General features: G+C 73.4%; 57 protein-coding genes (2 of these 57 running past the window's edge). 38 read left to right on the top strand and 19 right to left on the bottom strand.

Annotated elements, in window-relative coordinates; all coding sequences use genetic code 11:
- On the top strand, nt 1-435 hold the final stretch of the coding sequence (locus tag BIU97_RS09650; protein ID WP_071297520.1) for a glycine betaine ABC transporter substrate-binding protein. Its footprint begins 567 nt before the window's first position; only the last 435 of its 1,002 coding nucleotides appear in the window; its start codon lies beyond the left edge, outside the window; the stop codon is at nt 433-435.
- A gap of 90 nt (nt 436-525) precedes the next feature.
- Here BIU97_RS09650 and BIU97_RS18070 read toward each other — a convergent pair whose 3' ends face one another.
- Nucleotides 526-1,155 carry a TetR/AcrR family transcriptional regulator gene (locus BIU97_RS18070; protein WP_071259168.1) on the bottom strand — a complete coding sequence of 210 codons (630 nt, stop codon included), beginning with the start codon at nt 1,153-1,155 and terminating at the stop codon, nt 526-528.
- Nucleotides 1,156-1,216: 61 nt separating this feature from the next.
- Between BIU97_RS18070 and BIU97_RS09640 the strand changes: the two genes are divergently transcribed.
- On the top strand, nt 1,217-1,744 hold the full coding sequence (locus BIU97_RS09640) for a GNAT family N-acetyltransferase (RefSeq protein ID WP_071297519.1): 528 nt from the start codon (nt 1,217-1,219) through the stop codon (nt 1,742-1,744).
- Nucleotides 1,745-1,775: 31 nt separating this feature from the next.
- On the opposite strand, the gene BIU97_RS09635 is transcribed toward BIU97_RS09640, so the two are convergent.
- Complete coding sequence (locus tag BIU97_RS09635; RefSeq protein ID WP_071297716.1) at nt 1,776-2,051, bottom strand: hypothetical protein; 276 nt, start codon at nt 2,049-2,051, stop codon at nt 1,776-1,778.
- A gap of 104 nt (nt 2,052-2,155) precedes the next feature.
- Here BIU97_RS09635 and BIU97_RS09630 point away from each other — a divergent pair, with 104 nt between their 5' ends.
- From BIU97_RS09630 to BIU97_RS09620, 3 genes are read left to right on the top strand one after another with little or no spacing between them, the layout of a single operon-like run.
- The gene (locus BIU97_RS09630; RefSeq protein WP_071297518.1) at nt 2,156-2,827 is read left to right on the top strand and encodes a hypothetical protein; all 672 of its coding nucleotides are present in this window, start codon (nt 2,156-2,158) and stop codon (nt 2,825-2,827) included.
- Nucleotides 2,828-2,865: 38 nt separating this feature from the next.
- A complete protein-coding gene (locus tag BIU97_RS09625; RefSeq protein WP_071297517.1) occupies nt 2,866-4,311 on the top strand; it encodes a phytoene desaturase family protein in 1,446 nt (481 codons plus the stop codon).
- A 5-nt stretch (nt 4,312-4,316) separates the two neighbouring features.
- Nucleotides 4,317-4,760, top strand: a complete 444-nt coding sequence (locus tag BIU97_RS09620) for an SRPBCC family protein (RefSeq protein WP_071259185.1) — start codon at nt 4,317-4,319, stop codon at nt 4,758-4,760.
- A 75-nt stretch (nt 4,761-4,835) separates the two neighbouring features.
- Here BIU97_RS09620 and BIU97_RS09615 read toward each other — a convergent pair whose 3' ends face one another.
- Complete coding sequence (locus BIU97_RS09615; protein WP_071259197.1) at nt 4,836-5,651, bottom strand: shikimate 5-dehydrogenase; 816 nt, start codon at nt 5,649-5,651, stop codon at nt 4,836-4,838.
- A gap of 79 nt (nt 5,652-5,730) precedes the next feature.
- On the opposite strand from BIU97_RS09615, the gene BIU97_RS09610 reads away from it, so the two are divergent.
- From BIU97_RS09610 to BIU97_RS09600, 3 genes are read left to right on the top strand one after another with little or no spacing between them, the layout of a single operon-like run.
- Nucleotides 5,731-6,657: an NADP-dependent oxidoreductase gene (locus tag BIU97_RS09610; RefSeq protein WP_071259199.1), complete on the top strand. Its 927-nt coding sequence runs from the start codon at nt 5,731-5,733 to the stop codon at nt 6,655-6,657.
- A gap of 14 nt (nt 6,658-6,671) precedes the next feature.
- Nucleotides 6,672-6,866 (top strand): PspC domain-containing protein, encoded by a 195-nt coding sequence (locus BIU97_RS09605; protein WP_071259202.1) that lies wholly within the window; start codon nt 6,672-6,674, stop codon nt 6,864-6,866.
- A gap of 35 nt (nt 6,867-6,901) precedes the next feature.
- Nucleotides 6,902-8,299 carry an L-serine ammonia-lyase gene (locus BIU97_RS09600; protein WP_071297715.1) on the top strand — a complete coding sequence of 466 codons (1,398 nt, stop codon included), beginning with the start codon at nt 6,902-6,904 and terminating at the stop codon, nt 8,297-8,299.
- 5 nt (nt 8,300-8,304) lie between these two features.
- Here the strand turns inward: BIU97_RS09600 and BIU97_RS09595 are convergent, their stop codons facing one another.
- Genes BIU97_RS09595 through BIU97_RS09575 form a run of 5 tightly spaced genes read right to left on the bottom strand, consistent with a single transcriptional unit; the run spans nt 8,305 to nt 13,046 of the window.
- The gene (locus BIU97_RS09595; protein WP_071297516.1) at nt 8,305-9,141 is read right to left on the bottom strand and encodes a class II fructose-bisphosphate aldolase; all 837 of its coding nucleotides are present in this window, start codon (nt 9,139-9,141) and stop codon (nt 8,305-8,307) included.
- Nucleotides 9,138-10,148: a 1-phosphofructokinase family hexose kinase gene (locus BIU97_RS09590; RefSeq protein WP_071297515.1), complete on the bottom strand. Its 1,011-nt coding sequence runs from the start codon at nt 10,146-10,148 to the stop codon at nt 9,138-9,140. Before BIU97_RS09590 ends, BIU97_RS09595 begins: the two co-directional genes overlap by 4 nt.
- Nucleotides 10,145-11,266: an N-acetylglucosamine-6-phosphate deacetylase gene (gene nagA, locus BIU97_RS09585; RefSeq protein WP_071297514.1), complete on the bottom strand. Its 1,122-nt coding sequence runs from the start codon at nt 11,264-11,266 to the stop codon at nt 10,145-10,147. The genes BIU97_RS09590 and nagA overlap by 4 nt, the downstream gene beginning before the upstream one ends.
- Entirely contained in the window at nt 11,263-12,168 is a 906-nt protein-coding gene (locus BIU97_RS09580; RefSeq protein WP_071297513.1) for an ROK family protein, read from the bottom strand. Before BIU97_RS09580 ends, nagA begins: the two co-directional genes overlap by 4 nt.
- On the bottom strand, nt 12,168-13,046 hold the full coding sequence (locus BIU97_RS09575; RefSeq protein ID WP_071297512.1) for an SIS domain-containing protein: 879 nt from the start codon (nt 13,044-13,046) through the stop codon (nt 12,168-12,170). Before BIU97_RS09575 ends, BIU97_RS09580 begins: the two co-directional genes overlap by 1 nt.
- A 126-nt stretch (nt 13,047-13,172) precedes the next feature.
- Here BIU97_RS09575 and BIU97_RS09570 point away from each other — a divergent pair, with 126 nt between their 5' ends.
- The 9 genes from BIU97_RS09570 (at nt 13,173) to BIU97_RS09530 (ending at nt 23,029) form a co-directional block, all read left to right on the top strand.
- Nucleotides 13,173-13,961 (top strand): DeoR/GlpR family DNA-binding transcription regulator, encoded by a 789-nt coding sequence (locus tag BIU97_RS09570; RefSeq protein WP_071260337.1) that lies wholly within the window; start codon nt 13,173-13,175, stop codon nt 13,959-13,961.
- A 318-nt stretch (nt 13,962-14,279) separates the two neighbouring features.
- Nucleotides 14,280-15,530, top strand: coding sequence for a Gfo/Idh/MocA family protein (locus tag BIU97_RS09565; protein ID WP_441294395.1), 1,251 nt, complete (start codon nt 14,280-14,282; stop codon nt 15,528-15,530).
- 23 nt (nt 15,531-15,553) lie between these two features.
- A complete protein-coding gene (locus BIU97_RS09560; RefSeq protein WP_083404753.1) occupies nt 15,554-16,879 on the top strand; it encodes an ABC transporter substrate-binding protein in 1,326 nt (441 codons plus the stop codon).
- Nucleotides 16,876-17,865 carry a carbohydrate ABC transporter permease gene (locus tag BIU97_RS09555; RefSeq protein ID WP_254782956.1) on the top strand — a complete coding sequence of 330 codons (990 nt, stop codon included), beginning with the start codon at nt 16,876-16,878 and terminating at the stop codon, nt 17,863-17,865. Before BIU97_RS09560 ends, BIU97_RS09555 begins: the two co-directional genes overlap by 4 nt.
- A complete protein-coding gene (locus BIU97_RS09550) occupies nt 17,862-18,722 on the top strand; it encodes a carbohydrate ABC transporter permease (RefSeq protein ID WP_071259293.1) in 861 nt (286 codons plus the stop codon). The genes BIU97_RS09555 and BIU97_RS09550 overlap by 4 nt, the downstream gene beginning before the upstream one ends.
- Nucleotides 18,719-19,486 carry a hypothetical protein gene (locus tag BIU97_RS09545; RefSeq protein ID WP_071297509.1) on the top strand — a complete coding sequence of 256 codons (768 nt, stop codon included), beginning with the start codon at nt 18,719-18,721 and terminating at the stop codon, nt 19,484-19,486. The genes BIU97_RS09550 and BIU97_RS09545 overlap by 4 nt, the downstream gene beginning before the upstream one ends.
- A gap of 34 nt (nt 19,487-19,520) precedes the next feature.
- Nucleotides 19,521-19,727, top strand: a complete 207-nt coding sequence (locus BIU97_RS09540; protein WP_071259299.1) for a hypothetical protein — start codon at nt 19,521-19,523, stop codon at nt 19,725-19,727.
- 47 nt (nt 19,728-19,774) lie between these two features.
- Nucleotides 19,775-21,460, top strand: coding sequence for a bifunctional 3'-5' exonuclease/DNA polymerase (locus BIU97_RS09535; protein ID WP_071297508.1), 1,686 nt, complete (start codon nt 19,775-19,777; stop codon nt 21,458-21,460).
- A gap of 45 nt (nt 21,461-21,505) precedes the next feature.
- Complete coding sequence (locus BIU97_RS09530; RefSeq protein WP_071297507.1) at nt 21,506-23,029, top strand: glycosyltransferase family 39 protein; 1,524 nt, start codon at nt 21,506-21,508, stop codon at nt 23,027-23,029.
- Nucleotides 23,030-23,117: 88 nt separating this feature from the next.
- On the opposite strand, the gene BIU97_RS09525 is transcribed toward BIU97_RS09530, so the two are convergent.
- On the bottom strand, nt 23,118-24,101 hold the full coding sequence (locus BIU97_RS09525) for a CU044_5270 family protein (protein WP_071297506.1): 984 nt from the start codon (nt 24,099-24,101) through the stop codon (nt 23,118-23,120).
- Complete coding sequence (locus BIU97_RS09520) at nt 24,098-24,679, bottom strand: RNA polymerase sigma factor (RefSeq protein ID WP_175472430.1); 582 nt, start codon at nt 24,677-24,679, stop codon at nt 24,098-24,100. The genes BIU97_RS09525 and BIU97_RS09520 overlap by 4 nt, the downstream gene beginning before the upstream one ends.
- A gap of 185 nt (nt 24,680-24,864) precedes the next feature.
- On the opposite strand from BIU97_RS09520, the gene BIU97_RS09515 reads away from it, so the two are divergent.
- The 5 genes from BIU97_RS09515 (at nt 24,865) to BIU97_RS09495 (ending at nt 31,069) form a co-directional block, all read left to right on the top strand.
- On the top strand, nt 24,865-25,683 hold the full coding sequence (locus BIU97_RS09515; RefSeq protein WP_071297504.1) for a phosphatase PAP2 family protein: 819 nt from the start codon (nt 24,865-24,867) through the stop codon (nt 25,681-25,683).
- A 75-nt stretch (nt 25,684-25,758) separates the two neighbouring features.
- Nucleotides 25,759-27,333, top strand: coding sequence for a serine/threonine-protein kinase (locus BIU97_RS09510; protein WP_071297503.1), 1,575 nt, complete (start codon nt 25,759-25,761; stop codon nt 27,331-27,333).
- 46 nt (nt 27,334-27,379) lie between these two features.
- Complete coding sequence (locus BIU97_RS09505; protein ID WP_254782955.1) at nt 27,380-30,514, top strand: GH92 family glycosyl hydrolase; 3,135 nt, start codon at nt 27,380-27,382, stop codon at nt 30,512-30,514.
- 34 nt (nt 30,515-30,548) lie between these two features.
- Nucleotides 30,549-30,791, top strand: coding sequence for a hypothetical protein (locus tag BIU97_RS09500; RefSeq protein ID WP_071297502.1), 243 nt, complete (start codon nt 30,549-30,551; stop codon nt 30,789-30,791).
- A gap of 59 nt (nt 30,792-30,850) precedes the next feature.
- Nucleotides 30,851-31,069 carry a hypothetical protein gene (locus BIU97_RS09495; RefSeq protein ID WP_139195985.1) on the top strand — a complete coding sequence of 73 codons (219 nt, stop codon included), beginning with the start codon at nt 30,851-30,853 and terminating at the stop codon, nt 31,067-31,069.
- Nucleotides 31,070-31,148: 79 nt separating this feature from the next.
- Here BIU97_RS09495 and BIU97_RS09490 read toward each other — a convergent pair whose 3' ends face one another.
- From BIU97_RS09490 to BIU97_RS09480, 3 genes are read right to left on the bottom strand one after another with little or no spacing between them, the layout of a single operon-like run.
- On the bottom strand, nt 31,149-31,721 hold the full coding sequence (locus BIU97_RS09490; protein WP_071297713.1) for a GNAT family N-acetyltransferase: 573 nt from the start codon (nt 31,719-31,721) through the stop codon (nt 31,149-31,151).
- A gap of 51 nt (nt 31,722-31,772) precedes the next feature.
- Nucleotides 31,773-32,711, bottom strand: a complete 939-nt coding sequence (locus BIU97_RS09485; protein WP_139195984.1) for an aldo/keto reductase — start codon at nt 32,709-32,711, stop codon at nt 31,773-31,775.
- Between the two features lie 53 nt (nt 32,712-32,764).
- Nucleotides 32,765-33,394: a CG0192-related protein gene (locus BIU97_RS09480; RefSeq protein ID WP_071297500.1), complete on the bottom strand. Its 630-nt coding sequence runs from the start codon at nt 33,392-33,394 to the stop codon at nt 32,765-32,767.
- Nucleotides 33,395-33,435: 41 nt separating this feature from the next.
- On the opposite strand from BIU97_RS09480, the gene BIU97_RS09475 reads away from it, so the two are divergent.
- Nucleotides 33,436-34,320, top strand: coding sequence for a putative RNA methyltransferase (locus BIU97_RS09475; RefSeq protein ID WP_139195983.1), 885 nt, complete (start codon nt 33,436-33,438; stop codon nt 34,318-34,320).
- Nucleotides 34,321-34,330: 10 nt separating this feature from the next.
- Here the strand turns inward: BIU97_RS09475 and BIU97_RS09470 are convergent, their stop codons facing one another.
- A complete protein-coding gene (locus BIU97_RS09470; RefSeq protein WP_071297499.1) occupies nt 34,331-35,251 on the bottom strand; it encodes a hypothetical protein in 921 nt (306 codons plus the stop codon).
- A 48-nt stretch (nt 35,252-35,299) separates the two neighbouring features.
- Complete coding sequence (locus tag BIU97_RS09465; protein WP_071297498.1) at nt 35,300-35,719, bottom strand: VOC family protein; 420 nt, start codon at nt 35,717-35,719, stop codon at nt 35,300-35,302.
- A 62-nt stretch (nt 35,720-35,781) separates the two neighbouring features.
- Between BIU97_RS09465 and BIU97_RS09460 the strand changes: the two genes are divergently transcribed.
- From BIU97_RS09460 to BIU97_RS09425, 8 genes are all read left to right on the top strand, one after another.
- The gene (locus BIU97_RS09460; protein WP_071260351.1) at nt 35,782-36,726 is read left to right on the top strand and encodes a helix-turn-helix transcriptional regulator; all 945 of its coding nucleotides are present in this window, start codon (nt 35,782-35,784) and stop codon (nt 36,724-36,726) included.
- Between the two features lie 228 nt (nt 36,727-36,954).
- Nucleotides 36,955-37,044, top strand: a complete 90-nt coding sequence (locus BIU97_RS09455) for a potassium-transporting ATPase subunit F (protein WP_017887940.1) — start codon at nt 36,955-36,957, stop codon at nt 37,042-37,044.
- On the top strand, nt 37,044-38,726 hold the full coding sequence (gene kdpA / locus BIU97_RS09450) for a potassium-transporting ATPase subunit KdpA (protein WP_071297497.1): 1,683 nt from the start codon (nt 37,044-37,046) through the stop codon (nt 38,724-38,726). Before BIU97_RS09455 ends, kdpA begins: the two co-directional genes overlap by 1 nt.
- On the top strand, nt 38,723-40,819 hold the full coding sequence (gene kdpB / locus BIU97_RS09445) for a potassium-transporting ATPase subunit KdpB (protein ID WP_071259409.1): 2,097 nt from the start codon (nt 38,723-38,725) through the stop codon (nt 40,817-40,819). Before kdpA ends, kdpB begins: the two co-directional genes overlap by 4 nt.
- 2 nt (nt 40,820-40,821) lie before the next feature.
- The gene (gene kdpC, locus BIU97_RS09440; protein WP_071259413.1) at nt 40,822-41,424 is read left to right on the top strand and encodes a potassium-transporting ATPase subunit KdpC; all 603 of its coding nucleotides are present in this window, start codon (nt 40,822-40,824) and stop codon (nt 41,422-41,424) included.
- Nucleotides 41,425-41,533: 109 nt separating this feature from the next.
- Nucleotides 41,534-44,026 carry an ATP-binding protein gene (locus BIU97_RS09435; RefSeq protein WP_071259416.1) on the top strand — a complete coding sequence of 831 codons (2,493 nt, stop codon included), beginning with the start codon at nt 41,534-41,536 and terminating at the stop codon, nt 44,024-44,026.
- Nucleotides 44,023-44,706 (top strand): response regulator, encoded by a 684-nt coding sequence (locus BIU97_RS09430; RefSeq protein ID WP_071259421.1) that lies wholly within the window; start codon nt 44,023-44,025, stop codon nt 44,704-44,706. Before BIU97_RS09435 ends, BIU97_RS09430 begins: the two co-directional genes overlap by 4 nt.
- Nucleotides 44,707-44,828: 122 nt before the next feature.
- Nucleotides 44,829-45,323, top strand: coding sequence for a helix-turn-helix domain-containing protein (locus BIU97_RS09425; protein WP_071259426.1), 495 nt, complete (start codon nt 44,829-44,831; stop codon nt 45,321-45,323).
- On the opposite strand, the gene BIU97_RS09420 is transcribed toward BIU97_RS09425, so the two are convergent.
- Nucleotides 45,307-46,152, bottom strand: coding sequence for a helix-turn-helix transcriptional regulator (locus tag BIU97_RS09420; protein ID WP_071259429.1), 846 nt, complete (start codon nt 46,150-46,152; stop codon nt 45,307-45,309). The two genes, BIU97_RS09425 and BIU97_RS09420, sit on opposite strands and share 17 nt — an antisense overlap.
- Before the next feature lie 109 nt (nt 46,153-46,261).
- Between BIU97_RS09420 and hxlB the strand changes: the two genes are divergently transcribed.
- The 4 genes from hxlB (at nt 46,262) to BIU97_RS09395 (ending at nt 49,433) form a co-directional block, all read left to right on the top strand.
- On the top strand, nt 46,262-46,825 hold the full coding sequence (hxlB, locus tag BIU97_RS09415) for a 6-phospho-3-hexuloisomerase (protein ID WP_071259433.1): 564 nt from the start codon (nt 46,262-46,264) through the stop codon (nt 46,823-46,825).
- 11 nt (nt 46,826-46,836) lie between these two features.
- Nucleotides 46,837-47,463, top strand: coding sequence for a 3-hexulose-6-phosphate synthase (hxlA, locus tag BIU97_RS09410; protein ID WP_071260353.1), 627 nt, complete (start codon nt 46,837-46,839; stop codon nt 47,461-47,463).
- Nucleotides 47,464-47,610: 147 nt separating this feature from the next.
- Nucleotides 47,611-48,714 carry a bifunctional GNAT family N-acetyltransferase/class I SAM-dependent methyltransferase gene (locus tag BIU97_RS09400; protein ID WP_071259484.1) on the top strand — a complete coding sequence of 368 codons (1,104 nt, stop codon included), beginning with the start codon at nt 47,611-47,613 and terminating at the stop codon, nt 48,712-48,714.
- Complete coding sequence (locus BIU97_RS09395) at nt 48,711-49,433, top strand: alpha/beta hydrolase (RefSeq protein WP_071259487.1); 723 nt, start codon at nt 48,711-48,713, stop codon at nt 49,431-49,433. Before BIU97_RS09400 ends, BIU97_RS09395 begins: the two co-directional genes overlap by 4 nt.
- A 45-nt stretch (nt 49,434-49,478) precedes the next feature.
- On the opposite strand, the gene BIU97_RS09390 is transcribed toward BIU97_RS09395, so the two are convergent.
- Complete coding sequence (locus tag BIU97_RS09390) at nt 49,479-50,834, bottom strand: APC family permease (RefSeq protein ID WP_071259490.1); 1,356 nt, start codon at nt 50,832-50,834, stop codon at nt 49,479-49,481.
- 203 nt (nt 50,835-51,037) lie between these two features.
- Between BIU97_RS09390 and BIU97_RS09385 the strand changes: the two genes are divergently transcribed.
- From BIU97_RS09385 to BIU97_RS09375, 3 genes are all read left to right on the top strand, one after another.
- Nucleotides 51,038-51,805 carry an HAD family hydrolase gene (locus BIU97_RS09385; RefSeq protein WP_071259494.1) on the top strand — a complete coding sequence of 256 codons (768 nt, stop codon included), beginning with the start codon at nt 51,038-51,040 and terminating at the stop codon, nt 51,803-51,805.
- A gap of 76 nt (nt 51,806-51,881) precedes the next feature.
- Nucleotides 51,882-54,392, top strand: coding sequence for a glycoside hydrolase family 65 protein (locus BIU97_RS09380; protein ID WP_071259497.1), 2,511 nt, complete (start codon nt 51,882-51,884; stop codon nt 54,390-54,392).
- A gap of 215 nt (nt 54,393-54,607) precedes the next feature.
- On the top strand, nt 54,608-55,375 hold the full coding sequence (locus tag BIU97_RS09375; RefSeq protein WP_071259500.1) for an SDR family NAD(P)-dependent oxidoreductase: 768 nt from the start codon (nt 54,608-54,610) through the stop codon (nt 55,373-55,375).
- A gap of 48 nt (nt 55,376-55,423) precedes the next feature.
- On the opposite strand, the gene BIU97_RS17685 is transcribed toward BIU97_RS09375, so the two are convergent.
- Together BIU97_RS17685 and BIU97_RS17680 are read right to left on the bottom strand one after the other, a co-directional pair.
- Nucleotides 55,424-55,810, bottom strand: coding sequence for a VOC family protein (locus BIU97_RS17685; protein ID WP_071259503.1), 387 nt, complete (start codon nt 55,808-55,810; stop codon nt 55,424-55,426).
- On the bottom strand, nt 55,807-56,027 hold the end of the coding sequence (locus BIU97_RS17680) for a DUF1697 domain-containing protein (RefSeq protein WP_071259506.1). The gene runs 301 nt beyond the window's last position; 221 of the gene's 522 nt are visible here — the last part of the coding sequence; its start codon lies off the right edge, out of view; the stop codon is at nt 55,807-55,809. Before BIU97_RS17680 ends, BIU97_RS17685 begins: the two co-directional genes overlap by 4 nt.

Here is a 56,027-nt window from a genome sequence, read left to right as displayed (position 1 = left end):
GAGTTCAACTCGCGTGCCGACGGCTTCAAGCCGATGCTCGAGAAGTACGGCCTGGAGCTCGGTGGCTCGGGCGACGACGGGATCCCGAGCAGCAACGTCAGCATCCTCGACACCGGCACGGTCTACACCGCGACCGACCGCGGCAAGTGCAACTTCGGCGAGGTCTTCACCACCGACGGCCGCATCAAGTCGCTCGGCCTGACGGTGCTCGAGGACGACGAGGGGTTCTTCCCGGCGTACAACGTCGCACCCGTCATCGACTCCGAGACGCTGCAGGAGTACCCGCAGCTCGAGGGGATCTACGACCAGATCTCGCCGAAGCTCACCGACACGGTGCTCCAGGAGCTCAACCGCCAGGTCGACGTCGAGGGGCGCGAGCCGGCCGACGTCGCCTTCGACTGGATGGTCGACGAGGGCTTCATCGCGAAGCCCTGACCCTCGCAGCGCGTCGCGCGCGCGCATCGTGAGCGGACGGGAGGCACGTTGCGGCGCCGCCACGGGCCTCCCGTCCGTCCGGTGGTCGCGTCAGCCGGCCGCGATCCGGGCAGCCGTGTCGCGGATCGACGCGACCACCGCGGCCCGGACGTCGTCCGGGTCGGAACCCTCGTGCCGGGCGGAGCTCCGCAGGCCCGTCATGCACATGCCGAGGAGCATCTCCGCCGCCTGCGGGGTCGCCGCCTCGGGCCCCCAGGCCGGGTCCCGCTCGAGGACCGTGCGCACCGCACCGGTCATCGCCTCGGCGACCGTCGTCATCCGGGTGACCTGGCGGCGCATGAGCTGGGGGAAGCGCACGATGACCTCCTTGCGGGCGGTCCGCTCGTGCTCGTCGCCGAACGAGTCGCCGAAGACCAGGAACGCCAGGTCGACGACGGCCAGCGCGGCGGGCTCCCCCGCCACCGCCGTCAGGTGCGCGTCGAGCGTCTCGGGCGTCAGGTCGAGCTCGGTGTGCCCGAGGACCGCGTCCTCCTTGCTCTCGAAGTAGTTGAAGAACGTGCGCGGCGAGACGTCCGCCCGCGCGGCGATCTGCTCGATGGTGGTCCGGTCGACGTCCTGCTCGAGCGCGAGGGACCGCGCGGCCTCGGCGATGCGGCGGCGGGTCGCCCGCCGCTTGCGGTCGCGCAGGCCCGGCTCGGACGAGGACGCGGAGTCGTGCATGGCCCGACTGTAACGGGATCGCCCGCGACGGTGACCGCGGGGTGTGCATAGTGTCGGACCGGTGACGGCTTTCGGACGGGACCTGGGTGGCGGTGCCACGCTGACCCTGCGCGACCTGACGACCGTCGACCCGGTGCTGGAGCTCGTGCTGGCGAACCTGGACCGGCTCCGGGCGGCCGAACCCTGGGCGTGGGGGCCGCAGACCCGCGAGCGCTCCGCCCTGCAGACCGAACAGCTGCTCGCGCAGTTCGCGATGGACCGGGCGCTGCCGTGCGTCATCCGACAGGACGACCGCATCGTCGGTGCGGCCTCCCTGGCGTTCGACCCGTACCTCGGGCAGGCATCCCTCGGCTACTGGGTCGACGCCGCCGCCGAGGGCCGGGGACTCGTGCGCCGCGCCGCGACCGTCCTGGTCGACGTCGCGCGGGTCCGGGGGGTCGCCCGGCTCGAGATCCGCACGGCCGTCGGCAACGCGCGGAGCCGGGGGCTGGCGGTGCGGCTCGGCTTCACCCACGAGGGGACCCTGCGCGGCGCACTGCCGCTCGGCCCGGAGCGGGTCGACGTCGCCGTGCACGGCCTGCTCCTCTGAACGGGGTGCGGCGCCGTGGTGCGACCGGTCGTCAGCGGCCCTGGGTCAGGCCGTGCCAGGCGGCGACGGCCCCGCCCGCCACGAGGAACACGCCCACCAAGACCCAGACGGCCAGTGCGACGAGGTTGAGCAGGATGCCCCAACCGGCGCGACCGCGGGCGTACGGCTCGCGGCCGCGCGACGCGATGCCGAGGCAGAGCCCGACCACGGGGGCGACGAAGGTCCAGCCCGCCAGCAGCGAGCAGATCCCGAGGACGAGGCTCGCGGTGCCGAGGCCGGTGCGGAGGGACTGCGTGGAGGTGACCATGCCGTCCACGCTACGAGCGGCCGCACCCGGGCGTCGTCCGTCCACGGCGTGACCCCGGGTCCTCCCTCGGACGGACGGACGTCTTCCGCCGGTATCGTCGGAGCATGGCCTTGTTCGGACGACGCAACCACGACGTGCGCGATCGACCCGTCAGCCAGGTCGAGCTGAAGCGGGCCGTCGACGAGGGCTTCCTCATCGCGAAGGCCGCCGTCACGATCGCCGTCGGGAACCGCATCATCACCAACGCCCTGCGCGACCAGGGCTACTTCGACCACGCGCTCATCGCCGAGGCCGCGCGCGAGGAGCTCCACCGGATGGCCGAGGAACAGCGCGGCGACGCCGCCCGCATGCGCGCGATCCGACAGACGTCGAGCAAGACGAAGGGCCGGTCGCGGCACCAGCACGACTACCGCCGGGGCGACGACCTGAAGCTCCGCACGCGCGAGGCGACCTACGAACAGCTCGCGACGATGCTCGACCGGCGTCGCGACGACCAGCACTTCGTCGACGGCATCGTCCTCGCCGCGCGCGCCCGTGCCTGGGACGACATCGGCACCACGGTGGTCGGGCGGCTCGGCTGGGCCCAGCGCCCGGCGGACGACTACGAGATCGGTCGCGACGACCGGTTGCAGCAGATGCTCGACGAGGACTTCGCCGCGCTCGTCGCCGAGCACCCGATCGGCCCGGGCACGCCGGTCGACGTGGACGAGCCCGACGACGCCGACGGCGACGAGGACGGCTCGGACCCCGCCGACGCGGACGTCGCGCGACCCTGAACCGCACCACGTGCCGCGCCGGGTCCTAGGCTCGGACCATGGTTGATGCGGTGGTCGTCGGGGCAGGACCGAACGGACTCGCGGCGGCGGTGACCCTGGCGCGCGCCGGGTTGTCGGTCGAGGTCGTGGAGCGGAACGACACGATCGGCGGCGGCGCCCGCACGGCGGAGCTCACGCTGCCCGGGTTCCTGCACGACGTCTGCTCCGCCGTGCACCCGATGGCGCTGCAGTCCGAGTTCTTCCGGCTGTTCCGGATGGAGGACCGCATCGAGCTCCGCCTGCCCGAGGTGCAGTACGGCCACCCGCTCGACGGCGGCCGCGCGGGGATCGCGTACCGGGACCTCGACCGCACGGCGGACGGGCTCGGCGTCGACGGCGCAGCCTTCCGGCACCTGATGGGGCCGCTCGCCCGGAACGCCGACCAGGTCGCCGACTTCGCGACCGACGCGCTCCTGCACGTGCCCCGCCACCCGCTCACCGTCGCGCGATTCGGGCTCCGGGCGCTCGAGCAGGGCACCGCCGCCTGGAACGTGCGGTTCCGCGGGGACGCGGCGCCCGCGATGGTCTCCGGCGTCGCGGCGCACTCGATCCAGCACCTGCCGTCGCTGTCCACCGCGGCCGCGGCACTGTCGCTCGGCTCGTACGCGCACGCCCGCGGCTGGCCGGTGCCGATCGGCGGCAGCCAGGCGATCGTCGACGCGCTCGCCGCGGACCTCGTCGCGCACGGCGGCCGCATCGTCACCGGGCACGAGGTCCGGACGCTCGGCGACCTGACCCCGGCGAAGGCGGTGCTGTTCGACACGAGCGTGCCGGGCATGCTCCGGATCGCGGGCAAGCAGATCCCGACGCCGAAGCGCGGGGCGCTGCGTCGCTTCCGGTTCGGGAACGCGGCGGCGAAGGTCGACTTCGCGCTGTCCGACGCCGTGCCGTGGACGAACGAGGACCTGCGCCGTGCCGGCACCGTGCACATCGGCGGCACCCGCCAGGAGATCGCCGCCGCCGAGCACGCGGTTGCGCACGGACGGCACGCCGAGCGTCCGTACGTGCTCGGTGCGGAACCGACCGTCGTCGACCCGAGCCGCGCCCCGAGGGGGAAGCACGTCTTCTGGGCCTACGCGCACGTCCCGGCCGGGTCCGACGTCGACCCGACCGAGGTGGTCACGCGGCAGATCGAGCGCTTCGCCCCGGGGTTCCGCGACACGATCCTGTCGTCGAGCGCCCGCACCGCGGTGCAGATGGGCGAGTACAACCCGAACTACGTCGGCGGCGACATCGCCGCCGGGGCCGCGAGCTTCTGGCAGCTCGTCAAGCGGCCGGTCCTGTCCAGCGACCCGTGGCGGATGGGCGGCGGCATGTACCTGTGCTCGGAGGCCTCCGCCCCCGGCCCCGGCGTGCACGGCATGGCCGGCTGGCACGCCGCCAAGAGCGCCCTCCGGCACACCTTCGGGCTGCCGGCCGACGTCGACCTCACCCCGGAAGGCTGATCACCATGGCGAAGAACGTCCGCATCTTCCACTGCGCACCCGAGGCCGTCTTCGACGTGCTCCGCGACGGCTGGCTCTACCCGACGTGGGTGGTCGGTGCCTCGCGGATGCGCGGCGAGGACCGCGGGTGGCCGGCGGTGGGCACCCGGATCCACCACTCCTTCGGCATCTGGCCGTTCGTCATCAACGACACGACGACGGTCCTGGAGTACGACGAGCCGCGACGGCTGGTCATCCAGGCCCGCGGCTGGCCGGTCGGCGAGGCCCGCGTCGAGGTCGAGGTCGAACCGCACCCCCGTGGCTGCCGCGTCACCCTGCGGGAGAACCCCGTCGAGGGACCCGGATCGCTCGTGCCGGGGTTCATCGCGCAGCCCGGCATCTGGTTCCGCAACCGCGAGAGCATCCGCCGGCTCAGCTGGGTCGCGGCCGGGCGCGCGGCGAACGCCTGAGACGTCCCGACGAGACGGACGGGAGGCCCGTGGCGGCGCCGCCACCGGCCTCCCGTTCGTCGCCGGTCGCGTCGACTACGCCCGACTGAACGCGCTGGCGCGCGCCACCTGGTCGTCGGTCAGGGCGACGCCCGTGTAGCGCTCGAACTGGCGTGCCGCCTGCAGGGCGATGACCTCGGCACCCGTGATGACGTGCCTGCCGGCGTCGCGTCCGGCGCGCACGAGCGGGGTCTCCGACGGGAACGCGACCACGTCGAAGACGGTGTGCGCGGCCTCGATCCGCTCCCGGGCGAAGGCGAGCGCGTCCTGCTGGTCGCCGCGCATGCCGAGCGGGGTGACGTTGACGACGACGTCGGTCTCCCCCGCCTCGCGTTCCTCGGCGACCCACTCGTAGCCGTACTGCGCCGCGAGCGCCGGACCGGTCCGCTCGTTGCGCGCGACGACCGTCAGCCGGTCGAAGCCGGCACCACGGAACGCCGCCGTGACGGCCTTCGCCATGCCGCCGGAGCCGCGGAGCAGCACGCGCGACCCGGGATCGACCCCGTGGGACGCGAGCAGGGCGGCGACGGCCTCGTAGTCGGTGTTCGACGCCGTGAGCACGCCGTCGTCGTTCACGACCGTGTTGACCGACTGGATCGCCGCGGCGGAGTCCTCGACGTGGTCGACGAGCGGGATGATCGCCTCCTTGAAGGGCATCGACACCGAACAGCCGCGGATCCCGAGCGCACGGATGCCGGCGACGGCACCGGGCAGGTCGGTCGTGGTGAACGCCTTGTACAGGAAGTCGAGCCCCAGCTCGTCGTAGAGGAAGTTGTGGAACCGGGTGCCGATGTTGCTCGGCCGGGCGGCGAGCGACATGCAGACCTGCATGTCCTTGTGGAGGATGGGCATGCCGCCAGTCTCCCATGAGTACGCCGATGGAGCGGTCCACACGGACCGGGTGCGGCACTCCGGGGTAGCGTCGGAGCGGATGACCGAGATCCCGGAGACCATGCGCGCTGTCCGCTTCGACGAGTGGGGCGACCGATCGGTCCTGCACGTCGCCGAGGTACCCGTTCCCGAGGTGGCCCCCGGGAGGGTGCTCGTCCGTGTCCGTGCCGCCGGGATCAACCCCGGTGAGTCGGCGATCCGCCAGGGTGTCTTCGGCGGCGACCTGCCGTCCGGGCAGGGCACCGACTTCGCCGGCATCGTCGTCGCGGTCGGCGCCGAGGTCGACGGCGTCGACGAGGGCGAGGAGGTCCTCGGGTGGTCGTGGGACCGCGCCGGCCAGGCGGAGTACGTCGCCGTGCCCGCCGTGCAGGTGGTGCAGAAGCCGCGCCTGCTCGACTGGGCGGTCGCCGGCGGCCTCGACGTCGTCGCCACCACCGCTGCCGCGGCGGTCCGCGCCGTGGACCCGCGCCCCGGCGAGACCGTCGTCGTGTCCGGCGCGGCCGGCGGCGTCGGCGGGTTCGTCACGCAGCTGCTCACGAACGAGGGGATCGACGTCATCGCGATCGCGTCCGAGTCCAACCACGACTGGCTCCGGTCGAAGCGTGCGCGGCCCGTGGCGTACGGCGACGGGCTGCGGGAGCGGATCACCGAGCTCGCGACCAACGGGGTCGACGCCGTGATCGACACGTTCGGCCCGGAGTACGTGCACCTCGGCATCGCGTTGGGCGTCCCCGCCGAGCGCATCGAGACGGTCATCGCGTTCGAGGCGGCGGCCGAGGTGGGGGCGCGGACCGCCGGCAGCGCCGACACCGCCGACCCGGAGATCCTCGGGGCACTCGCCCTGCAGGTCGCCGACGGCTCGATCGAGGTCCCCGTCGCGGCCACCTTCCCGCTCGAGCGCGTGCAGGACGCCTACGAACAGCTCGAGCAGCGGCACACCCGCGGGAAGATCGTCCTGGTGCCCTGAGTACCGTGGGCCGCATGAGCACTCTCTCCCGCCCCCGCCGGGGCCGCGTCCTCGCCGGCGTCTGCGCCGGACTCGCCGACCGCTTCGGGCTGTCCCGCACCCTCGTCCGGATCGGCTGGGTCGTCCTCAGCCTGTTCCCCGGACCGCTCTGGATCGCCTACGTGGTCCTGTGGGCCGTGATGCCGTCCGAGGGCCGCCCCAGCCGCTGAGCACCGCCCCGTCCGGACGGGTTAGTGTGTCGGGCGTGCCGGTCTCCGTCTTCGATCTGTTCAGCGTCGGTGTCGGCCCCTCGAGCTCGCACACCGTCGGGCCGATGCGGGCCGGGGCCGAGTTCGCCGCCCTCGTCGCCGGGACGCCCGTCGCGACGATCGCCGTCGACCTGTACGGCTCGCTCGCCTCGACCGGGCAGGGCCACGGCACGCTCGGAGCCGTCGTCGCCGGCCTGATGGGCTCGCACCCCGAGACCGTCGACCCGGACGCGATGACCGCTGCGCTCGCCGCGGTCGACCGCGACGGCGAACTGCCGCTCGACGGCGGGGCTCGGGTCCCGTTCCGGCTCGCCGACATCGTGCTGCACCCGCTGACCATGCTGCCGCGGCACCCGAACGCGATGCGACTGCGCGCGCGTGACGCGGCGGGCACCGACCTGGCCGACGAGACCTACTACTCGATCGGCGGTGGGTTCATCGCGCGCGACGACGACGCCGAGCCCGCGGCCGACGCGCCGGCAGCCGTCGCCGGTGCCGCGATCCCGGTCGGCGACGCCGTACCGTTCCCGTTCTCGAGCGGCGCCGAGCTGCTCGCGGCCTGCACCGGTTCGGGGCTCCCGATCAGCGGTGTCGCGATGGCGAACGAGTCCGTCACCCGCAGCGAGGCCGACGTCCGGTCCGGGCTGCTCGGCATCCACGCCGTGATGGAGTCCTGCGTCGAGCGGTCCGTGCGCCGCACCGGACTCCTTCCCGGCGGCCTGACCGTGCGCCGTCGCGCGGCCACCTGGCACGAGCAGCTCACCCGCGAGGACCCGGACCACGACCCGCTGTTCGCCATGGAGTGGGTGAACCTCGTCGCGATGGCGGTCAACGAGGAGAACGCCACCGGCGGCCGGGTCGTCACGGCGCCGACGAACGGTGCCGCGGGCATCATCCCCGCGGTCCTGTACTACGCGTTGACCTACGTGCCCGCGGTCACGCCGGCGGACCGCGACGACGCGGTGGTCCGCTTCCTGCTCACCGCGGGGGCGATCGGGTCGATCTACAAGGAGCGCGCGTCGATCTCCGGTGCCGAGGTCGGCTGCCAGGGCGAGGTCGGGTCGGCGGCGTCGATGGCCGCCGCCGGGCTCGCCGAGGTCCTCGGCGGCACGCCCGAGCAGGTCGAGAACGCCGCCGAGATCGCCATGGAGCACAACCTCGGCCTGACCTGCGATCCGATCGGCGGCCTCGTGCAGATCCCGTGCATCGAGCGGAACGCGATCGCGGCGAACAAGGCGATCAACGCCGCCCGGATGGCGCTGCGCGGTGACGGCGTGCACCACGTCTCGCTCGACCAGGTCGTCGAGACCATGCGCCAGACCGGTGCGGACATGTCCACGAAGTACAAGGAGACCGCGATGGGCGGTCTGGCGGTGAACGTCCCGCTCTGCTGACCGGCTCAGCCGTGCAGCAGGGTGAGCAGTCGTGCCGTCTCGGTGGCGATCGCCTCGCGGCCGGCGGACACGTACCCGCGCGGGTCCACGAGGTCCGGGCGCTCGTCGAGGACGCCCCGGAGCGCACGGGTGAACAGCCCGTTGAGGTGCGTCGAGATGTTGATCTTCGTCATGCCGGCGTGCACGGCGCCGCGGAGCTCGTCGTCGGACAGGCCGGAGGAGCCGTGCAGCACGAGCGGCACCGGCACGGTCTCCCGCAGCCGCGCGACCAGGTCGCGGTCGACCGAGGCCTCGCGGGTCTGCATCGCGTGCGAGGTGCCGACGGCGACGGCGAGGGCGTCGACGTCGGTGTCGGCGACGAAGGTGGCGGCGTCGGTGGGGTCGGTGCGGACGCCCGGGGCGTGCACGCCGTCCTTGCCGCCGACCTCGCCGAGCTCGGCCTCGATCGCGACGCCCGCCGCGTGGCACCGGGCCGCGAGGTCGCGGGTGGCGGCGACGTTCGCCGCGAAGTCGAGGTGCGACCCGTCGTACATGACCGAGTCGACACCGAGGTCGATGCCGGCGGCGACGAGTTCCGGGTCCTCGATGTGGTCCAGGTGCACGAGCACGTCGACGTCGGCGGCGCGGGCGATGGCCTGCGTCGCCGCCGTGATCGGGGCGAGGCCGCCGTGGTAGCGGACGCAGTTCTCGCTGATCTGCAGCACGACGGGCAGACCGGCGCGCTCGGCCCCGGTGACGATGGCCTCGGCGTGCTCGAGCAGCACCACGTTGAAGGCACCGACGCCGCGGCGGGCGGTGCGGGCGGTGTCGAGCAGCCCGGTCAGGGCGAGGTCGGTGATCATGCGGGGGTCCTCGTTCGGTCGGTGTCGGCGTGGTCGTGGTCGGGGTGCAGGAACCGGGCGACGTCGGCGGGGTCGACCTCGCCGGCCACCGGGCGCAGGACCGCGGCGGCACCGTGCGCCGCAGCGGAGCGGAGCGCGTGGAGCAGGACGGCGTCGTCGAGCACCGCGGTGCTGCCGGGGCCGCCGTCGGTCGCACGGTCGAGGGCACGGTCGAGCGCACGGTCGAGGGCACCGACGAGCGCACCGACGAGTCCGGCGGTCGCGGCGTCGCCGGCACCCGTCGGGTTGCCGCTGACCCCGGGGACCGCCGGCACGTCGAGCACGCGGTCGGCGGTGTGGGCAGCGATGCCGTCCGAGCCGCGCGAGACGACGACGACGGTCGCGCCGCGCTCGAGCAGGAGCCGCGCACCGGAGCGTTCGTCGTCGGCGCCGGTGGCGTCGAGCAGCTCCTCGCGGTTCGGCTTGCACACGGTCGCCCCGGCCGACGCGGCGGCGAGGAGCGCGTCGCCCGAGCAGTCGACGACGCTCGGCACGCCGTGGTGCCGCGCCGCCGCCACCCACCGGGCGACGACGCCCGGGTCGGTCGCGCGCGGCAGCGAGCCGGACACGACCAGCGCGTCGGCGCCGGGCAGCAGCGCCGTGACGGCAGCGGTGACGGCGTCCCACTCTTCCGCCCCGAGTTCCGGGCCGGGTTCGCCGAGCATCGTCGGGTGGGCGAGGTCGTCGACGACGGTGACCGTCGTGCGGGTCTCGCCGCCGATCGCGACGTCGGTGTGCGCGAGGCCGAGGGCGTCGAGCGCCTCGGCGATCCACCGCCCGGCGGCCCCGCCGAGCGGCAGGACCGCGTGCGTGCCGGTGCCGGTGGTGTCGAGCACCCGACCGACGTTCAGGCCCTTGCCGCCCGGTCGCCGGGCGACGTCGAGGACGCGCTGGGTCTCGCCGATGCGCTGCTCCGCGACGCGGTAGGTGACGTCGACGGCGGGGTTCGGGGTGACGACGACGATCATGCGGCCACCGCCCTCGGCAGGGGCCGCACCGTGCCCGCGTGCGGGTCGAGCACGAGGAGCTCGGCCGGGGCCCCGACGGTCAGGGGTGCCGGGCGGCCGAGCAGCTGGGCGGCGCGGGAGGACGACGCGGCGACGACCTCGGGCAGCGGGACACCGGCGGTGAGCAGGGTCCGTGCGGCGTCGGCCACGGCGATCGTGCTGCCGGCGAGGGACGAGCCGTCGGCGGTCATCGCGATGCCGCCCCGGACCGACACGGCCGACCCGGCGACGGTGTGGTCGCCGTCGGGGCAGCCGGTCGCGGACATGGCGTCGGAGACGAGCACGGTGCGACCCGGAGCGGTGCGCTGCACGAGCGCGACCGTCAGCGGGTCGAGGTGGTGGCCGTCGACGATGCACTCGAGCAGCACGCGGTCGTCCGTGAGCGCCGCACCGACCGGCCCGGGGGCGCGGTGGTGCAGCGGCGGCATGCCGTTGAACAGGTGCGTGACGAGCGAGGCCCCGGCGTCGACCGCCCGGCGGGTCTGCTCGGCGGTCGCGTCGGTGTGGCCGATCGCCACGACGACCCCGGCGGCGACGAGCCGGGCGACGACGTCGAGTGCGCCGGGGAGCTCCGGCGCGAGGGTCACGATCCGGAGCGCGTCGCCCGCGGCGGCGAGGAGGGCGTCGACCTCGGCCGCGTCCGGTGCGTGCAGCAGGTCGGCGCGGTGCGCACCGCGCCGGGACTGCGCGAGCCACGGCCCCTCGAGGTGGATGCCGGCGAGCGTGCTGTCCGCCACGAGCGGTCGGAGCCGGGCCAGGGCGGCGACGGTGTCGTCGTGCCGGCCGGTGGCCACGGACGCGACGAGCGTCGTCGTGCCCCGGGAACGGTGGTGGTCGGCGGCGGCACGGGCCTGGTCGGCGGTGCAGGACGCGAAGTCGTGGCCGAGGGCGCCGTGGGCGTGCAGGTCGACGAGGCCGGGGACCACGGCGCCGTCGGCCACCGTGACGACGTCGTCGGTGTCGGGCGGGGTGCCGACCCCGGTGGCGCGCACGGCGCCGGAGTCGTCGACGACGAGCCAGGCGTCGCGGAGGTCGTCGGTCGCGGTCACGACACGGGGGGCGCGGATGAGCGTCGTCACACGAGGACCCGTCCGTCGAGGGCACGGCGGGCGAGCAGGCCGGCGCCGATCGCCCCGGCGGCGTCGCCGTGCCGGGCCGGCACGACGGCGGGCACCCGGACCCCGACGAGCCGTCCGGCCAGGGCCGTGCGCAGCGGGTCGAGGAGCAGCGGACCGGACTCGGCCAGTCCCCCGCCCACGACGACGGTGTGGCAGCCGGCGACCGCGGTGGTCCAGGCCAGGGCGTCGGCGAGGACGTCGACGCACTCGTGCCAGACGGTGGTCGCCACGGGGTCGCCGTCCCGCACCCGGAGCATCGCCGCGTGGGCGGACGGTGCGCCGGACCGGCGGGCGACGGCCCCGGCCGAGGCGATCTCCTCGACCCGGAGCCCGGCGTGCGGCCCGGTCGGGATCCGCACCTGCCCGATCTCCCCCGCCCAGCCGCCACCGGACACCACGGCGCCGTCGACGACGAGCGTGCTCGCGAGGCCGGTGCCGACGGGCACGAACGACACCGAACCGGTCGCCAGGGCCGGTCCGCCGGCGGCGACCTCGGCCAGGGCACCGGCACGGACGTCCTGGCCGAAGGCGACGGGCACGTCGACGCCCCGCGCGAGCAGGGCCGCGCGGACCCGCTCACGGGCGGGGACGTCGCGCCAGCCGAGGTTGACGGCGAGCACGACGGTGCCGCTCGTCTCGTCGACGACACCGGGGGTGACGAGTCCGACCGCGGCCAGCGGGCCGTGGTCGGCCGCGCGCACCGCCAGGTCGGCGACGACGGCGGCGAGTGCCGTGCCGTCCGGGTCCTCACGCGGTGTCGGGACCCGGTGGTCGTCGAGGACGCGTCCGTCGGTGTCGGTGAGCCGTGCCTTCACGCCCGTGCCGCCGACGTCGACCCCGAGCACCGCGCCTGCGGCCGCCATCAGGTGAGGATGACCGACCGCGTGAGCGACCGGGGGTTGTCGGGGTCGAGTCCGCGGCGCTCGGCCAGGGCCACGGCGAACCGGTGCACGACGACGAGCCCGGCCAACGGGTCGAGGTCGTGCTGCACCAGGCGGGCGCCGGTGGCGGCGACCTCGTCGGCCAGCCCGTCGGGGGTCGGGCCGAGCGACCAGACGAGGCGGCCGGGCTGGGCGATGGCGATGGGCCCGTGCCGGTAGTCCATCGCCGGGTACGACTCGGCCCAGAACTGTGCGGCCTCGCGCGTCTTGAGCGCTGCCTCGGCGGTCAGGCCGACCGCGGCACCGCGACCGAGGAAGGTGACCTGCTCGGCGTCGAGCAGGTCGTCGATCGGGACGGACAGGGCGGTCTCGGCCTGGGCGGCGAGGGCGTCGACGTCGTCGCCGAGCGAGGCACGGAGGAGCGCGAGCGTCGTGGTCGCGAAGCGGGTCTGCACGACGGAGCGCTCGTCGGCGAAGGGCAGCGCGACGACGTCGTCGGCCGCGGCTGCGGCGGGGCTGTCCGGCACGGCCGTGACGAGCACGGTGCGTCGGGACGGCAGGGCGTGGAGCAGGTCGACGACCTCGGTCGTCGTGCCGGAGCGGCTGATGGTGAGCACCCGGTCGTACTCGCGCGACGCCGGGTACTCGGAGCCGGCGAAGGCGTCGGTCACGCCGAGGCCGGCCTGCTCGCGGGCGACGGCGTAGGACATCGCGACGAACCAGCTCGTGCCGCAGCCCACGACGGCGACGCGTTCACCGGGCTGGGGGAGTGCGTCGGCGACCGTCGGCAGGAGTGCGGCGGCGGCACGCCAGGTCTCCGGCTGGGACGCCAGCTCGGCGCTCACGAAGGTGTCGGTCATGGGAGCCTTCCGTTCCGCTCGGGGTGATCGATCCCACGAATCGTAGCGAGCGATCGTGCGCGACGGAAGACGAACGCGTCATTTCCGATCACGAGAGCGTCGGACCGACGCCGTAGGATGACCGTCATGACCCCCCAACAGCGGCTGAACGCCCTGCTCGAACTCGTGAGCGAGCGCGGCAACGTCTCGATCGCCGAGATCGGCGAGCTGCTCGGGATCTCGCCGGCGACCGCGCGGCGCGACCTCACGACGCTGGCCGACCAGCGGCTCGTGACCCGCACCCACGGCGGGGCGGCGGCGCTCGGCGCCGGCTACGAACTGCCGCTGCAGTACAAGATCGCCCGGCAGGCCGAGGCGAAGACGGCGATCGCCCGCGCGACCGCCCGTCTCGTGCAGCCCGGCGAGACCGTGGGGCTCAACGGGGGGACGACCACGACCGAGGTCGCGCGCGAGCTCGGCAAGAGCGAACGCTTCATCCGGGCCGACGGCGAGTTCGGCATCACCATCGTGACGAACGCCCTGAACGTCGGGTACGAGCTCTCCGTCCGGGCGAACGTCAAGATCGTCGTCACGGGCGGGGTGGCGCGCCGCCAGTCCTACGAGCTCGTCGGCCCGCTCGTCCGCGACACCCTCGACGAGTTCGCGCTCGACCTCGTGGTGCTCGGGGTGGACGGCCTGACCGGGCAGTACGGTGCCACGACCATGCACGAGGGCGAGGCCGAGGTGAGTCGGCACTTCGCCGCCGTCGGGCGCCGGGTCGTCGTGGTGGCCGACTCGACGAAGATCGAGCGGTCGACGTTCGCGCGGATCTGCCCGCTCGACCGGATCGACGTGCTCGTCACCGACCAGCCCGTCCCGGCTGCCTTCGCCGCGGACCTCGCCGCCGCCGGGGTGGAGCTCATCGTCGCGGACTGAGCACCCGACCGCAGCGCCCGACCTCCGCCACGGACGGCCACCCGCACGGCCGATCCTCCCCGACAACCTCCCCCGGCCCGCGCCTGGCGCCCGACCGACGGAGCGCCCCGCGCCCGCCGTGCCGTCCCGGACGGTGACGGCCGTGACGGACGCGAGGCGTGCCTCCCGGCCGACGCGTCGGCGACGCCCGCCCGCGGACGTTACCGGCATGTAAAACCATCGCATCTCGCTACATGAGCGTTCCGTGAGCGCCTATTGTGCATCCATGATCGATTCGGCATCATGGACGTCACAATCACGCAAGGGAGCGAGATGAGCATGCGCGCTGACGACGGGACCCTCCGGGTCGCGGTGATCGGGATGGGACAGCGGTCCGCCATCGCGGGGCACGTGGCCGAGGCCAGTGCCGCGGACCCGGCGCTGCGCGCCGAGGTCGTCGCCGTGGCCGACGTGACCGAGGCAGGCCGCGAGCGCGGCCGGGCCGAGTACCCCGGGGCCACCGTGGTCGAGCACCACCGTGACCTCGCCGGGGTGGTGGACGCGGCGATCGTCACGACGCCCGACTGGACGCACGCCGAGATCGCGATCGACCTGCTGCGCGCCGGCATCGCGGTCTACCTCGAGAAGCCCCTCGCCATCACGGTCGAGGACGCCGACGCGGTCCTCAACACCGCCGCCGAGACCGGCACGCCGCTCTACGTCGGGCACAACTTCCGGCACGCGGCGGTCGTCCGGCTCATGCGCCAGGTGATCGAGCGCGGCGAGATCGGCGAGGTGAAGGCCGTCTGGGTCCGCCACTTCGTCGGCAACGGCGGCGACTACTACTTCAAGGACTGGCACGCGGACCGCACGAAGGTGAACTCGCTGCTCCTGCAGAAGGCGAGCCACGACCTCGACGTCATCCACGCCCTCGGCGGCGGCGACACCGCCCGCGTCGTCGGCATGGGGTCCCTGTCGGTCTACGGCGACGTGACCGACCGGCGCGACCGCAGCGGCGAGCTGATGGGGGACTGGTTCTCGTTCGACAACTGGCCGCCGCTCGCCCAGACCGGCCTGAACCCCGTCGTCGACGTCGAGGACGTCTCGATGGTCATGATGACGCTCGACAACGGCGTGCAGGCGAGCTACGAGCAGTGCCACTTCACCCCGGACTACTGGCGGAACTACACCGTCATCGGGACCGAGGGGCGGCTCGAGAACATCGGCGACACCGGCGGCGGCGTCGTGAAGGTGTGGACGCACCGCCGCGGGTGGGACACCGCGGGGGACCGCGAGTACCCGATCGACGGTGTCGAGGACGGCCACGCCGACGCCGACCTGCTCACCATGACCGAGTTCCTGCGGTCCGTCGCGCTCGGCGAACCCGCGCAGCTCTCGCCGATCGCGGCCCGCGCCGCGGTCGCCGCCGGCGCGCTCGCGACCCGGTCGCTGCGCAACGGCTCGGTCCCCGTCGACGTCCCGCCCCTGCCGGCCGCGACGATCGCGCACTTCGCGGCGCCCGTCCACCCCGCGCACACGCACCCCTCCGACACCGACCCCTCCCACCCCTCCCAGACCGTCACCTCCTGACGGCCGTGCGAAAGGACCTCCCGATGACCGCACACATCCCCGCCCGAGGCACCGGCGTGCGCCGCGTCCTCCTCGGCGCCGTCGCCGCGCTCGGTGCGGCCGCACTCCTCGCCGGGTGCTCCTCGTCGTCCGGGGCCTCCGGCTCCGGCGGCGACTACGCCGCCCCGGCGAAGGACACGAAGGCGAACCTGACCTACGCCGTCTGGGACGAGAACCAGGTCGACGCGATCAAGGCGAACCTCAAGGGCTTCAACGAGGAGTACCCCGACATCAAGGTCAGCGTCGACGTCACGCCGTACGCCAACTACTTCACCAAGCTGCAGACGCAGGGATCGAGCAACACGCTGCCCGACCTGTTCTGGATGAACGGCCCGAACTTCCAGCTCTACGCGGCCAACGGCAAGCTCGCCCCGATCACCGGCGAGGTCAAGGCCGGCGACATCGACCCGTCGAAGTACTCGAGCGCGCTCAACGACCTGTACACCTACGACGACACCCAGTACGGCGTCCCGAAGGACTTCGACACCATCGGTGTCTGGGTGAACAAGTCGCTGTTCGAGCAGGCCGGCATGGACCTGCCCGACAAGGACTGGACCTGGGACGACTTCCAGCAGACCGCGGCCGAGCTCCGCGAGAAGCTCGAGGGCAAGGGCGTCTACGGCGCCGCCGCCGGCATGGACGGCCAGACGACGTACTACAACACCATCTTCCAGGCCGGGGGATCGGTGCTGAACGCCGACGGCACGAAGTCCGAGTACGCGTCGAAGGCCTCCGAGGAAGGCCTGCAGTTCTGGACCGACCTGATCGACTCCGGTGCCTCGCCGTCCATCAAGCAGCTCACCGACACCACCGCCGACCAGTGGTTCACCTCGGGCAAGCTCGCGATGTACCAGGGCGGCAGCTGGTTCCGGTCCGCGCTGACCGGCACCGACCTCGAGAAGGACGTCGTCGTCTACCCGCTGCCCACGGGCAAGAAGCAGGCGACCGTCATCCACGGGGTCTCGAACGTCGTCGCCGAGGGCAGCAAGGACAAGGCCGCCGCGCAGGCGCTCCAGGTGTACCTGGCCAGCAAGGACGCCCAGCAGCAGCAGGGCGACATGGGTGCGATCATCCCCGCGTACGAGGGCACGCAGGACGCCTTCACGAAGACGATGCCCGACGCCGACCTGCAGGTCTTCCTCGACGCGGTCGACTACGCCGAGCCCCTGCCCGTCTCGAAGAACACCGCAGCGTGGAACACCCTCGAGACGAACATGCTGCCGGGCGCGTTCGACGGCTCGACACCGGTCGACGACGTCGCCGAGCAGCTGGCGCAGAAGATGGACGCCGCGCTCGCCAAGGAGCAGTGAGTCCCGAACCGATGGCGATCAACACCGAGCGGCCCCCCGCCGCCTCCGCCCCCGCCCGGACGCGTTCGTCCGGGCGGGGCGCCCCCGGTCCCGCGGCCGGTGGCACCCGCGCCCCCCGACGCACCGACGGGTGGTGGCCGTGGCTCTTCGTCCTCCCGCTGCTCCTCGGCGTGGGCACCTTCTACATCTGGCCGATCATCCAGACGTTCTGGTACTCGTTCACGAGCTGGGGCGTCTTCGGCGGTGCGACGTTCAGCGGCGTCGAGAACTACGTCCGCCTGTTCGGCGAGCCGCAGCTGTACCAGTCCCTCCTCAACACGATCGTCTACACGGTCGTCGTGCTCGCCGGCATCCCGATCGCGGTGTGGCTGGCGAGCCTGCTGAACACCCCGGGGCTGCGGTTCGCGCAGTTCTACCGGGTGCTGTTCTTCCTGCCGTACGTCGCCATGCCGGCGGCCATCGCGCTGGTCTGGCGCATCATGTTCAACGGTGACTTCGGCATCGTGAACTGGTTCCTCGGCCGGTTCGGGATCGACGGCCCCTACTGGATCTCGACGCCCGGGTTCGCACTCGTGGCGGTGAGCCTGGTCGGCCTCTGGTCGTCCCTCGGCTTCTCGATGATCATCCTCGGCGCCGGGCTCAAGGACATCCCGCCGGAGCTCTACGAGGCAGCCGAGCTCGACGGCGCGAGCCGGTGGCGGCAGTTCCGCTCGGTGACCGTGCCGCTGCTCAGCCCGAGCATCTTCTTCGTGGTCATCATCACGACGATCTCGAGCTTCCAGCTCTTCGACCTGCTCTACGCCATCCTCGGCAGCACGAACCCGGTGATCCCGAAGACGATGTCGCTCGTCTTCTACTTCTACAGCGCCGGGTTCATCGACAACGACAAGGGCTTCGCGGCCGCGATCGCCATGGTGATCTTCGTGCTCATCGGCATCATCACGCTCGTGCAGTTCCGCGTCCAACGGAAGTGGGTGCAGTCATGACCGCAACGGTCACCCCGCCCCGGGCCGCGCGCCGGCCCGGTCGCCGAGGCGGCAGCCACTGGTGGATCCACGTCGTCCTGGGCGTCGGCGGGTTCGTCATGGCCTTCCCGTTCCTGTGGCAGATCATCATGTCGCTGTCCACGAACACGCAGGTGCAGTCGGTCACCCCGGTCTTCTGGCCGGGCGAGCTGCAGTGGCAGAACTACGCGCAGGTCTTCGAGCGGCTGCCGTTCCTCAGCCAGCTCGGCACGTCCGTGTGGGTCACGGTCATCCGCACGATCGCGCAGATCGTCTTCTGCACGCTCGCCGGGTACGCGTTCGCCCGGATGCGGTTCCGTGGCCGGATGGTCCTGCTCGGGATCGTGCTGTCGATCCTGCTCGTGCCGTCGCAGGTGTACCTCATCTCGCAGTACCAGATCGTGCAGGGTCTCGGCTGGCTCGACTCCCTGATGGGCATCGTGGCGCCGGGGCTGTTCAGCGCGTTCGGCACCTTCCTGATGCGGACCGCGTTCCTCAACATGCCGCCCGAGCTCGAAGAGGCAGCGCGCATGGACGGCGCCAACCCGTTCCAGACCTTCTGGCGGATCATGCTGCCGCTCGCCCGTCCCTCGATCAGCGTGCTCGCGATCACCACGGTGCTCTGGTCGTGGAACGAGTTGCTCTGGCCGCTCGTGGTCTCCACCCGCGCCGAGGACATGCCGTTGGCCGCGGGCCTCGCCACGCTGTCGAGCGACCGCACGATCGACTACCCGGTGCTCATGGCCGCCAGCCTGATGGCGATGGCCCCGGTGCTCATCATGTTCGTCGTCCTGCAGCGGCGGGTGATGGACGGGCTCGCGTCGTCCGGTCTGAAGTGACCACCACCGGCCTGGAGGCCCGCCCCGCGTCCGTCGCGCTCCTCACCGCCGCCGTGGGGACCGACCAGGGTGCGGCGACGGTGGCGACGGCGCTCGCCGCCACCGTCGCCGACGCGGAGCCAGCGGAGCGCGACGCCCTCGTGGTCGCCGCGCTCCGCGCGGCGGTGCCCGGCAACGCCGACGCGCTCACGCGACGCGGGCTCCCGCGCGACGTGGCCGAGGCGACCGTCGCGGACGTGGGCCGCAAGCTCGACCGGTACGGCCTGCGCGGCGCCGACGTGGACTGGCTCGTCGCGGTGGTGACCGGTCGCGTGGTGGCCGTGGGGCGCCTCCAGTTCGAACTCGGCGACCACCTGGCCGACGGTTCCCCGGCGTGGGGTGTGCACGTCCCGGAGACCGGGCCCCTCGATCCCGACGACTGCGACCGGTCCTTCGCCCGCGCGCCCGGACTGCTCCGACGGCTCGCACCGGACCGCGTCGCCGAGCGGTGGCGGTGCCGCTCGTGGCTGCTCGACCCGGGGTTGGCGGACGTGCTCGGGCCGGACGCGAACACGGTGCGCTTCGCGCGGCGTTTCCGGCTCGACCCGCCCGGTCCACACGACGCGGCGGAGGGCGACGACAGCGTCGCGAAGTTCGTGTTCGGCGTGCCGCTCGCGACCGCCCGCGCCTCCGCGCCGACCGGTCGGTTGCGTGCCGCGGTCCTCGACCGCTGGGCGAGCGGTGGGCACTGGACGGAACGCACCGGCACCGCTCCCGTCGCCTGACCGTTCCGGGGCCGGGCCGCGTACCGTGCACGGCATGACGAAGCCCGACCACGACCACCTCGACGACGGCGTCGACATGACCTTCGAGGAACGTCGACAGGACACCTTCCGCCGGATGTCCGGGTCCGACGCGCACGACGCCGACCCCCGTGTCGAGGTCTCCCACGCGCCGGACGGCGACGTCCGGATCGACATCGCCGACACCGCGGCCGTCCGGCCGGGGCCGCCGCAGGAGGACTGACCCCGCCGCCGTCGGACGGTGACGGTGGGACACGGCATGATCGTTCCGTGCACCTCGTCCTGCGCCGTGTCGACGGCGGCGTCTCCGCGACGCCCCTGACCGACGCCGGGGCGCCGGACGGCGAACCGACTCGGTTCGCCGAACCGGACCTGCCGGCGTTCGTCGCCGCGCAGGACGGCCCGGCCGTGCGCTGGGTCTGGGACGACACGGCGCGGTGGTACCCGGCCGTGCTCGCGGCCGGTGGGCGGGTCGGGCGTTGCGTCGACCTGCGGCTGGGCCGCCGGGTCCTCCGTGCTGCGCTCGCCGCCCGGGGGTCCGCCCTCGCCGCGGCACCCGCCGACGCCCTCGACGCACCGCCGACCGAGCCCCGGGCGACCCGGCCGACGCAGGCCCAGCTGTTCGACGACGCCCTGTTCGCCGTGTCCGTCGCCGACGACGCCGTCGACCCGGTGGCCGAGTTCCGGGCGCAGACCGAGGCGATCGCCGGGTCGACGGCGCCGGGCGCCCTGCGGCTGCTCGTCACCGCGGAGTCCGCCGGGGCGCTCGTCGCGGCGGAGATGCTGCACGCCGGGCTGCCGTGGCGGGCGGACGTGCACGAACGCCTGCTCGAGGACGCCCTCGGCCCCCGCGTGCCCTACGGCGTGCGGCCCCGCCGGCTCGAGGAGATCGCGGCCGTGGTGCGCGAGCGGCTCGACGACCCCGCGCTCAACCCGGACTCGCCGGCCGACGTGCTCCGTGCCCTCCGCCGGGCCGGGCTCATGGTGACGAGCACCCGGAAGTGGGAGCTGCAGGAGATCGAGCACCCGGTCATCGAGCCGCTGCTCGAGTACAAGCGCCTCGCGCGGCTGCTGACCGCCAACGGCTGGACGTGGCTCGACGAGTGGGTCCGCGACGGCCGGTTCCACCCGAAGTACGTCGTCGGCGGCGTCGTCACCGGGCGGTGGGCGGCCGACGGCGGGGGAGCGATGCAGCTGCCGAAGGGCATCCGCGCCGCGGTCGTGGCGGACGACGGCTGGCAGCTCGTCGTCGCCGACGCCGCGCAGCTCGAGCCGCGGGTGCTCGCGGCGATGGCGGGGGACCGGGCGATGGCGTCCGCCGGCGACGGCCGCGACCTGTACGACGGCGTGGTCGCCTCCGGCGCGGTCGAGACCCGGCAGCAGGCCAAGGGCGCGATGCTCGGCGCGATGTACGGCGCGACCCAGGGCGAGGGCGGTCGGCTCGTGCCGCGGCTCGAACGGGCGTTCCCGGCCGCCCTCGGACTCGTGTCCCGAGCGGCCCGGGCGGGCGAGCGCGGCGAACCGGTGACGACCCTGCTCGGTCGGACCTCGCCCGTGCCGGACGACGCCTGGTTCGCGGCGCGCAACCAGGCGTACACGGTGGACGGCACGCCGGCGATGCAGCGGGCCGTGGAGTCCCGGGCGCGCAGCTGGGGCCGGTTCACCCGCAACTTCGTGGTGCAGGGGACCGCGGCCGAGTGGGCCCTCGCCTGGATGGGGTCGCTGCGGTCCCGGCTCGCCGCACGGTTCCCGGGCCCGGTGACGGACGGCCCGCACCTGGTGTTCTTCGTGCACGACGAGATCGTGGTGCACACGCCGCAGGAGCACGCCGAGTGGGTCGCGACACAGGTCCGCGCCGCCGCCGTCGACGCCGGACGGCTGCTGTTCGGCGACTTCCCGGTGACGTTCCCGCTCTCGGTGGCGGTGGTCGGCGCCTACTCGGACGCGAAGGACTGACCCGGCGGTCCGGGGCGCGGCCCCGCGGCCCCTACGCTGTTCTGCGTGCTCGGCGACCTCAGACGATCGAACCGGAGGACGGCCCGGCTCGCCGTCGCAGGCGGCGCGACCCTGTTCGGGACGCTCGTGAGCGTCATCGCGCTCACCCACCGGACGATCTGGCTGGACGAGACGGCGACGATCGCCGCGTCGACCCGGTCCTGGCACGCGTTCGGCGAGCTGGTGGGCGAGATCGACCTCGTGCACGCGGCGTACTACGTGCTGATGCACTGCTGGTTCGACCTCGTCGGGTACAGCCCGTTCGCCCTGCGGTTCCCCTCCGCGCTCGCGATCGGCGTCGCCACCGGGCTGCTCGTGCTCCTCGCCGAGCGCCTGACCTCGCTCGCCACCGCGACGGTCGCGGCGGTCGTGCTGCCGTTCGTGCCCGTCGTGGCCGCCGCCGGCACCCTCGGACGGTCACCGGCCTTCGAGCTGCTGCTCGCCGTCGCCGCGACGCTGCTGCTCGTCCGGGCGCTCGACGCCGCCGACGCCCGGCGCCACCCCGCTGTGGTCGTCGCGTGGTGGGTCGCGTACGCCCTGGTCGCGTACCTGTCCGTGCTCGTGTTCCTCTGGGCGGCCCTCGTGGTCGCCTGCCACGCCCTCAGCGTCCTGCTGCGGTTCCTGGCCGCCCCGCGGGTGCGCTGGGTCGGCCTCGTGGGCGCCGCGGCGGCCGTCGTCGCGGCGGCGCTGGCGGCGGTCCCGTTCGCGCGGGCCGCCGTGGGCCAGGCGGCGCAGGTCGACTGGCTGCGGCCGCCGTCGCTGCGCGGGGCCGTCGAGAGCGCGTGGCGGTTGCAGTTCTTCGACTTCAGCCTCGTCGAGACGAACCGGTCGTTCGTCACCGCGGTCGCGGTGGTCGCCTGGCTGCTCGTCGCCGTCGGCGTGGTCGCCGCGCTCCGCCGCCGGTCCGACGCGCTGGTCGTGCTGCTGCCCTGGCTGGTCCTGCCGACGGTCGCGCTGCTCGCGGCGTCCCGCTTCGTCACCCCGGTCTACGTCGGGCGCTACCTGACGTTCTCGGCGCCGGCCCTGGCGGTCCTCGTCGCCGCGGGCGTCGTCGCGCTGCTGCCGTTCGTGCGGGGCATCGTGAGCGGCGTCCTGCTGCTGGCCTTCCTCGTGCCGGCCGGTCAGGTCTGGTGGAGCATCCGGACCGCGCCGCCGAAGACCACCGACCTGGCGAGCGCCGCCCGGCAGCTCACCGAGGCCCGCCGTGGTGAGGCCGAGCCGGCCGGGTTGGTCCTCGGCAAGATGCGGCGGCCGGCCGACCAGCTGACGACGGCGTACCCGGCGGCCACGGACGGACTCCGCGACCTCTGGACGAAGACGAGCGCCGCCGACCAGGGCTACTTCTTCGCCCGGCTGCACGGTGCCGTGAACTCCGCGGCGGACACCGAGGGGCTGCGGACCGTCTGGTACGTCGGCGACGACCCGGGCGAGGGCGCGAAGGTCGCCGCGGTGCTCCGCGGCGAGGGGTTCACCGCCCACGAACCGCTCGGCTTCGGCGGTTCGAACGTCATCGTCGAGTACACCCGGTAGACCAGCTCCGAGCGACGACGACGACGGCGACGGTGCTCGGAGCGCCGCCGCCGTCGGGCCGGGTCGTCGTCCCGGGCAGTCGTCCCGGTCAGGGCGCGCTGTCCACGACGGTCGAGGAGACCGCGGTGGAGTCGATCACCGTGCCCGCCGGGAGCGTCTCGGTGGCGGCACCGGTCAGGGTGCGCGTGCCGATGAAGTCGCCGGTGTCCGGGTCGATGACGACCTCGCTGTGCTCGCCGTCGCGGTTCGGCTCCGCGCGGCCGATGCCGATTCCGCGGCGGCCGTCGAGGGTCACGGCGTCGTGGGTGACGGCCGTGCCGGGGATCCGGGCGAGCACGCGGTACATGGCGCTGCGCAGGTCGGCGGGCACCATCCCGGTGGACAGGTCGTCGGTGATGAGGACGGTCATCGCCTCCTCGTGGCTCGCCGACCCCGTCGCGTGCTCGGACACCCACCGGTACAGGGCGTCCGGGTCCCGCGGCATCGATGCCAGTTCCGCCGGGGTCCACGGGGTGTCGTAGAAGGCACCGTCGGCCGCTCGGATGGTCCCGGTCGGCCAGCCGGCCGGCTCGGCGTCCCACGCCGCCTCGGCCGCCGCCGCCTCGCTCGCCGGGAAGAACGCGACGGGGTCCTCCGACGTCCGCACGAGGGTCCAGTCGGCCCCCGGGTCGCCGGGGCGGTAGACCGTCAGGGAGTACGGCACGAGGGCCGAGTACCGCTGTGTGAGGAACGCCTGGCTCTGCTCGGCGATCCGGACCTCGAGGAACTGGTCGGGCCCGACGACCGGGTCGCTCGTCCGGACGGTCTCGTCGGCCGCGTGCCGCAGGACCTCGGCGGCGCTCGCGGCCTGCGGCTCGGTGCCGACGAGCGGGACGGAGTCGGTCGCGCCGGTGACGTTCCCGGCCACCAGGACGGTCGCGAGCGCGGTGACCGCGACGACCGAGCCGACGGCACCGAACGTCCAGCGGGTGCGCTTGCGGCGCCGGTCGACGGTCTCGGCGAGCACGGCTCGGCGGACGGGGGCGAACGCGGCGTCGAACTCGACGCCCTCGGGCGGGGGTGCGGTGATCACGAGGTGGACTCCATCTCCTGTGCGGCGCGGCTCACACGGAGCCGGGCGCGGGTTCGTTGGATGCGCTTCCGCGCGTTGCTGGTGCTGAGGCCGAGCACGGCTGCGGCCTCGTCGTAGGACCGGTCCTGCAGCAGGCAGAGCTCGCAGAGCTCCCGGTCGGGGGAGTCGAGCGCGGCGATCTCGTCGCGGACCCACCGCAGCTGCTGGACGGCCTCGGCGTGGGCGACCTGGCGGTACCAGGCCTCGCTCGCGCCGGTCGTCTCGTCGACCTCGTCGAACCCGACCGCGCGGCGTCGCCGGTTCGTGTTCATCGCGATGTACCGCGCGCTCGTCAGCAGCCACGGCAGGGCGGACGACCCGACGATGCGCACGTCCTTCCGCCGGCGCCAGGCGACGAGGAACGTCTCCTGCACGATGTCGTCGACGTCCGAGCGCTCGTCGGCGAGCCCCCACGCGTAGCGGAACACCGCCCGCGAATGGCGGTCGAGCAGCGTGGTGTACGCCGCCGCGTCACCGCGTGCGATCGCCGCGATGAGTTCCCCGTCCGGGATGACGCCCGGCCCCCTTGGTGTGTTCACGATTGCCTCCGATCATGGAGTGTCGGAGGCGACGCGTCTGTGACAGACCCGCAGGAACCGGACTCAGCCGAGCTGGGCGGGTCGCAGCTGGGCGCGGCCCGCGGCGGCGCGTTCCTCGACGAGTGCGGACGGGCGGACGGGACCGGGCGCTGACCCTCCCAGCCCGGCGCGAGCAGGCTGGTCCGATGCACACCGAACGGGGCGAGGCCGCCGACCGCACGCTCGGACAGGTCGACCTGACCCGCTGGCGCACCCGCGCCGGCCGTGCGGTGGCTCGCGGGTGGACGGCGCTCGGGCAGCGGTACGGCGCGATGCCGCTCCTGCTGCTGACCCTGGCCGTCGGGCTCGCCGTGGCGGTCGTCGCGACCTGGCTCGCCTCGGCGGTGTTCGACGCCGTCCGCGAGGCCGACGACGTCGCCGTGCTCGACCGCCCGGTGCTCGACTGGGCGATCTCGCTGCGATCGCCCGCTGCCGACCGTCTCGTGACGTGGTGGACCGACGTGGCCGGCACGATCGGCATGCCCGTCGTCGCGGTCGGGTTCCTGGTCGGCTTCACGATCCAGCGCCGGGCGTGGACGCCGGTGGTCCTGCTCGTCGCGGCGAGCGGCGGGTCGCTCCTCATGACGATCGCGGGCAAGGACCTCATCGGCCGGGCCCGTCCGCCGCTCAGCGACGCGGTGCCGCCCTACGAGCACTCGCCGTCGTTCCCGTCCGGGCACACGCTGAACGCCACCGTGATCGTGGGCACCATCGTCTACCTGCTGCTCCTGCGGGAGTCGCGGGCGGTCACGCGGGTGTGGACCATCGTCGCCGGCACCCTGTTCGTGCTGTCGGTCGGCGCCTCGCGGGTGTTCCTCGGGCACCACTGGCTCACCGACGTGCTCGCGGCCTGGGCGCTCGGGCTCGCCTGGTTGTCACTGGTCGTCACGGCGCACCGGTTGTACCTGACGGCGCTCCGCCACGGTGCCGAACCCGCACCGGACCCGGCCGCGCGCGCGAGGTGAGCAGGAGCACCACGCCGGGCACGCACACGCCGGCACCGGGCCACCCCGTCAGGAGTTGCCGGTAGGTTGCCGGGCATGGAAGAACGGGTCTTCGGCGGCAGGTACCGCGTCACGGGCACGCTCGGACACGGTGGCATGGCCACGGTGTACCGCGCGGTCGACGAGCAGCTCGGTCGCGAGGTCGCCGTCAAGGTGTTCCGGATCGGACCGGTCGACCACGGTGAACGCGCCCGTGCCGAGGCCGAGATCCAGACCCTCGCGACGCTCCGCAGCCCCGCCCTCGTCACCCTCTACGACGCGGCACTCGACGACGCCGACGGCGACTCGTACCTCGTCATGGAGCTCGTGCCGGGCAGCGACCTCGCCACCCGGTTGCGCGAGGGCCCGCTCGACCCGACGACCGCCGCCCGCGTCGGCGCCCAGGTGGCGGACGGGCTGAGCGCCGTGCACGCCCAGGGCATCGTGCACCGCGACGTGAAGCCCGCCAACGTGCTGCTCGAGCGCGACGGCAGCCACGTCAAGCTCGCCGACTTCGGCATCGCCCTGCTCCGCGACGCCTCGCGCGTGACCGGCACCGGCACCGTGATGGGGACCGCCGCCTACCTGGCTCCGGAGCAGGTCACGGCGCAGGAGATCACCGGCAAGGCCGACGTCTACGCGCTCGGTCTCGTGCTGCTCGAGTGCCTGACCGGGGAGCGGCCGTTCCCGGGCAGCGCGATCGAGTCCGCCACCGCGCGCCTCACCCGCAGCCCCGCCATCGACCAGCACCTGCCGACCGCCTGGCGCACGCTCCTGCACGTGATGACCGCGCAGGACCCGGCCGTCCGGCCCTCGGCAGCAGAGGCAGCCGAGCGGCTCCGGGCACTCGGCCGCGACGACCCCGGCACGGCCACCCAGCTCCTGCCCGCCGCCCCGGGTGCGCTCACCGCCGCGGGCGCCGGCGCCGCAGCCGCAGCCGCAGCCGCGACGGCGGCGTTCCCGACCGCCGACGCGGACGCCGCGACGCGCGCGATGCCGACGAGCCGCGCCGCCGCTGCGGACGACGCGACGCGGGTCCTCGACCAGCACCCGAACGCCTCGGACGACGTCGCGACCACGGTGATGGGGGCGCAGTCGGGGCGCGGTCCGTCCGGCGGTGGCGGGGCGACCGTGCCGCCGCCGACCGCTCCGGCGCCGGGCGCCACGGAGGACCCCCGCGAGCGTCGGCGCAGGGGGCCCATCATCACCGCGATCGTCGTGGTCGTCCTGGTGCTCGTCGGCATCGCGGTCGCGGTCGTCGCGCTGAACGGCGACGACGACACCGCCCCCGCACCGACCGGGTCCTCCTCGCCCTCCACGCCGACGGACGAGCAGCCGAGCGAGCAGCCGAGCGACGAGCCGAGCGAGGAGCAGCAGCCCAGCCAGCCGGTCGAGCAGCAGCCCTCCGAGCCGGCGGAGCAGCCCTCCCAGCCCCAGCAGCCGAGCGAGGAGCCGAGCGAGCCGGCGGCCCCGAGCCAGGCGCCGGTCGGACCGGAGCCGAGTGCCCCGGCCTCCAACCCGGTGCAGACGCCCCAGGACGGCACGGGCGCCGCCGACCAGGCCCCGGTGGACGCCCCGGGCGCCGCCGACGCCGCGCCGGGACAGGACGCCGCCGGTCCGGGCAGGGGCTGACACGCCGACGGTTTCCTCCACACGCTGGAGCAAATACGCTGGGTCCGTGCGAGAACTGCAACGGAGCGGTGGGCCCACGACGGCCCTCGCAGCGCGGAACGGTGTCGGCTTCGGCTCGGTCGAGGGGTGGCTGGTCGAACGGCCGTCCGGAGCGGGTGCGGTCAGCGCCGTCGTGCCCGGGTCCGCCGGGCACACCGTGGCGGCCGGTGAGGAGCTCTCGTGGGTGTGGTTCCCGGAGCGGACCCTGCCCGACGGCGCCACCGAACCCACCGAGGCGGACCTGCCGCACTTCTGGGACGCCACGGCCTTCGCCGTCGACGTCGTCTTCACCGACGGCACGCGGCTCAGCGAGCACGACGCCGGGCACGACCAGCACGGCGACGCCCTGACACCGGCGGCGCAGGACGCCGCCCGCAAGACGTGGGTCGACCAGTGGAACCGTCGCGCGGTCGACCTCACGCCGTTCGCGGGCCGGGTCGTGGACCGTCTGGAGGCCCGGCTCGGCTCCGACACGGCCGCCGCGGACGACGACGGCGTACGCCCGGCGCTGCGTGGCTGGCTCGACGAGGTCGTCGTCGGCCCGGCGCGCCCGACGCCGACCACGCCGCTCGACCACGTCCGCACGACCCGTGGCACGCAGGCGTCCTCGCGGTTCTCCCGCGGGAACAACGCGCCGCTCGTCGGGTTGCCGCACGGCGGGGTCTTCGGACTGCCGATGACCGACGCGTCGAGCAACCGGTGGCCGTACGCGTACCAGGAGCACTCGCGCACCGACGGCGCGGGCCGGGTCCGCCCGGCGATCCAGGCGTTCGCGACGAGCCACATCCCGTCGCCGTGGATGGCGGACCGCGGTGTGTTCCAGGTGATGCCCTCGCCGCTCGACACCCCGGACGTCGACCGGGCCGCCCGCGCGCTCGGCTTCGACCACGACGACGAACACGACGGCCCGCACCGGTACCGGGTCGCGCTCGACCAGGGCGTCACCGCCGAGGTGACCGCGGGGGAGTTCGCCCTCGGGTTCCGCTTCACCGGCACGCGCAGCGTCGTCCTCGACCACCATGGCCGGGTGTCCGACGTGTCCGTGACCGTCACCGACGGCACGGCCGTGGTCGAGGCGCTGCTCGACGACCGCCCGGGCACGCCGCCGCACCACGTGCACGTCCGGGTCGCCAGCGTGACCGCGGACCACACCACCGTCGGCGAGCACGAACTGCGCGGCTGGCTGTCGGTCGCCGGTGACGTCGACGTCCTGCTCGGCATCTCCACGGTCTCGATCGAGGACGCCCGCGCGAACCTCGACGCCGCCGGCACCGTCGACGCGATGTGCGCGCGTGCCGAGCAGGCGTGGACCGAGGTGCTCGGCACCATGTCCTTCGAGGGCGCGACGCCCGACCAGCTGACGTCGCTGTACTCCGGGCTGTACCGGGTGTTCCTCTACCCGAACCGCGCCGGCGAGACCGCGCTGACGGGCACGCCGCGGCACCGCTCACCGTACGGGGCGGTGCTGGCGGAACCGATCCGCGACGAACCCGGCCCCGAGGTCGTCGAGGGGCCGTTCACCACGACGCACGGCTTCTGGGACACCTACCGCACCGCGTGGCCGCTGCTGGCGCTCCTCACGCCGGAGACCGCCGGGGAACTCGCCCAGGGCTTCGTCGAGCACCACCACGACGGCGGGTGGACGCCCCGGTGGAGCGCACCGGGCGCCGAGGACTGCATGACCGGCACCACGGCCGACACCGTCTTCGCCGACCTGGCCGTCAAGGGCGTCACCGGGTTCGACCTGGCCGAGGCGTACCGGAGCGCGGTGCGGAACGCGACCGTCCCGCCGCGCGACGAGCGTGTCGGGCGCAAGGGGAGCCTCCCGGGCGCCTTCCGCGGCCACGTTGACACCCGGACGTCCGAGGGGATGTCCTGGACCCTGGACGCCGCCATCAACGACTGGGGCCTCGCCGTCATGGCGGGCCTGCTCGCGTCGCGCGCGGAGACGCCGGCCGACCTGTCCCGGTACGAGGCCGAGGCCGAGTGGTTCGCCCGACGGTCCCTGCAGTACCGGAACGTGTTCGACGCCGAGCGGGGCTTCTTCATCGGCCGCGACCCCGACGGCTCGTGGCGCGTCGGCACCGAGTTCGACCCGCGCGACTGGGGCGACGACTACACCGAGACGAACGCGTGGGGCACGGCCTTCACCGCCCCGCACGACGGTGCCGGCGTCGTCGACCTGCACGGCGGTCCGGAGCGGTTCGACCGGACCCTCGACCGCTTCTTCGCGACGCCGGAGACGGGTGCGTCGGTGTTCTCCGGCTCCTACGGGTTCCCGATCCACGAGATGACCGAGGCCCGCGACGTCCGGATGGGCATGCTCGGGCTGTCGAACCAGCCCGCGCACCACATCCCGTTCTTCCCGATGTTCACCGGGCGCCACGACGACGCCCACCGGGTCGTGCGGGAGTGCCTCGAGCGGCTGTTCGTCGGCTCCGACCTCGGCCAGGGTTACCCCGGCGACGAGGACAACGGCGAGATGAGCGCCTGGTACGTCTTCGCGACCGTCGGTCTGTACCCGCTGGCGCCGTCGACGGGCACCTACGTGCTCGTGCCCCCGTCGGTCCGCCGGACGGTGCTGCAGCAGCCGGGAGGAACCGAGACCGTCATCGAGGTCGCCGCCGGTTCCACGGGTGCGTACGTCGCGTCGGTGACGGTCGACGGTGCGCCGTGGACGTCGATCAGCATCCCGCACCAGGTGGTCGTCGCGGCGTCGCACATCGTCTTCACGCTGTCCGACACCCCGCAGGGCTGGGCGGCGGACACGCGTCCGGTGTCCGCGTCCGAGGTGCACGGGTACCGGGACACCCCGGTCGACGTGCTGCCCGTCGGCGCGTCACCCCTGACCGACGACGAGGGACGGACCGTGACCGTGCTGCCGGCCGGGGCGTCGGTGGCGTTCGACGTCGCGTGCCCGGCCGCAGCGCTGTACACGGTGACCGTCGCGGAGCCCGGCTCGTACTCGTGGCAGGTCGGCCTCGGCGACCGCACCACGGCGGTCGACGGCGCGGAGTTCGCGTGGGCCGGTCAGAGCCGCGTGTTCCGGATCACGGGCGGCGGCTCGACGTTCTCGTTCACCGCCGGCACCGACGTGCCCCTCACCCAGCTCGAGCTCGTCGCGGCGGACGGACAGCGTTGACCCGGCGTTCACCGACGGGGAGCATGCTCGGCCCATGTCGATGAGCGCACCGTTCGATCCCGAACAGCAGGGCACGTCCACCCCGGTGGACGGCAGTGACGAGACCGAGACCGAGGTCGAGGTGGAGGCGGACCGCGGGGCGGACGTCGGCCCCGACTCCGCCGACCCGGGCGTCTCGCCCGCGGACCACCACGACGAGGACGAGGCCGGCGGCGGCCCGGTGTTCCGGCGCCCCGAGGCCGGCGACCGCCTGCACCCGGAGGACCTCGCCGACTGACCGGCGCTGCGGAGGCGACACCGAGCCGCCGCCAATGTACGACCGGCATGCTCGTCGGCATGTCGATTGCGAACTCGTTCGATCCGTCCGGTGGCCGCGCGATCCCGGAGCGCCAGGCGCGCCAGGACGGGCTGGAGCTCGACGAGGACCCGGCCGACCTCGGGATCTCGTTCGACGTGGTGGGCGGCGCCTCCGCCGACCCGACGGCCGTGTCGCCCGTGGACGTCCGCGTGCCGGAGCCGCGGTCCCCGGACGCGCAGCCCGACTCCGACCGCTGACCCGCGCGGCGGTCGGCCCGTTCGGGCCCGGTTTGCACAACCAAAGTGTCCCCGCGCCGTGCGGATGCGCGGTTCCGGATCACTTCGGTTGTGCGCCGCCGCCCGCCTCGCTGCCGCCGGACGCTGCGCCGGGGCCGGACCCGGGGACACGGTACTTGAAGCCGACGTGCGACCCGGTGAACCCGAGCCGCTCGTAGAACCGGTGCGCGTCGGTGCGCGCCGCGTCCGAGGTGAGCTGCACGAGCGGCGTGTCGAGCGCCGGCGCGGCCACGTCGGTGACCCACCGCATCACCGCGGTGCCGATGCCGCCGGAGCGGAGCGCACTGCTGACCCGGACGGCCTCGACGAGCAGGCGCCGTGCACCGCGCCGGGCCATGCCGGGGATCCGGGTGAGCTGGAGGGTGCCGACGAGCCGCCCGGTCTCGTCCTCGACGACGAGCAGGGCGTTCGCCGGGTCGTCGACGACCGAGCGGAGCGCGGCGGCGTAGCGCGGCCGGTCCTCCGGTGCGGCGACGTCCCCGCGGGCGGCGCTGACCGGGTCGTCGGCGAGCAGCGCCACGAGGGCGTCGAGGTCGTCGTCGACGGCGTTCCGCAGGGTGACGGTCCCGGTTCGGGCGGTCAGGAGGACGGGCAGGGCGAGGTCGTCGAGCACGACCCCACCCTGCCCCATCCGCTCACGCGACGGCGCGCGCGCCGCGGGTCCTCAGGGGACGAGGTGCCCCGCGGCCGAGGTGATCCGGTACCACTCCTCGCGCGACAGGCGGACGTCCGAGCCCGCCGCCGAGTCCCGCACGCGCTGCGGGTTCGTCGTGCCGAGGACGACCTGGAAGTGCGCCGGGTGCCGGGTGATCCAGGCGACCGCGATGCCGGTGGGGGTGACCCCGTGCGCGGCGGCGACCTCCTCGAGCACGTCGTTCAGCTCGGCGTACTGCTCCCGGTCGCCGAGGAAGACGCCGTCGAAGAAGCCCTTCTGGAACGGCGACCAGGCCTGCAGGGTCACGTCGTGCAGCCGCGAGTCGTTGAGGATGTCGTTGTCGCGGTCGATCGACTGGTCGACCGCCGCCATGTTCGCCGCGAGGCCCTGCGTGATCACGTTGGCGTGCGTGATGCTCAGCTGCACCTGGTTGAACGCGAGGGGCTGCCGCACGGAACGGCGGAGCAGCTCGACCTGGCCGGGGGTGTGGTTCGAGACGCCGAAGTGGTGCACCTTGCCGGCGGCGTGCAGCTCGTCGAAGGCCTTCGCCACCTCGTCCGGTTCGACCAGGGCGTCGGGACGGTGCAGCAGCAGGACGTCGACGTAGTCGGTCTGCAGCGCGGCGAGGGACTCCTCGACCGACTCGAGGATGTGCTCGTACGAGAAGTCGAAGTAGGCGCCGTTCGGCGTCGGCCGGATGCCGACCTTCGTCTGCAGGACGATCTCGCTGCGCTCGGCCGGGGTCAGCGTGACCGCGGAGCCGAAGCGCTCCTCGCAGCCGTGCCACCCGCCGTAGACCGCGGCGTGGTCGAACATGGTCACGCCCGCGTCGCGAGAGGCGGCGTAGAGCGCGCGGATGTCCTCGTCGCTCATGTCGTTGATCCGCATCAGCCCGACGACGACGTCGGAGGCGGTGAGGTCCGTCTGTGGCAACTCCAGTGTCTTCACGACACCGATCCTGCCATCGACGCGGTGGGGCAGGCAGGCCCTGCCCGTACCCGCTAGGACAGCAGTACGGCGAGCACGCCGGACCCGTCGGCCCACGTGCCGGTGAGCGTCTCGCCGTCGGGCAGGGGTGCGCCGACGACGCGCGGCACCGCGAGGCTGCCGTGGTCGGTCGCGATGGTGGTCGTCGTGCCGGCGGTGGTGTCCCGCACGGCCGTCACCGTGGGGGAGTCGGACGCCGAGCCGCTGCCCGACGCCGTGCCCTCCTTCACCGGGGCGCCGCCGCCCTCGCCGGGTGCCGCCTCGAGGTCGGCCTCGCGTCCGCCGGTCGCGACTGCGCGGCGGAGCACGTCGGCGTAGACGGGGTCGCCGACGGCGTCGTACACCCAGCGGCGACCGAGCACGGAGTGGTCCATCTCGGTGACGAGGTGGTCGTCCGCGCCGTCGAGCGGTGCGCCGCGGTAGGTGAGCGGCACCTGCAGCACCGGACCGTCGCCGACCCGCACCAGGTACGTCTCGACGCCGACCTCGCCGTCCGGGTCGTCGAACCGGAACCGGCCCGCGACGACGAGCGACCCGTCGGCGGCGGGGTCCGTCGTGACGCCGCTCCACGGCCGGGTCGGCAGCCAGGCGCCGATCGCGTCGGTCTTCGACGGGCGGAGGACGGCGTTGTGGATGACGGCCATTCCCCGACCGTACCGGCTCACGACGCCCGTACGCTGGTCCGGTGCGAGACGACCTGCTGCCGATGCTCGCCTGCCCCGTGTGCACCGAGCCCCTCGCCCGCACGGCCCCGGGTCAGGCCGGCTGCACGACCGGCCACCGGTTCGACGAGGCGAAGCAGGGCCACCTGACGCTCCTGCCCGCGAAGCGTCGGGCCCTCACCGCGGACACCCCGGCGATGGTCGACGCGCGGCTGCGGTTCCTGGGGCGCGGGCACTACGCGCCCGTCGAGCGGGCGCTCGCCGCCGTCGTGGTCGAGGCCTCGGCGCCCGGCATCGTGCTCGACGTCGGGTCCGGTCCGGGCACCTACCTGGCACACGCGCTCCGCGCGGCGGGGACGGACGGGAGGCCCGTGGTGGCGCCCGGTGCGTCCGGCACCGCCGCCGGTGGGCCGGGCCCGGAGCCGGGGACGCGGCTCGGCCTCGCGCTCGACCTGTCCGCCGTCGCGATCCGGCGTGCGGCGCGCATCCACGAGCGGGCGGGGGCCGTCGTCGGGGACGTGACCGAGCGCCTCCCGGTCGTCGACGACGCAGCCGCGGTCGTGCTGGACGTCTTCGCACCCCGCAACCAGACGGAGTACGCCCGGGTCCTGCACCCGGACGGCGTGCTCGTCGTGGTGACCCCGCGGACCGGCCACCTGGCGGAGCTCGCCGAGGCGACGATCGCGGTCGACCCGGAGAAGGAGCGTCGCCTGCACGACTCCCTGACGCCCGCGTTCACCCGTCGCTCGTCCGACGACCTGACGTGGACGATGGAGCTGTCCGCCGAGGACGTCCACGACGTCGTGCACATGGGGCCGAGCCACCACCACGTCGACCCGGAGCGGGTCTTCGCACCGACCCGCGTGACGGCAGCGGTGACGGTCAGCACCTGGGTCCCGGTGCGCTGAGGTCCCCGGCTCAGCCCGCGGCCGGACGCTCGCGCGGGTACCGGCCGACCCGGGCCTCGTGCAGGCGGCGGAGCACGAAGCCGAGGCCGACCCCCGCCATGCCCGCGGTCAGCGTGATCGGCAACGCGTGCACACCGGCGGAGCCCCAGGCGTTGAACAGCAGGCCCCACTGCGCCGCCGCGAACGGCGCACCGCCGGCCGCGTGGTGGCTCCGCACCATGCCGGTCCACCAGCCCACCGGGCCGGACCACGCCAGGGTGACGAGGACGAGCACGAGCCAGGTGCCGAACGCCGCTGGGGCCGGTACCAGGAGGAGGAGCGCCGGGACGACGACGGCCAGGACGCCGGAGACCCCGGTGGCCACGAGCTGCGAGCGCTCGCCGGGGGTGATCCGTGCCGCGCGTCGTGGGCGGCCGCGATCGACCAGGCGGGCTCGCTCGGGCGGCCGTCGGCGACCGACGACCAGGTACCGGAGCTGCATGCCGAGCAGCCAGCCGGCGACCGAGGCCACCAGGCTGGCACTCACCGCGCCCGGGCCGAGCGGCCCGACCAGCACGAACCCGCAGAACACGCCGGCAGCGGCGAGCGGGACCGCGACGAGCGGCGGCGCGCAGGCGAACAGCAGTGCACCCCAGCCGACGCCGATCGCCGCTCCGGCGACCGCAGCACCGAGGGCATCGGCACCGGGCCCACCGACCCCGGGGTCCCCGGCGTCGGTGGCCCGGCCGTAGAGGACCCCGAGGGCGACGGCGAGCACGGCGAACCACCACGCGCCGACGGGGACCCGGGCGCCGCGCCAGTCCATGCGCTGCCGCAGGGTCCGGCGGAGCCGCTGCCGACGGCGGCGCGTGCGCTGCGCGCGACGGCGCCGCTCACGCTCGTCGTCGTCGCGGACACTCGCTCGGTCCGCGGCGGTCGCCTGCTCCCCCATGCGCCCAGTATGCCGAGCGCGCGGGCGGCAGGTCAGCCCTGCGCCGGTTCAACCCCGCGGACCCGCGACGTCGAGCTGCCACACGACGCCGAAACGGTCGCGGAGCTGCCCGGCGAGCGGCGCCCAGGCCGAGGGGGCGAGGGGCTGCCGGACCTCGGCGCCCTCCGACAGCGCGGCCCAGTACCGCTCGATCTCGGCGGTGTCGTCGCCGTGCACGAAGACGTAGAAGGCGTTCGATCCCTGGTCCCAGGGCTGGCCGGGCCAGACGTCGAAGGCCATGATCCGGAAGCCGGCGGCGGTGGCGACCTGACCGAAGACGATGCGGTCGGCCCAGGCCGGGTCGTCGAGGGCGCCCATCTGGCCGTAGGTGGCGGCGGTGACCTCGCCGCCGAAGACCGCTGCGTAGAAGTCGAGCGCCTCGCGGGCGTCGCCGTCGAAGTTGAGGTGGGTTGTCGTTTCGATGCTCATGAGACAAGGCTGTCGGGCAATGCGGTCAGATCGTGACCGCTTCTTCGACGAGGATGATCGACATGGCCGGACCCTCCGCACGCATGCTCGCGCTGCTCTCCCTGTTGCAGGTGCACCGCGACTGGCCGGGCGACGAGCTCGCCGGGCGGCTCGAGGTCAGCCCCCGCACCGTCCGCCGCGACGTCGACCGGCTCCGCGGCCTCGGATACCGGGTCGAGGCGCTCCGCGGCCCGGCCGGCGGCTACCGGCTCGAGGCCGGGTCCGACCTGCCACCGCTGCTCTTCGACGACGACCAGGCGGTGGCGATCGCCCTGGCGCTCGCCGTCGCCCCGGCATCGGGGGCGGACGTCGCCGAGTCGGCGGCCCGCGCCCTGGCGACCGTCCGGCAGGTGATGCCCGCGCGCCTGCGGTCCCGGGTGGACGCCGTGCAGGCCGTGACCGCGACGAGCCGGACCACGACCGACCCGGACGTCCTGGTGGCGGTGAGCGAGGCCGTCCACCTGCGAGAGGTCTTCCGCTTCGGGTACGGCGAGGACGAGACCCCGCACCGGGTGGAACCGCACGCCGTCGTCGCCCGGAACGGCCGCTGGTACCTGCTCGACTGGGACACCGACCGCGACGACTGGCGCACCCACCGCGTCGACCGGATCACGCCGCGGATGCGCACCCGCGTCCCCTTCACACCGCGGGCGGTCCCCGGCGGCGACGCGGCGGCCTTCGTGTCGGCGCGCTTCAAGGGGTCGGCGGTGGACGACGTCTGGCCGTGCACCGGGTCCGTGACCACGACGCCGGCTGATGCGCGGACGATCACGCCGTACCTGCCCGATGACGCCGTGGTCGAGCAGGCCGAGGGCGCCCGGACCCGCATCACCCTGGGATCGTGGTCGTGGCAGGGGCTCGCGGGTGTCGTCGCGGGCTTGGCCGTGCCGGTGCGGGTCGAGGGCCCGGACGAGCTGCGCGGGGCGGTCCGCGACCTGGCCGGACGGCTGCGGGCGGCAGCGCGTTAGGACCGTGCATGCGTCCGTCCGGGCGGCGTGAGGGAACCGTTAGGACCGGCCGGGAGGCCCGGCGCAGGACCCAGCATCGGTTCGGCACCACACGTGGTGCCGTCCCGCGCCGCCCGGCGCGGGTACCGCAGACCTTCTGGAGTCCCTCGTGTTCGACGTGTTCGTCGTCGCCGGTGTCCTCGCCGTGTTCGGCGTGGTGGCACTGATCGCCAAGGGGGTGGAACGGCTGTGATCGGCATCACCATCGCGGCCGCCGTCCTCGGCATCGCCGCTGTCGTGTACCTCGTCTGGGCGCTCGTGCGTCCTGAGCGCTTCTGATGGGCGCCGCAGACGTCTGGGCCGGCATCGTCCAGGTCGCGACGCTCGTCCTGCTGCTCGTCGTCGCCTACCGGCCGCTCGGCGACTGGATGGCGAAGGTCTTCACCCCCGTCCGGCACAACCGTGTCGAGCGCGGGGTCTACCGGCTGATCGGGGTCGACCCGGACGCCGAGCAGTCCTGGCCCGTGTACCTGCGGGGCGTGCTGCTCTTCAGCGTCGTCGGGCTCCTGCTCGTCTACCTGCTGCAGCGCATCCAGGTCGTGCTGCCCGGCGACCTCGGGCTGCCGGCCGTCGGACCCTCGCTCGCGTTCAACACCGCGGCGTCGTTCGTCGCGAACACGAACTGGCAGTCCTACTCGCCGGAGGTCACCGTCGGTTACGCCGTGCAGATGGGCGGCCTCGCGGTGCAGAACTTCCTGTCCGCCGCCGTCGGCCTCGCCGTCGCCGTCGCCCTGGTGCGCGGGTTCGCCCGCCGGAAGTCGGGCACGCTCGGCAACGTGTGGGTGGACGTCGTCCGCGGGCTCGGCCGACTGCTGCTGCCCGGGGCGTTCGTCTTCGCGATCGTGCTCGTCGCCGGCGGAGTGATCCAGTCGTGGGGGAGCGGCACCGACGTCACGACGCTCGTCGGTGGCACGCAGCACATCCCGGACGGGTTCGTCGCCTCGCAGGAGGCGATCAAGGAGCTCGGCACGAACGGTGGCGGCTACTTCAACGCGAACTCGGCGCACCCGTTCGAGAACCCGCAGGCGTGGACGAACCTCGTCGAGGTGTTCCTCATGCTCGTCATCCCCTTCTCGCTGCCCCGCACGTTCGGCCGGCTGGTCGGCGACGACCGCCAGGGCTACGCGATCCTCGCCGTGATGGGCGCGATCTTCCTGGTGTCCCTGTCGGTGATGTCGATCGCGGAGCTCGGTGGCGCCGGTGCCGCGACGCACGCCGCAGGGGCCGCGATGGAGGGCAAGGAGACCCGGTTCGGGATCCTCGGCACGACGCTGTTCGGCACGACCTCGACCGCGACCTCGACCGGTGCGGTGAACGGCATGTTCGACAGCTTCACGCCCATCGGCGGCATGATGGCGTTGCTCAACATGATGCTCGGCGAGGTCACCCCCGGCGGCGTCGGCTCCGGCCTGTACGGCATGCTCGTGCTCGCCGTCATCACGGTGTTCATCGGCGGCCTGCTCGTCGGCCGCACGCCGGAGTACCTCGGCAAGAAGATCCGCGCGAAGGAGATGACCTTCGCGGCGCTGTACATCCTCGTCACGCCGACGCTCGTGCTCCTCGCCACCGGGCTCTCGCTCGTGATCCCCGGCGTCCGCGAACAGGTGCTCGGCACGTCGATCTACAACCCCGGCAACCACGGGCTGTCCGAGCTGCTCTACGCCTTCACCTCGGGTGCGAACAACAACGGTTCCGCCTTCGGCGGGCTCACCGCGAACACCACGTGGATGAACTCCTCGCTCGGTGTCGTGATGCTGCTCGGCCGCTTCGTGCCGATGGTGTTCGTCCTGGCGCTCGCCGGGTCCCTCGCCGCCCAGGACCGGGTGCCGGAGACCGCGGGCACGCTGCCCACCCACCGCCCGCTGTTCATCGGGCTGCTCGGCGGCGTCGCCGTCATCGTCACCGCCCTCACCTACTTCCCGGTGCTCGCACTGGGCCCGCTCGCAGAAGGACTGTCATGACCTCCGTGACCACCGAGCCGGAACCGCGCACCGCCGTGGAGCCGACCACCCGCTCGTCCGCGTTCGGACCGCGCCAACTGGTGGCGGGCCTCCCGGGCGCCCTGCGGAAGCTCGATCCGCGACTCATGTGGCGGAACCCCGTCATGTTCATCGTCGAGGTCGGCGCGGCGCTGACGACGGCGGCCGCCGTCGTCGAGCCGTCCGCCTTCACGATCGCCATCGCCGTCTGGCTCTGGCTCACCGTCGTCTTCGCCAACCTGGCGGAGTCGGTGGCCGAGGGCCGCGGCAAGGCGCAGGCCGACACGCTGCGGAAGACCCGCTCGACCACGAGCGCCCGCCGGGTGCTCGGGTACTCGCAGTCCGATGCGGCCGCGACCGGCAACGCGACCGAGGAGGTCGCGTCCGTCGACCTGGCCAAGGGCGACGTGGTCGTGGTCGTCGCCGGCGAGGTCATCCCGGGTGACGGCGACGTCGTCGACGGCATCGCGTCGGTCGACGAGTCGGCCGTCACGGGGGAGTCCGCACCGGTCATCCGCGAGTCCGGCGGCGACCGCAGTGCCGTCACCGGCGGCACGCGGGTGCTGTCCGACCGGATCGTGGTGCGCATCACCTCGACGCCGGGTGAGACCTTCATCGACCGGATGATCCGCCTGGTCGAGGGCGCGGCACGGCAGAAGACGCCGAACGAGATCGCGCTGAACATCCTGCTCGCCTCGCTGTCGATCGTCTTCGTGATCGTCTGCCTGACGATGCAGCCCATCGCGGGCCTCGTCGGTGCGACCGTCAGCGTCCCGGTGCTCATCGCCCTGCTCGTCTGCCTCATCCCGACCACCATCGGCGCGCTGCTCTCCGCGATCGGGATCGCCGGCATGGACCGGCTGGTGCAGCACAACGTGCTCGCGATGTCGGGCCGTGCGGTCGAGGCCGCCGGTGACATCACGACGCTGCTGCTCGACAAGACCGGCACGATCACCTACGGCAACCGCCGGGCGTCGCGCGTGGTGCCGGTGCCGGGTGTGCCCGAGGCCGAACTGCTCGAGGCGGCGGCGCTGTCGAGTGCCGCGGACAGTACCCCGGAAGGACGCTCGATCGTCGACCTTGCGCGCGAGGACGGGGTGGCCGTCGGTCTGCCGGACGGCGCCGTCGAGGTGCCGTTCACCGCGCAGACCCGCATGTCCGGTCTCGACCTGCCGGACGGGTCGCAGATCCGGAAGGGCGCTGCTGCTGCGGTGCTCGCGTGGGCGAACACCTCCGACGCCGGTGTCGTGTCCGCCATCGACGGGTCGGTCGCAGAGATCTCCGACCAGGGCGGCACGCCGCTCGTCGTCGGGCGTCGGTCCTCGACCGGTGCGGTCACCCTGCTCGGTGTCGTGCACCTGAAGGACGTCGTCAAGGACGGCATGGCGTCCCGCTTCGCCGAGCTCCGGTCGATGGGCATCCGCACGGTGATGATCACCGGCGACAACCCCCGCACCGCGAAGGCCATCGCCGCCGAGGCCGGTGTCGACGACTTCCTCGCCGAGGCCACCCCGGAGGACAAGCTCGCGTACATCAAGCGCGAGCAGGAGGGCGGCAACCTCGTCGCCATGACCGGTGACGGCACGAACGACGCCCCGGCCCTGGCGCAGGCGGATGTCGGCGTCGCGATGAACACCGGCACGACGGCGGCGAAGGAGGCGGGCAACATGGTCGACCTCGACTCCGACCCGACCAAGCTCATCGACGTCGTCCGCATCGGCAAGCAGCTGCTCATCACCCGCGGTGCCCTGACCACCTTCTCCATCGCCAACGACGTCGCGAAGTACTTCGCGATCATCCCGGCGATGTTCCAGGCGGCGTTCCCCGGGCTCGCGGCGCTCAACGTCATGGGGCTGCACAGCCCGTCGTCCGCGATCCTGTCGGCGGTCGTCTTCAACGCGCTCGTCATCGTGGCGCTCATCCCGCTGTCCCTGCGTGGCGTCACGTACCGCGCGGCCGCAGCGTCGTCGATCCTCGGCCGCAACCTGCTCGTCTACGGGCTGGGCGGCGTGGTCGTCCCCTTCATCGGCATCAAACTGATCGACCTCGTGGTCGGTCTCATCCCGGGGTTCTAGTCATGGCATCTGCACGTTCCACCGTCCGTTCCGCCGGTGTGGCGATCCGCCTCACCCTGCTCGCCACCGTCGTGCTCGGCGTCGGCTACCCGCTCGCCGTCTGGGGCGTCGGCCAGGCGGCGTTCCACGACCAGGCCAACGGCTCGATGGTCACGGACTCGTCCGGCGAGGTCGTCGGTTCCTCGTTGATCGGGCAGTCCTTCACGGGCAAGCAGGCCGATCGCTGGTTCCAGTCGCGGCCGTCGGCCGCCGGCGAGGACGGCTACGACGCCGGTGCGTCCTCCGGCTCGAACCTCGGGCCGAACAACCCGGACCTGCTCGACGCCGTCGAGGACCGTCGTGCGGCGCTCGCTGCGGCCGACGGCGTCCCGGCAACGCAGGTGCCGGCCGACGCCGTGACCGCGTCGGGCTCGGGCCTCGACCCGGACATCAGCCCGGAGTACGCGGCGCAGCAGGTGTCGCGGGTGGCTGCGGCGCGGGGCCTGTCGGAGGACACGGTGCGGGCGCTCGTGGCGACGCACACCGAGTCGCGGCAGCTCGGGTTCCTCGGCGGCCCGGTCGTGAACGTGCTCGCGCTCAACCTGGCCCTGGCGAAGGCGTCCTGACCGTGCCCGTGAACCAGGTTCCGGACACGACACCGCGGAAGAGCGTGGTGCTGTGTCCGGAACCTGGTTCCGGCACACGCTGCGAGACCCGACGCGAGAGGATGAGCACGTGAAGCGCGGCAAGCTGCGGGTCCTGCTCGGTGCGGCGCCCGGCGTCGGCAAGACGTACACGATGCTCGAAGAGGGGCGTCGGCTGCTCGACGAGGGACACGACGTGGTCGTGGCCGTCGTCGAGACGCACGAGCGCGCCGCCACCGCGGCCCTGGTCGACGGGCTGGAGGTCGTCCCCCGCCGCACCGTCTCCCACCGCGGGGTGGAGCTCGACGACCTCGACCTCGACGCCGTCCTCGCCCGGGCCCCCGAGATCGCACTCGTCGACGAGCTCGCGCACACGAACGCCCCCGGGGGTCGCCACGACAAGCGCTGGCAGGACGTCGAGGCGCTCCTCGCCGCCGGGATCTCGGTGGTGAGCACCGTCAACGTGCAGCACATGCAGTCCCTCGGCGACGTCGTCCGCGAGATCACCGGCACCGTGCAGCGAGAGACCGTCCCCGACGCCGTGGTGCGTGCGGCCGACCAGATCGAGGTCGTCGACCTGGCGCCGGCAGCGCTGCGCGAGCGCCTGTCCGACGGACTCGTGTACCCGGCGGCCCGGATCGACGCCGCCCTGTCGAACTACTTCCGCCTCGGCAACCTGACCGCCCTGCGCGAGATCGCCCTGCTCTGGCTCGCCGACGAGGTCGACGACGCGCTCAAGGCCTACCGCGCCGAGCACGGCATCGAGCACCGGTGGGAGACCCGCGAGCGCGTGCTCGTCGCCCTGACCGGCGGCCCCGAGGGCGAGACCCTGCTCCGCCGCGGGGCCCGGATCGCCGCCCGCAGCGCCGGTGGCGAGCTCGCCGCCGTGCACGTCACGACGAACGACGGCCTGCGCGAGCGGCACCCCGGCGCGCTCGGCACCCAACGGACCCTGCTCGAGCAGCTCGGCGGCACGTACCACCAGGTCGTCGGCGACGACGTGCCGAGCACGCTCGTGCGCTTCGCGCGCTCGATCGACGCCACCCAGATCGTGATCGGCGTCAGCCGCCGGAGTCGGCTCGCCGCCGCGATGACCGGCCCGGGGATCGGCAACACCGTGATCCGCGAGTCCGGCGACATCGACGTGCACGTCGTCACGCACGAGCGCGCCGGCGGCGGGATCGCCCTGCCGAAGCTCGGCGGCAGCCTGTCGCGCGGCCGGGTGGTCGCCGCGTTCGTGCTGTCGCTGCTGCTCGGGCCGCTGCTCACCTGGGCGCTGTCCCTCGGCAGCGACCCCGACGCCATCACCGTCGACGTGCTGGCGTACCAGCTGCTCGTGCTCGTCGTCGCGCTCGTCGGCGGCATGTGGCCGGCGGTCTTCGCCGCCGTGCTGTCCGGGCTGAGCCTCGACTACTTCTTCGTGCAACCCCTCTACATGGTCACCGTCCAGCAGCCGTGGCACCTCTTCGCCCTGGTGATGTACGTGATCAGCGCGGTGCTCGTCAGCTTCGTGGTCGACCGGTCGGCCCGCCGCTCCCGTGCGGCGCGCCGCGCGTCCGCCGAGTCGGGCCTGCTCATGGGCATCGCGGGCAGCGTGCTCCGCGGCGACGACGCCCTGCAGGCCCTGCTCGACCGCACCCGCGAGGCCTTCGGCTTCGCCGGGGTCCGGATCCGCCAGGGCGACGAGGTGCCGGCCACATCCGGGACGTTCGGTGCGACGCCGGACGCGACCACGAGCCTCCCGTCCGGCGCCGTCCTGGAGTTCGCGGGCGCGCCCGACGACCCGACCCAGCGCCGGCTGCTGCGGGTCGTCGAGCAGCAGCTCGACGCCGCCGTCGAGCACCGCGAGCTGACGCGCACCGCCGTCGGTGCCGAGCGCATCGCCGCCGCCGACCGTGTCCGCAGCGCCCTGCTCGCGGCCGTCGGTCACGACGTGCGCCGCCCGATCGCGGCGGCCTCGGCCGCTGTGCAGACCCTCCGCGCGCCCGACATCGACCTGTCGCGGTCCGACCGGGAGGCCCTGCTCGCGACCGCCGACGAGAGCCTCGGTCAGCTGGCGGTGCTGTTGGCCGACCTGTTGGACGTCAGCCGCGTGCAGGCCGGTGTGCTCGCGGTCGCCCCCGCGTCGATCGCGCTCGAGACGGTGGTCGCCCCCGCACTCGACGAGCTCGAGCTCGGCCCCGACGACGTCGACCTCGACCTGCCCGCCGACCTGCCACCGGTGCTCGCCGACCCCGTCCTGCTGCAGCGGGTCGTCGTGAACCTGCTCGCGAACGCCGTCCGCTACGCGCCGGACGGCACCCACGTCCGGGTCGGCGCGAGCGCCTTCGCCGGCGGGGTGGAGCTCCGCGTCGCCGACCACGGCCCCGGGATCCCGGAGGACCGCCGCGGCGAGGTCTTCCAGCCGTTCCAACGCCTCGGCGACACCGACAACGACACGGGCCTCGGCCTCGGTCTGGCGCTCGCCCGCGGCTTCACCGAGGGGATGGGCGGCACGATCGAGGTCGACGACACCCCGGGCGGTGGCCTCACCGTCGTGGTGCGTCTGCCGATCGCAGGGCACGTGGGAGTGGAGATCCGATGAAGGTCCTCATCGCGGACGACGACGCCCAGCTCGTGCGGGCGCTCGCCGTGACGCTCGCCGCGCGCGGGTACGACGTCGTCACCGCCAGGGACGGTCGCGAGGCGATCGACGCCGTCATCACCGAGCGTCCCGACCTCGTGCTGCTCGACCTCGGCATGCCCCGGCTCGACGGCATCGGGGTGCTCGAGGGCGTGCGGGCCTGGTCGCAGGTGCCGGTCCTCGTGCTCTCCGGGCGCACCGACTCGTCCGACAAGGTCGACGCACTCGACGCCGGCGCCGACGACTACGTGACGAAGCCGTTCCAGATGGACGAGCTGCTCGCCCGGCTGCGCGCGCTCGGTCGGCGCCGGGTGGTGGCGTCCGAGGAGACCCCGACGATCGCGATCGGTCCGCTGCTCGTGGACCTCGTCGCGAAGCAGGTCACCCCGGCCGAGGGTCCGGCGATCCGGCTGACCCCGACCGAGTGGCGTCTGCTCGAGGTCCTCGTGACGAACCCGGACCGGCTGATGACCCGCGAGATGCTCCTGACCGAGGTCTGGGGCCCGACGCACGGCAACGACTCCGGGTACCTCCGGCTGTACATGGCGCAGCTGCGCCGGAAGCTCGAGCCCGACCCCGCGCACCCCCGCTACCTGGTGACCGAGTCCGGCATGGGGTACCGCTTCGCCCCCGGCGCTTAGCGTCCGTCGCGCCGGTGCCGTCGCGCTGTCGGGCTGCTGTCGGGTGACCGGCGGGGGACTGTCGTGTCGGTGTCGGGTCGCTGTCGTGGTGCGCCGTTCCGCGGTTCCCTAGTGTTCAGGCCATGAACGAGATGCGGATCGGGGAACTCCGACGACTGCGGGGCTGGACCCAGGAACGACTGGCCGAGACGAGCGGCATCGCCGTGCGGACGGTGCAACGGATGGAGAGCGGCAACGACGCGAGCCTCGAGTCGCTGTCCGCGGTGGCCTCGGCCCTCGAGGTCCCCGTGCGCGACCTGTTCGTCACCGCGGAACCGGCGGCACTCGAACCGGGCGTCCGCGGCCTCGACGAGCGGGCGGAGCGGCAGCAGACCCAGCGTGACGCGGTCTCCCGCGGGTGGCGGTACCTGTACTCCGGGCTCGGCATCGTCGTGACGCTCGGCACCCTGGCGCTCATCGGTTCGGACGTCTGGGCCGGCGCGGCGATCTTCGTGATCCCGGTCTACTGGGCGGGTGGGCGGTTGCTCTCGCAGTTCCTCATGGCGACGGTCGTCGAGCCGTCACTCGACCGCCGGTACCCGTCGTCGCGGTCGAACCGCGTCACGCGCGGGAGCTGAACGCGGCGAGCTCGGCCCGGGTCCGGGCGCCGTGCTTCCGGAGCAGGTTCGCCACGTGGTACTTGACGGTGTTGACGCTGATGCCGAGACCGTCGGCGATCTCCCGGTTGCCCACGCCCGTCGCCACGAGCCGGAGCACGTCGCGCTCGCGCGGGGTGAGGTCGTCGTCGTCGACCGCGTCCACCTCGGTCGGACGGGGGTCGAGCGGCAGCGTGATGTCGAGCACGGATCCCCAGCCGGGCGTGCTCGCGACGTGCACCGTCCCGTCGAGGGTGACGACCCGTTCGGCGATCGGGCGCACGGCGTCGTCGTGGACGTCGAGCGTGCCGGAGCCGTCGTCGCGGAGCTGCATGAGCAGGTTCCGGCCGTCGCAGTCCCACTGGATGCGCACCCGTTTCGCGGCACCGTCGTCGACCAGGGCGAGCACCGCGGTCCGGACGATCGCCCGGGCCGCGTGCGCGACGTCGCCGGGCAGCGCACGGCCGGTCGTCGGTGGTTCGACGAACTGCACGTCGAGGTCGCCGAAGCGGACGAGCGGCCGCAGGTCGGCGCGCAACCGCGAGAACGCTCCGGTGACGGGTTCGAGCAGGGTGCTCCGCTGCTGGTCGGTCACCGTCCGCAGGTCGACGAGGGCCGCCGACGCGATCTCGACGGCCTCGGCCCGGGCGGCGGCGTCGGTCACCCGTGCCGAGCGGAGCACCGCGAGGACCGACTCCAGGGTGAGGGCGTGCCGGTCCGCCTGCTCGGCGACGGTCCGCGCGTGCTCGGCGGCGGCGAGCCGGATGGCGGAGCCGCCCCGGGCCTCCTGGGTGTCGACCGGAGCGTCCATGCTGCCGAACCTACCCGTCCCACCCGAGCGGGCAGGCCCACCCGATGGGGTGGGGGCCCCGCCGGGGCGGGTAGCAGTGCCGGACACCCGTCGACGGGAGGATCGACACATGGCAGCAACCACCGTCTCCGCAGCGCTCGACCTCGTCGTCCGCGAGGTCGGCGACCTGGCGGCCCGCCTCGACGACGCCCCGGCGCAGCGCGCCCTCGACCTCATCGAGGGCGCCGACCGGGTGTTCGTGCACGGCGCCGGCCGCTCCGGCCTCGCCCTCCGGATGACCGCGATGCGCCTCATGCACCTCGGGCTCGACGCGCACGTCGTCGGCGAGGTCACCACCCCGGCCATCCGACCGGGTGACCTGCTCCTCGTCGCGAGCGGCTCCGGCGCGACCACCGGGATCGTGCAGGCGGCGCGCACCGCGCACGAGGTCGGGGCGTCCGTCGTGGCGCTCTCGACCACCGACGACTCCCCGCTCGCCGAGCTGGCGGACGTCACGATCGTGCTGCCCGCCGCGACGAAGACCGACCGCTCCGGCACGGCCTCGGCCCAGTACGCCGGCAGCCTCTTCGAACAGGCGGTCGCCCTGGTGGGCGACGCCGTGTTCCACGCCCTGTGGGCCCGAGGCGGGCAGTCCGCCGACGACCTCTGGCCCCGTCACGCCAACCTCGAATGAAAGGCATCCCCATGCAGCTCCAGTTCGCCATGGACACCCTGACCACCGAAGCCGCCCTCGAGCTCGCCGCCGCGGCCGCGCCGCACGTCGACGTCCTCGAGCTCGGCACGCCCCTGATCAAGAGCGCCGGCCTGTCCGCCGTCACCGCGATCAAGGAGGCGCACCCCGACAAGATCGTGTTCGCCGACCTCAAGACCATGGACGCCGGTGAGCTCGAGGCCGACATCGCCTTCTCGGCCGGTGCCGACCTGGTCACCGTCCTCGGTGTCGCCGGCGACTCGACGATCGTCGGTGCCGTCAAGGCCGCGAAGCAGCACGGCAAGGGCATCGTCGTCGACCTGATCGGCGTCGCCGACAAGGCCGCCCGTGCCCGCGAGGTCGTCGCGCTCGGCGCCGAGTTCGTCGAGGTCCACGCCGGGCTCGACGAGCAGGCGGAAGAGGGCTTCACGTTCTCGACCCTGCTCGACGCCGGCAAGGACTCGGGCGTCCCGTTCTCGATCGCGGGCGGCGTGAACGCGTCCTCGGTCGCCTCGGTGCAGCAGGCCGGCGCCCGCATCGCCGTCGCCGGCAGCGCGATCTACAGCGCCTCGGACGTCGGTGCCGCCGCCGCCGAGATCCGCGCGGCGATCACCGAGTAGCGCGTCCCGGTCGCGCGGTCGTCGCTCGCCGCGCGACCGCGGGCGACATCGAGTGAGCAGAAGACGTCGAGTGTGAACACCACACCCGACGTCTTCTGCTCACTCGCGGCCCGTCCCGCACCGCCCACCGGGCGGTACCGTCGTGGCGTGACGATCACGCTGCGCCGGGTGACGGCGGACGACTGGGAGACCTGGCGTCCGGTCCGACTCGCGGCGCTCGCCGACTCCCCGGGGGCCTTCGGTTCGACGCTCGCCGAGTGGGCAGACGCTCCCGTACACCGGTGGCGAGCCCGGCTCTCGATCCCGGGAGCGCTCGACCTGCTCGCCCAGACCGAGGACGGCTCCGTCGTGGGCATGGCGAGCGGTGTGCCGGGCGAGGACCCCGGCACCGCAGGACTCATCTCGATGTGGGTCGACCCCGTCGCCCGGGGCCGGGGAGTCGCCACCGCGCTCGTCCGTGCCGTCGCCACCTGGGCCGCGAGCGCCGGAGCCCACCACCTCGAGCTGTCGGTCGTCCCGGACAACACCACGGCCCGCCGCACGTACGAGCGCTGCGGCTTCACCGTGGTCGACGAGCCCGTGGCCGACGAGCCCGGAGACGCCCTGCCCGACGGCCGGCGCGAGCTCGTGATGCGCCGTGACCTCACCGCCGAGCGCACGCTGGACGCCTACGAACGCGCGGCCGACCGCTATGCCGAGCGCACCGACGACCACCGGGCAGGACTCGTCGACGACCTGCTCGCGCTCGTCCCCGTCGGGGCGCGGGTGCTCGAACTCGGGTCCGGCCCGGGGCGGGACGCCCTCGCGCTCGAGGCCGCCGGGCTCGTGGTCGACCGGACGGACGGCGCCCGGTCGTTCGTCGAGGCGCTGCGGTCCGGGGGCCGTGACGCGCGCCTGCTCGACGTGCGCTCGGACGCGTTCGGCGGCCCGTACGACGCCGTGTTCGCGAACGCGGTGTTGCTGCACGTCGCACGGACGGAGCTCGGGGCCGTCCTCGTCCGGCTCCGTGACGCCGTACGGCCGGGCGGCGTGCTGGCCGCGACCCTGAAGCACGGCGACGGCGATGCGTGGAGCACCCGGAAGCTGGACCACGCCCGGCACTTCACCTACTGGACACCAGAGCCCCTCGCCGCGCTCGTCGCCCGCTCCGGGTGGGTCGACGTCGACGTCCGCGAGACGACGCGACCAGGGGCCGACGAGCGGTGGCTGACCGTGACCGCACGGCGCCCCCGGGAAGCAGGGACGCCGTGAGCCGAGCACTCCGCTGGACCGCCTGGGTCGTCACCGTCGTCGTGCTGCTCGCGGTGGTGTTCCTCGTCTGGGCGCACACCGTCATGGAGGGCACCCGCAGCGCCGCCCTGCAGGTCTGGCGCGACGACCGGGTCGCCGTCCGGGACGCCGGTGACTCGGTGGTGATGACCCCGACCGGCCAGGCCGACGGGGTCGGGATCGTGTTCATCCCCGGGGCCAAGGTCGACCCGTACGCGTACCTGGCGACCTTCCGGCAGGTGGTCGCGAACGGCACGACGGTGGTCATCACGAAGCCGACGCTCAACCTGGCGTTCTTCGACACGCGTCCGCTCGCCACGTTCGAGGCGCACGCCCCCTCGGTCGCCCGCTGGGCGGTCGGCGGGCACTCCCTCGGCGGGGTCCGTGCGTGCCAGCTCGCGCAGGACGCCGACGGCCTGCTGCTGCTCGGCAGCTACTGCGCGAACGACGTCAGCCGCTCGTACATCGACGTGCTGAGCGTCTCCGGTTCGCGTGACGGACTGTCGACCCCCGCGAAGGTGGACGCCGCGCGGCACCTGCTGCCGTCGACCGCCACCATGACCGAGGTCCAGGGGGCGAACCACGCCGACTTCGGTGCCTACGGCGACCAGCCGGGCGACGGGACGGCGACCATCAGCCGTGCTGGTGCCCGCCAGCAGATCGCGGACGCGATCGGGGCCTGGGTGCGCGACCTGCGCTGACCACGCACGCGGACGGTCTGCCTGGAGGCCCGTGGTGCGTGCCGGTCAGCGGATCACGCCCGCCTCGTGGTCGCGTCCGGAACGGCGTCCGGTGAACCGGGCGACGAAGTACAGCACCACACCGACGGCCAGCAGGATCGCCGCGTACAGCCAGACCTGACCGCTCTGCTGCGTGAGCAGCAGGATGCACGACAGCACGCCGAGCACGGGCACGACGGTCCAGACCTTGAAGTGGTCGTGCTCGACGCGGTCGCGGCGGAGCACCAGGACGGCGACGTTCGTGCTGATGAACACGAAGAGCAGCAGGAGCACGACGGTCTCGGCCAGGACGCCGACGTCCCCGACCAGGGTGAGGAGCATCGCGACGACGGTCGTGGCGACGATGGCCGTCCACGGGGTCTTCCGGTTCGGCAGGACCTTCGCGAGCAGCGCGGGCAGCAGACGCTGCTCGGCCATGCCGTACGTCACGCGGCTCGCCATGATCATCGTCAGCAGGGCGCCGTTCGCGACGGCGACCAGGGCGATGAGGCTGAACACCCAGTCCGGGATCGGCACGCCGGTGGCCGAGACGACCGCGAGCAGCGGACCGCTCGACTCGGTCAGCTCCGAGGCCGGCAGGGCGATCGCGCTGGCGAGGGCGACGAGCACGTAGACGACGCCGGCCGTGGCGAGGGCACCGAACAGGGCCTTCGGGTAGACCCGACGGGGTTCGCGGACCTCCTCCGCGATGTTCGCGGAGGTCTCGAAGCCGACGAACGAGTAGTAGGCGACGATCGCGGCACTCAGCGTCGCCAGTGCCGGGTTCGCCTCGGCCGGGAACGCGCCGATCCGCGAGACGTCGCCGCCGCCGCCGCCGAGCATCACGGCCACGACGACGATCACGATGACGAGGCCGGAGACCTCGATGATCGTCATGACGACGTTGCTCTTCAGCGAGTCGGAGATGCCGCGGGCGTTCAGGCAGGCGATCAGGGCGAGGAAGACGATCGCGGTCGGCACCGGCGGCAGGTCGACGAAGGTGCCGAGGTAGTCGCCGGCGAAGGCGAGCGACAGGCCGGCGGCACTCGTGACGCCGGCGGCGAGCATGCTGAAGCCGACCAGGAACGAGACGATGGGCGTCTTGTAGGCCCGCTCGGCGAAGACGGCGGCGCCGCCGGCCTTCGGGTACTTCGTCACGAGTTCGGCGTACGAGCCCGCGGTGAGCAGGGCCAGCAGGAGCGCGAGCACGAGCGGTGCCCAGAGCGCGCCGCCGACGTCCTTCGCCAGGGTCCCCATCAGGGCGTAGATGCCGGCGCCGAGGACGTCGCCGAGGATGAAGAGGAACAGCAGGGGGCCGGTGATCGCCTGGCGGAGCTTCGACCCCTCGCCGTCGTGGGGTGCGGTCGTGGTGTCGCTGGTCATGGTGGTGCCTTCCGTCCCGGGACAGCGTGCCGGTGGGGCCATCGGTGGACGCACAGGAGAGCCGGTGGACGCGGCACTCCTCCCCACCGGGCCGGGGCGCCGGCGCGCTCCACAGGCTGTCGGCCCGACTGAACGTGCCGTCTGGAGCGGTCCTAGACTCATCGGGAGCCACACGTCCACCACCAGTCCCCGGAGGACCGCAGATGACGACGCAGGACCAGCGCACGCCCGCGCGACTCGGAGACCAGCGAGCGCTCCTGTTCGACCTGGACGGGGTCCTCACCCCGACCGCCGACGTGCACATGCGTGCGTGGAGCCGCCTGTTCACGTCGTACCTCGCCGCGCACGGGGCCGACCAGTACACGGAGCAGGACTACTTCGCGCACATCGACGGCAAGCCGCGGTACGACGGTGTGCGGTCGCTGCTGGCCTCGCGCGGCATCGAGCTGCCCGAGGGCACGCCGGACGACGCCCCCGACGCCGAGACCGTGTGCGGCCTCGGCAACCGCAAGAACGCCGAGTTCACGGCCGAGCTCGACGAGCACGGGGTCGAGCCGTACCCCGGCTCGCTCGCGTTCCTCACCGCGGCGATCGACGCCGGACTCGACGTCGCCGTCGTGTCGAGCTCCGCCAACGCCACCTCGGTGCTCCGGACCGCCGGCATCCTCGACCGCTTCCCGGTCGTCGTCGACGGCCTCGTCGCCCGCCAGGACGGCCTCGCCGGCAAGCCCGCCCCCGACACCTACCTCGACGCCGCGAGCCGGTTCGGGCTCACGGCGGCCGAGTGCGTCGTGGTCGAGGACGCCACCAGCGGGGTCGAGGCGGGCCGCAACGGCGGCTTCGGGCTCGTCGTCGGCGTCGACCGCGGTGCGGGGGCCGACGCGCTCCGCGCGCACGGGGCCGACGTCGTGGTGACCGACCTCGCCGACCTCGTCGCCGACCTGCCCCGGCCGGCCGCCAGCACGACGTAGGCCGACGGTCCGGAGGCGAGCCGCGCCTCCCGTCCGCCCCTGACGTCCCACCCACCCTTCCCCGCCACGGAGCCCCATGAACCCCATCACCTCGGACCCGCTCGACCGCGTCCGCTACCCGATCGACGAGTGGGCGCTGGTCGAGACGGAGTACGCGCCCGACGAGCAGGGCGTCGCCGAGACGAACTTCGCCGTGGGCAACGGGTACCTCGGGCTGCGCGGCAACCTCGACGAGGGCCGTGGCGGCGTGCAGTACGGCACGTACATCAACGGCTTCCACGAGACCTGGCCGATCCGGCACGCCGAGGACGCCTTCGGCTTCGCGAAGACCGGCCAGACGATCATCAACGCCCCCGACGCGAAGGTCATCCGGCTCTACGTCGACGACGAGCCGCTCGTCCTGGCCGAAGCAGACATCCTGCGGCACACGCGCCGGCTCGAGTTCCGCGGCGGGTACCTGTTCCGCGAGACCGAGTGGTCGACGCCGTCCGGCAAGCGGGTGCTCATCCGCTCGCGCCGTCTGGTGTCCTTCACCGACCGGCACCTGGCGGTCATCGACTACGAGGTCACCGTGCTCGACGCCGACGCGTCGATCCTGCTCTCGAGCCAGATCCTCAACCGGCAGGACGTGCAGGACGAGTACCACGCCGGCATGCGGGCGGCGGCGAGCGCCTTCGACCCGCGCAAGGCCGAGTCCTTCACCGAGCGCGTGCTCGAGCCGAAGCTGAAGCGGAGCACCGGCGGGCGGTCGCTGCTCGGCTACCAGGCGTCGAGCTCCGGGATGACGGTGTGCGTCGGCGTCGAGCACCACCTGGAGACCGAGAACAGCTGGGACGAGTCCTCGTCGATCGACGACGACCTCGCGAAGCACGTCTACCGCGTGCAGGCCCGGGCCGGGCAGCCGATCCGACTCGTCAAGCACATCGTCTACCACACGTCGCGCGGGGTCCCGGTGCGGGAGCTCGCGGACCGCTGCGACCGCACGCTCGACCGGGCGCACGCCGAGAACATCGACGAGACCTTCGAGAAGCAGCGCACCTGGCTCGACGACTACTGGGTGCGCACCGACGTCGAGATCGCCGGCCAGCCGGCCATCCAGCAGGCCGTCCGGTGGAACCTCTTCCAGCTCGCCCAGGCCACGGCGCGCACCGACGGACACGGCATCGCCGCCAAGGGCGTGACCGGCTCCGGCTACGGCGGGCACTACTTCTGGGACATGGAGATCTACGTCCTGCCGTTCCTGTCGTACACGGCACCGGTCGTGGCGCGGAACGCCCTGCGCTTCCGTTACAACATGCTCGACCCCGCCCGGGCCCGGGCCCGGGAGCTCAACCAGCGGGGCGCACTGTTCCCCTGGCGGACGATCAACGGCGAGGAGTCGAGCGCCTACTACGCCGCCGGCACCGCGCAGTACCACATCGACGCGGACATCGCGCATGCGCTGATGCAGTACGTCCGGGCCTCGGGCGACACCGAGTTCCTCAAGCGCGGGGCGATCGACATCCTCGTCGAGACCGCCCGGCTGTGGGCGGACCTCGGGTTCTGGCGCTCGAACGGCGACCAGAAGTTCCACATCGACGGGGTCACCGGACCCGACGAGTACACGACCGTCGTCGACGACAACCTCTACACGAACGTGATGGCGCGGGCGAACCTGTGGTTCGCGGTGAACGCCTGCCGGGAACTCGCCGCGGACGACCGCGAGGAGTACGACCGCATGGTCCGCCGGACGGGTCTGCGCCCGGACGAGGTCCGCGAGTGGGAGCACGCCGCCGAGTCGATGGAGATCCCGTTCGACCCGCACCGTGGGATCCACCCGCAGGACGCCCAGTTCCTCGACAAGGAGCTCTGGGACCTCGAGAACACGCCGGAGTCGAAGCGGCCGCTGCTGCTCCACTACCACCCGCTGGTGATCTACCGGTTCCAGGTGCTCAAGCAGGCCGACGTCGTGCTGGCCCTGTTCCTGCAGGGGCACGAGTTCACGGCGGCCGAGAAGCGTCGGGACTTCGACTACTACGACGCGCTCACCACGGGCGACTCCACGTTGTCCGCGGTCGTGCAGTCGATCATGGCGGCCGAGGTCGGCTACCACGACCTGGCCGACCAGTACTTCCAGACGGCGCTCTACGTCGACCTGGCGGACCTGCACGGCAACACCTCGGACGGCGTGCACATCGCGTCGACCGGTGGCATCTGGGGCGCGCTCGTCAACGGCTTCGGCGGCATGCGCGACCACGGCGGTCGGATGACCTTCAACCCGCGCTTGCCGCGGCACTGGGAGCGCCTGACCTTCCGCATCACGGTGCGGGGGTCGCGGGTCCGGGTCGACCTCGACGAGTCAGCCCTGACGTTCACGGTGGAGACCGGCGAGGGCTTCACGGCGTGGGTGCACAACCAGCAGTGGGACATCGTCGCGGGTGCCCCGACGGTCGTGCCGCTCCCGCACCAGGGGCCGCGCATGACGGGGCACGCGCCGACGACGAGCGACATCCAGGGCACGCTGCGGGCGGACGGGTCGGTCGTCACGGCGTCGATCCCGACGATCTCCCTCGAGCGCGACTTCGACGTCGACGAGACGACCGCGTAGCGCCGGCCGCCTTCGTCGCTGGCCGCGTCCGTCGCCGGCCGCTGAGGTCGCACTCCGCCCCGGTTCCGCTGAGCGGTGCCGGGGCGGACTGCGATCTCAGCGCGAGGTGTGCACCTCCGAACGTGTCCAGGCGGTCCCGGGCACCGTGGTCCGACGTGCCCCGACGGGCCGATGGCGTCTCCCGGGCACGGATCGTGCAACGAAGAGGAGACACCATGGGCAACAGGTTCGAGGGCAAGGTCGCGATCGTCACGGGCGCAGGCTCGGGCATCGGTGAGGCGACCGTCCGGGCGCTCGTCGACGAAGGCGCGTCGGTCGTCCTGACCGACAGCGTCGAGGAGAAGGTCCGTGCCGTCGGCGACTCGCTGCCGACCGACCGGGTCGTGGTGCTGCACGCGGACGTCGCCAGCCCCGAGGACTGGGAGACCGTCGTCTCGGCGGCCATCGACCGGTTCGACCGGCTCGACGTGCTGGTGAACAACGCCGGGACCTTCAGCTCGGGCGACATCACCGAGATCAGCACCGACGAGTGGCGTCGGGTCATCGAGACGGACCTCTCCGGGGTGTTCTACGGCACCCGGGCAGCGCTGCCGTTCCTGCGCGAGACGAAGGGGTCGATCGTCAACACCTCGTCGGTGTCGGGCGAGGCCGCCGACTGGCGCATGAGCCCGTACAACGCGGCGAAGGGTGGCGTCTCGAACTTCACGAAGGCCGCGGCGCTCGACAACGGGAACTTCGGCGTCCGCGTGAACGCCGTGGCGCCGGGCCTCATCTGGACCGACCTCACGACGGAGCAGGCAGAGGACGAGTCCCTCAAGGCGAAGTTCGCGGAGCGCATCGCCCTCGGGCGCGGTGGTCGGTCCGAGGAGGTCGCCGCCGCGATCCTGTTCCTGGCGAGCGACGCCGCGTCGTTCGTCACGGGTGCCGTGCTGCCGGTCGACGGCGGCACCCTGGCGAGCAACGGCCAGCCGCCGCAGGCGTAGCAGCCCGACGGGGCGGGGCGCGGTCACGTCCCGCCCCGCCCGGTCGCGTCAGTCGGCGACGAGCTCGACCTTGAACCGTTCGCCGTCCTCGAGGAAGGCGGCGTGGTGGTCCGGCCCACCGGCGAAGGGGTGCCGGTCCTCGTAGAGCCGTGTCCAGCCGTTCGCCGGTGCGTCCTGCCAGAGGCGCTCGACGTCGGCCGCCGAGCCGGCGTGGAACGCCAGGTGGCTCAGCCCCGCACGACGCCGGTCGTGCGCCCCGTCGAGCGGAGCGGCCTCGAGCACGACGTACAGGTCGCCGAGTCGCCAGCTCCGGCCGTCCTCCCAGCGCTGGAACGGTTCGTGGCCCAGCGCACCGAGCAGCCACCCCCACGCGCGCTCGGCCCGGCCCAGGTCCGCCGTGCGCAGTTCGACGTGGTGCAGCGCTCCCCGCGTCACAGCAGCTTCCGGAGCGTGTTCGCGTTGCGGGTCGTGGTCGTGCGCTTGAAGCGGGCGGCGCCGGCCCGCTTCGCGAACACCGTGTCCGTGCTCGACCCCTTCGGGCAGGACCAGTAGACGACGCCCCGTCCACGCGCGACCTGCTCCACGGCGGTGTCGAGCACGAGGTCGGCGAGCAGGTCGTCGAGGGCGGCGTCGTCCGAGCCGAACAGCACGT

Source organism: Curtobacterium sp. MCBA15_009 (assembly GCF_001864895.1).
Lineage (GTDB): Bacteria > Actinomycetota > Actinomycetes > Actinomycetales > Microbacteriaceae > Curtobacterium.
Note: the sequence above shows the minus strand (reverse complement) of the source record. Positions and strands in the feature narration are given on the sequence as shown.

Coding starts and splice junctions, on each gene's coding strand:
- BIU97_RS09580 (WP_071297513.1), bottom strand. CDS start 12,168: ATGGCGGCCGCAGGCGCGGTGCTCGGGGTCGACGTCGGCGGCACGGGC.
- BIU97_RS09430 (WP_071259421.1), top strand. CDS start 44,023: ATGAAGGTCCTCATCGCGGACGACGACGCCCAGCTCGTGCGGGCGCTC.
- BIU97_RS09540 (WP_071259299.1), top strand. CDS start 19,521: ATGACGAAGCCCGACCACGACCACCTCGACGACGGCGTCGACATGACC.
- BIU97_RS09615 (WP_071259197.1), bottom strand. CDS start 5,651: ATGCCCATCCTCCACAAGGACATGCAGGTCTGCATGTCGCTCGCCGCC.
- BIU97_RS09565 (WP_441294395.1), top strand. CDS start 14,280: ATGCGCGCTGACGACGGGACCCTCCGGGTCGCGGTGATCGGGATGGGA.
- kdpA (WP_071297497.1), top strand. CDS start 37,044: ATGGGCGCCGCAGACGTCTGGGCCGGCATCGTCCAGGTCGCGACGCTC.
- BIU97_RS09605 (WP_071259202.1), top strand. CDS start 6,672: ATGAGCACTCTCTCCCGCCCCCGCCGGGGCCGCGTCCTCGCCGGCGTC.
- BIU97_RS09515 (WP_071297504.1), top strand. CDS start 24,865: ATGCACACCGAACGGGGCGAGGCCGCCGACCGCACGCTCGGACAGGTC.
- kdpB (WP_071259409.1), top strand. CDS start 38,723: ATGACCTCCGTGACCACCGAGCCGGAACCGCGCACCGCCGTGGAGCCG.
- BIU97_RS09425 (WP_071259426.1), top strand. CDS start 44,829: ATGAACGAGATGCGGATCGGGGAACTCCGACGACTGCGGGGCTGGACC.
- BIU97_RS09470 (WP_071297499.1), bottom strand. CDS start 35,251: ATGGGGGAGCAGGCGACCGCCGCGGACCGAGCGAGTGTCCGCGACGAC.
- BIU97_RS09550 (WP_071259293.1), top strand. CDS start 17,862: ATGACCGCAACGGTCACCCCGCCCCGGGCCGCGCGCCGGCCCGGTCGC.
- BIU97_RS09590 (WP_071297515.1), bottom strand. CDS start 10,148: ATGATCGTCGTCGTCACCCCGAACCCCGCCGTCGACGTCACCTACCGC.
- BIU97_RS09595 (WP_071297516.1), bottom strand. CDS start 9,141: ATGATCACCGACCTCGCCCTGACCGGGCTGCTCGACACCGCCCGCACC.
- BIU97_RS09460 (WP_071260351.1), top strand. CDS start 35,782: ATGGCCGGACCCTCCGCACGCATGCTCGCGCTGCTCTCCCTGTTGCAG.
- BIU97_RS09510 (WP_071297503.1), top strand. CDS start 25,759: ATGGAAGAACGGGTCTTCGGCGGCAGGTACCGCGTCACGGGCACGCTC.
- BIU97_RS09375 (WP_071259500.1), top strand. CDS start 54,608: ATGGGCAACAGGTTCGAGGGCAAGGTCGCGATCGTCACGGGCGCAGGC.
- BIU97_RS18070 (WP_071259168.1), bottom strand. CDS start 1,155: ATGCACGACTCCGCGTCCTCGTCCGAGCCGGGCCTGCGCGACCGCAAG.
- BIU97_RS09630 (WP_071297518.1), top strand. CDS start 2,156: ATGGCCTTGTTCGGACGACGCAACCACGACGTGCGCGATCGACCCGTC.
- BIU97_RS09560 (WP_083404753.1), top strand. CDS start 15,554: ATGACCGCACACATCCCCGCCCGAGGCACCGGCGTGCGCCGCGTCCTC.
- BIU97_RS09390 (WP_071259490.1), bottom strand. CDS start 50,834: ATGACCAGCGACACCACGACCGCACCCCACGACGGCGAGGGGTCGAAG.
- BIU97_RS09420 (WP_071259429.1), bottom strand. CDS start 46,152: ATGGACGCTCCGGTCGACACCCAGGAGGCCCGGGGCGGCTCCGCCATC.
- BIU97_RS09635 (WP_071297716.1), bottom strand. CDS start 2,051: ATGGTCACCTCCACGCAGTCCCTCCGCACCGGCCTCGGCACCGCGAGC.
- BIU97_RS09620 (WP_071259185.1), top strand. CDS start 4,317: ATGGCGAAGAACGTCCGCATCTTCCACTGCGCACCCGAGGCCGTCTTC.
- BIU97_RS09385 (WP_071259494.1), top strand. CDS start 51,038: ATGACGACGCAGGACCAGCGCACGCCCGCGCGACTCGGAGACCAGCGA.
- BIU97_RS09570 (WP_071260337.1), top strand. CDS start 13,173: ATGACCCCCCAACAGCGGCTGAACGCCCTGCTCGAACTCGTGAGCGAG.
- BIU97_RS09575 (WP_071297512.1), bottom strand. CDS start 13,046: ATGACCGACACCTTCGTGAGCGCCGAGCTGGCGTCCCAGCCGGAGACC.
- BIU97_RS09500 (WP_071297502.1), top strand. CDS start 30,549: ATGTCGATGAGCGCACCGTTCGATCCCGAACAGCAGGGCACGTCCACC.
- BIU97_RS09465 (WP_071297498.1), bottom strand. CDS start 35,719: ATGAGCATCGAAACGACAACCCACCTCAACTTCGACGGCGACGCCCGC.
- BIU97_RS09480 (WP_071297500.1), bottom strand. CDS start 33,394: ATGGCCGTCATCCACAACGCCGTCCTCCGCCCGTCGAAGACCGACGCG.
- kdpC (WP_071259413.1), top strand. CDS start 40,822: ATGGCATCTGCACGTTCCACCGTCCGTTCCGCCGGTGTGGCGATCCGC.
- BIU97_RS09625 (WP_071297517.1), top strand. CDS start 2,866: ATGGTTGATGCGGTGGTCGTCGGGGCAGGACCGAACGGACTCGCGGCG.
- hxlB (WP_071259433.1), top strand. CDS start 46,262: ATGGCAGCAACCACCGTCTCCGCAGCGCTCGACCTCGTCGTCCGCGAG.
- BIU97_RS09610 (WP_071259199.1), top strand. CDS start 5,731: ATGACCGAGATCCCGGAGACCATGCGCGCTGTCCGCTTCGACGAGTGG.
- hxlA (WP_071260353.1), top strand. CDS start 46,837: ATGCAGCTCCAGTTCGCCATGGACACCCTGACCACCGAAGCCGCCCTC.
- BIU97_RS09380 (WP_071259497.1), top strand. CDS start 51,882: ATGAACCCCATCACCTCGGACCCGCTCGACCGCGTCCGCTACCCGATC.
- BIU97_RS09495 (WP_139195985.1), top strand. CDS start 30,851: ATGTCGATTGCGAACTCGTTCGATCCGTCCGGTGGCCGCGCGATCCCG.